The following is a 57671-nucleotide window of genomic DNA, read 5'->3' on the forward strand; positions in this document are numbered from 1 at the left end:
GTCCTCGCCGCGTCTCACGATGCAAGGTCCAAAACAAGGTCTGCGCAACGCTCTACGAGATCACGGCTGTGCGTCGCGACCAGGACGGCGGCACCGTCGCCGGTAACGCGATCCAACTCGTCTGCAACCCACTCCTGACCTGCGGCGTCGAGACCGCGCTCCGGTTCGTCGAGAACCACCAGCCGCGCCGGACGAATGAACGCAGCGACGAGTGCGAAGCGTTGACGCTGCCCGGTCGAGAGCGTGTGCGGGAAACGGTCACGCAGATCGCCGATCCCTGCGCGCCGCAGCGCCACCTCGATGTCCGGATCGACCTCGTGCGACGCGGCGAGCATCGCAATATGCTCACCGACCGTCGCATCGTAGAAGACGGCTTGCTCGCCGAGTTCGGCCACGACGAGACGTCGGAACTCCGGCGACCTGTCGTCGGGCACCCGACCGTCGATGAGAATCGAACCTTCGTCGAGCAATTCGTCGTCGACGACTGCGCGCAACAACGAGCTTTTGCCAATGCCGTTCGGGCCGACCACGGCAGCGCACTGGCCTCGTTCGACGGTGAACGACAGAGAAGTGAATAGGGTCTGGGCGCCGATGCGGCGCGTTGCGTCCGAGACGGACAGCATGAGGTACCTCCTGGAGTGATAAACGGGCTTCAGGCAGCCCGCACTCCAGGGGCTCGCGGACCCGCGAGCAGAACCGCTTCGACGCGGCGACAGGGATCGGCCAGGCCGAGCGGCCGCCGTTCAGGAGGCGTCGGCCGCAGCCGAACCATCGAAAGCAGCACACCAAGCGCCGCACACACGGCGTAGACGGTCGTCACGATTCGACTGAAACCGAGTCGCCCGATGGCAACGGCGACGACCGTGGCGGGCACAATCAGCGTCGGAGTGAGCGGCATGAACTGGGCAGCGAGTGCGCAGACCACCGACAGCGCCGGGACCAACGCGAGCACAGTGAGGAAAACGTAGGCAGGCAGGGACCGCGGCACTCCTCGGTGGTCGCGCAGCATCCCGGTCATGTCACCTGATCTTGAAGATGACCGTGCGCTGAACGACGAAGTTGATGACGGTCGCGACGCCCTGTGCGATGACGAAGGCGCCGGCGGAGGCGATCAACGCTGAGCCCCACTCGTGCATCAACAGGCTATAGAGCCCGATGTTGACGAAGAACGTGACCGCGTAGAGGACGACAACGGCGATGAAGCGGGCCGTGCTCGGTTCGGCGCGGAACGTCCACCTGCGGTTGATGAGGTAGGCGATGGTGGTGCCGAGAATGAATCCGCACGCCTTCGCGAGCCAGTACGGCGCATCGACCACGTCCTGCAACAGCAGGGTGAGCGCGAAGTCGAACACTGCAGACAGGACGCCGGTCGCGACGAACCGCATCAGCTGAGTCTTGAGGTCGACGCTGGTCGACGCCTCCTCGTCGTCGAGCGGCAGCTCGATCGGCATCGGAGCATGCCGCGTCGAGAAGTCTCCGTGTGCGGGGTGCACGGGGAACGGAACGCGGTCGGCGTCGTCGGGCGCGGAATCTGGCACCCGACCAGCCTAACGTTCCACACTCCCGCTTCACGCACGTCGGCGTTACGAGACTGAGTACGCCGTCGGTGCGCGCGCCTCGTTTCGAGGGTCATATCTCCTCCGAACAGCGCATTCCGCCTGACTCTTCGCGGATCGAGTCTCGCTCGGGATACTGTCCACAGTTATGATCGCCGCCACATCGCCCCGGTTGCCCAGCCGCTCGTTACCCAGCCGTCCGTTGCCCCGCCGCCTCGGCGCCATCGCGCTGGCCTGCGCCGCGGCAGCGGGCATGGCTCTGGCCGCGCCGACCGCCCACGCCGACGCGACACCAGCTCCGGTGTGGTCGGGCCTCGACGCACGACACTACGACGGCCCGATCGGCGCACACGGCACATTGATCGCGAAGACTCGGCTCGATCCGGCCGTCACGCTGCCCGCAGCCGGCAGCGCGTACCGGATTCTCTATTCGTCGCCCGACGTCCACGGCAGACCCGCGGTCAGCACCGGCGCACTCTTCCTCCCCAAGCGTCCCGCGCCCGCAGGCGGCTACAAGACGATCGCGTGGGCGCACGGCACCGTCGGACTCGGCGACACCTGCGCACCGTCGGCCCAACCTCGCAGCGACCGCGACACCGAGTACCTCGGGCACTGGCTGAAGCAGGGGTACGCGGTGGTCGCCACCGACTACGTCGGGCTCGGAACCCCCGGACTGATGAGCTATCTGAGCGGGCAGGTGTCGGCGACGTCGACCGTCGACTCCGTGATCGCCGCCCAGCAGGCCGGTCTGCCGCTGTCGAAGACGTGGGCGATCGTCGGACAGTCCCAGGGCGCAGGGGCTGCCCTCAACGCCGCCCGCCGCGCCACCGCACTGTCGAAGGGCAGTGGACTTGACTACCGCGGCGTCGTCGCGACCGGTGCGCCGGCCAACATCGAGCACCTCGTGTGGCAAGCGGGGCCGCAGATCCCGCCGATCGCGCTGCCGTCGGGCCTGACGACCTACGCCGCCTACATCTTCGCCGGATTCACCGACGCGCGGAGCGACCTGCACGCCGACCGCGTACTCAGTGCGGAGGGACGACGGGTGGTCCGACTCGCCGAGAGGCTCTGCTATCCCGAACTCAAGACGGCGCTCGACGGCGCGAGGATCAACTCGTGGTTCACCCGGCCCCTCGCGTCGATCCCAGGAGTACAGGCCGCGCTCGTCAGCTATATGGGCACCCCGTACACCGGCTACGACCACCCGATCTTCCTCGGCCAGGGGCTCAAGGACATCGACGTGCCCGCGCCGTCCGCGCTGTCGCTGTTCGCACAGATGCGGGCCGCCGGGCAGCCGGTCGACTTCCACGTCTATCCGACTCAGGACCACTCCGGCACCGTGCTCGCGTCCATGAAGGACTCGACACCGTTCCTCAAGCGGATCATGCGGTAGCGCGCTGCGGTTTCACCACCATCACCGGCTTAGCGCATTCGATAAGCAAGTATTGGGATGTGCTGCCCAGCAACAGTTTTCCCACCTGAGTGCGACGCCGCATCCCGATCACCAGAATCTCGGCGTTTGGATCGTCCATGGCGCGCAGCAGTTCTTCGGCCGGCACCGCGCCGATCTGCTGCCTGATCTCGAACCGGACGCCCGAGACTGCGAGCCGCTCTTGGACCTGGGCGATCTCGTCGGCGTCCACGACGAGCGTGCCGCGACCGGAGCTGCCCAGACCCGAGCCGCCCCGGCCGCCCTCGGGGACCGCGTTGATCACCAGGACGCTGGTGTCACGCGCCGACGCCTCCTCGATGGCCTGTTCCAGGCAAGCTCGGCCATGGGAGCCGCCCGCGTACCCGACCACGATCATGGCTTTCCTTCCCGAACCCCGTTTGCCAACCCATACTGCCCCAGCCGCGCATTTCGGCCCCTCTCAGACGAATGTAGACGACGGTCATCACATCGACGGCGCTCCGGACAGACCAGCGGGTAACCTCTATTGACGATGACGAACTCAGACCTTCTTCCAATCCAGACTCGGACTCTGATGGGTTGGGGTCGCACCATGCCCACCGAAGGGCATGTGCTGACCACGCCGTATCCCGAGGTCATCGCCGACGCCGTCGCGCGGGTCGCCGACCAGGACGCGGACAAACCGTCGTACCTGCGACGCGGGGTGATTGCGCGCGGACTCGGCCGTTCGTACGGCGAGAACGCCCAGAACTCCGGCGGCCTGACGATCGACATGTCGCAGCTCACCCGGATCTACGACATCGACCGCGAGACGGCGATCGTCGACCTGGACGCGGGAGTCGACCTCGACACCCTGATGCGCGTCGCACTGCCTTACGGACTGTGGGTCCCGGTCCTGCCCGGTACCCGCCAGGTGACCATCGGCGGAGCCATCGGCTGCGACATCCACGGCAAGAACCACCACAGTGCGGGCAGTTTCGGCAACCACGTCGCCGAGATCACCCTGCTGATCGCCTCCGGCAAGATCCTGACGCTGACCCCCGAGGGCAGCAGCGACGATCCGGACGCCTCGATCTTCTGGGCGACCGTCGGCGGCATCGGCCTGACCGGCATCATCCTGCGCGCCAAGATCAAGATGACCCGCACCGAGACCGCCTATTTCATCGCGGACGGCGCCGTCACCAACAACCTCGACGAGACCATCGCACTGCACATGGACGGCTCCGAGGAGAAGTACGCCTACAGTTCCGGCTGGTTCGACGCGATCAGCAAGCCCCCTCGTCTGGGTCGCGGAACATTCTCCCGCGGATCGCTCGCACGGCTCGATCAGCTGCCGGACAAGCTCGCCAAGGACCCGTTGAAGTTCGACGCGCCGACGCTCGTCAACTTTCCGGACATCTTCCCCAACGGTCTCGCCAACAAGTTGAGCTTCTCGATGGTCGGCGAAGCCTACTACCGGATGGGCGGGAACTACGAGGGCAAGGTCCAGAATCTGACGCAGTTTTATCACCCGCTCGACCTGTTCGGGAACTGGAACCGCGCCTACGGATCGAAGGGCTTCCTGCAGTACCAGTTCATCGTTCCGCCCGAGGCCGTCGAAGAGTTCAAGGGCATCATCTACGACATCCAGGCGTCCGGGCACGTCAGCTTCCTCAACGTGTTCAAGCTGTTCGGCGAGGGCAATCAGGCACCACTGAGCTTCCCGATGCCCGGCTGGAACATCTGCGTCGACTTCCCGATCAAGCGCGGCCTCCACGAGTTCGTGTCCGAACTGGACCGTCGCGTCATGGAGATCGGCGGCCGCCTCTACACGGCGAAGGACTCGCGGACCACAGCCGAGACCTTCCACGCGATGTACCCGAAGGTCGACGAGTGGATCGCGACGCGCCGCCGCGTGGACCCGAACCAGGTGTTCATGTCCGACATGGGCCGTCGCCTCGAACTCGTCTGACCCGCTGCGGCTCCACGCAGAAGCTCCGCGAGCCGGGCCGAGTCCACACATCACTGACGAAAGCAGATACGAATGTTCAACGCCGTCGGCGTTCCGCAGTCCATCCTGATCCTCGGCGGGTCCTCCGAGATCGGCCTGGCCATCGCGGCCGAATACCTGACCAAGGGCCCGATGCGCGTGGTCCTGGCGACCGTCCCCGGCGATCCGGCCGCCGACGCCGCCGCCGCCCAGATGAGCGACGCCGGAGCGTCGTCGGTCGAAAAGATCGAATTCGACGCGCTCGCCACCGACACTCACCAGGACGTCATCGACAAGGCCTTCTCTGCAGGCGACATCGACGTCGCCATCGTCGCCTTCGGCATTCAGGGCGACGACGAGCAGGCCTGGCAGGACCAGAAGCTCGCGGTTCTGGAAGCCAACATCAACTACACCGCTGCGGTCTCGGTCGGCGTCCTCCTCGGCGAGAAGATGCGCGATCAGGGCCACGGCCAGATCATCGCGATGAGTTCAGTGGCCGGCGAGCGCGTCCGCCGCTCCAACTTCGTGTACGGCTCCACCAAGGCAGGCCTCGACGGCTTCTACCTCGGTCTCGGCGACGCGCTGCGTCCCGAAGGCATCGGCGTCCTGGTGATTCGCCCGGGTCAGGTCCGCACCCGCCTGTCGGCGCACGTCGCGGAGGCCCCGCTGACCGTCAACAAGGAGGACGTGGGCCGTCTTGCCGTGGCCGCTGTGGCTAAAGGCAAGGAGATCGTCTGGGTTCCGGGTCCGTTCCGGTTCGTCATGATGGCGCTGCGCCACATCCCGCGTCCGATCTTCCGCAAGCTGCCCATCTGATCCCGTGCAGTCCACAGCGCAGGCACACGAGACGACGACCCGCCGCGGGTTCGTAAAGAACCCGCGGGCTCGCGACGTCGGCGAACTGGGCGGAGCCGTCGTCCTCGCGGCCATCGCGTCGTTCGCGGGGCTGAAAGTGATCGGCGCCGTAGACTGGCCCGCATTCAACACGTCGAACGTGACCCGCTCGCTGACCACCCTCGGTCAGGGCGTCGTGATCGTGCTCGCGGCGATCGCCGTCATCGCCTACCGTTCGGGACGCGCTCGAACGTGGACATCGTGGTTGTCGTCGCTGGCATCGGCCGGCTTGGTGACGGTGACGTTGGGCATGCCGCTCGGCGCCACCAAGCTGTACCTGTTCGGCCTGTCCGCCGACCAGCAGTTCCGCACCGAGTACCTGACGAGGCTCACTGACAGTCCGCACCTGGCCGATATGACCTACGACGGACTGGCTCCCTATTATCCGGCAGGCTGGTTCTGGTTCGGCGGACGATTCGCCAGCCTGATCGGCATGCCCGGCTGGGAGGCCTACAAGCTGTGGGCCGTGCTGTCGATCGCCATCGCCGCAGCGTTGGGCACCGCACTGTGGAATCGGATGGTCGGCGTCTCCACCGGTACCGCTATCGGACTCGCGTCGGCCGCGGTCACGCTGGTCTACGCGTCGCCGGAACCGTATGCCGCGGTCTTGATCCTGGTCGGCGTCCCGATGATGGTGGTGACCGCGTCCGCGCTGCGTGGCCGACGACGCCTGTCCGACGGCCCGACGACTCTCGGTCGCACCGGCTGGCTCTCCGTGATCGCCGCCGGTCTGTTCATCGGCGTCTCGGCCTGCGTGTACACGCTGTACACGGGTCTGTTCGCGGGAACCGCGGTGCTCATTGCGCTCGGCTACCTCGTCCAATCGCATCTGCGGCACCGTAATTTGGCGGTCCCCGGGACCTCCGAACGTCGTGCCGAACAGTTGGCGGTGCTTGTCCGGCTGGTCGTGATCGGAGCAGTCGCAGGAGCCGTCGCGCTCATCGTGTGGACGCCGTACCTGGCGGCGCGCGCGTCAAGCACATCCGCCCCTAACGGAGCCGCCGAACACTATCTGCCGGAGAACGGCGCGGTGTTCGGCCTTCCGATGCTCCAACTCAACCTGGTCGGCGTCCTCACGTCGATCGGCCTCGTATGGTTGCTGTTGCGCGCCGTCAAACGCACGATCGCGTTCGCCTTCGGGTGGACGCTGATCGGGGTCATCGGCATCACCTGCATCTCGCTGGCACGAAGCGCGATCGGTTCCACGCTGCTCTCGTTCCGGCTCGAAGCCGTGACCGCCGTCGTCCTGGCCGCGGCCGGAATCCTGGGGGTCATCGAGTTGTCTCGCGCGGCCGTCGTCAAGTTCGGCGACGTGCGCACTGCGATCGGTGTCCTCGCCGCCATTGTCGCGATCGCGTTGACGCAGTCGATTCCCAGCCATCTGTCGTCAGAGATCACGACCGCGTATACCGACACCGACGGCTACGGGCAGCGGGCGGACCAGCATCCAGCAGGCGCCGAGTCGTACTATCCGGAACTGCACCGGCTGATCCGCGAGCAGACCGGACGCCCGGCGAACCAAAACGTCGTGCTGACCGCCGACTTCGGCTTCCTCTCCTTGTATCCGTACTGGGGATTCCAAGGCTTGACCTCGCATTACGCGAACCCGCTCGCCGAATTCACCAAGCGCGCCCAAGCCATCGAGGACTGGTCGGAGGCCACCACGACCGAGGAACTGACCACGGCGATGGCCGCCACGCCGTGGCGCAGCCCCGACGCGTTCCTCTTCCGGTACAGCGCAGACGGATACACTCTGCGACTAGCCGAAGACGTGTTCCCCAACGATCCCAATGTGCGTCGTTATGCGGTCACGTTCTCGCCGACGGTGTTCGACGATCCGATGTTCACCGTGACCGAAGTCGGGCCGTTCGTCCTCGTCGTCAAGAAAGGCTGAATCCCATGCCGGATCTGAAGATCACGACCATTTCCCACGACGACGCGAAGACGCATTTCGTGTCGACGTCGACGGTCAACTGGGTGATCCTGCAGGACCACACCGGGGTGACACTCATCGACGGCGGCTATCCTGGTCACTCGAGCGCCGTCCTCGAATCGTTGTCACGGATCGGCAGCGCGCCCCAGGAGATTCGCGGCGCACTGCTCACGCACGCCCACGTCGATCATCTCGGCGGCCTCGCCCGGCTGCGGCGCGACTTCTCGTTCGATGTCTTCGCCGATCCCGCGGAGGTGACGCACGCACGACGGGACTACCTGGAGCAGGCCGACGCGTCGACGATCGCCCCGCTCGCCTACCGTCCCGCCGTCGTCGGCTGGCTCGGCCGCATCGTCCGGTTAGGTGCGCTCGACAAGGACGGGATCCCTGACACACAGGCGTTCGCCGACCCGACGGCGCTCCCGGGATCGCCGGTTCCGGTCCCGACGCCCGGCCACACGCGCGGGCACAGCGCATACCTGTCCGGAGACGGCGAGGTCCTGATCTCGGGCGACTCGATGATCAGCGGGCACCCGATCGCCAAGCATTCGGGACCGCAGTGCCTCGACCGCGTCTTCACGCACGACGTCGCCGCCAATGAGGCGTCGGTCGCCGCGTTGGCCGACCTCGACTCCGTCATCGTCATGCCCGGCCACGGCCCGATGCTGTGCGGTGCCGTCGAAACCTTCGTCGAACAGGCGTTGACGCGGCCTGCTCACTGAGTCCATTCGACTGATCACCGGGGAAGCGGTCGCTCCCGCGAAACAACCCGAGCCCCGGACCGTTGCGGTCCGAGAACTCGGGTTGAGAAGATATTTCGCGTCCGCCGCGGTCAGCGTCCGCTGGGGGCGCCTGCCGGGCGACGCGCGCTGCGCCGCGCACGGGGGTTCGGGGCCGACGTGTGCTCACGCTGGGTGCTGCCTGCCGTCGACCGATCACCGCGCTGCGACTGGCTCGACCGTCCGCTCGTCTGGCGTGCGACGCCGCCGTTGTCCTGGCGGGGAGCACCGCGGCGACCACGCCCGGTGCCACGCGACCCGCGTGCACCCTGACCTGAACGCTGCTGGCCGGAACGCTGCTGCCCCGATCGGCCCTGGCCCGAACGCTGCTGGGCGGGCGCGGGGGTCGGGGGAGCCTGGCGCAGCGGCGCGTGCTCACCGACGAGCTCGCGGACCTCGGGCGAGGACGCGGTGACCTGCTGTCCCGGGACCTTGATCGCGGCCTTCTGGAGCAGCTTGCGCAGATCGCCCCACTGGTCGGGAAGGCAGATGGTGACGACGTCGCCCGACGATCCCGCACGCGCGGTGCGGCCCGAACGGTGCAGGTAGGCCTTGTGCTCGGCGGGCGGGTCGACGTGAACGACGAGTTCGACGTCGTCGACGTGGACGCCGCGCGCGGCGACGTCGGTGGCGACGAGGACCTTTGCGCCGTCCGGGGCGGCAAATGAGGCCAGGTTCCGGTCACGCTGGGCCTGCGACAGGTTGCCGTGCAGGTCGACGGCCGGAATGCCTTCGGCGGTCAGCTTCTTGGCGAGCTTCTTGGCCTGGTGCTTGGTGCGCATGAACAGGATGCGGCGACCGGTGCCCGACGCTAGTTCGTGGACGAGCTGCGTCTTCTCGGTTGCGCCCGATACGCGGAACACGTGGTGCGTCATCTGCGCGACCGGCGACGTCGCGTCCTCGAGCGAGTGGGTGACCGGGTTGTTCAGGAAGCGCTTCACGAGCTTGTCGACGCCGTTGTCGAGGGTCGCCGAGAACAGCATCCGCATACCCTTGGCCGGCGTCGCGGCCAGAATACGGGTGACGACGGGGAGGAACCCGAGATCGGCCATGTGGTCGGCCTCGTCGAGCACCGTGATCTGCACGTCGTCGAGCGACACGATCCGCTGCTTCATCAGGTCTTCGAGACGGCCGGGGCACGCGACGACGATGTCGGCGCCCGCACCGAGCGCACGCTCCTGCCGTGCCTGCTTCACGCCACCGAAGACGGTGGTCACGCGCAGTCCGACGGTCGCCGCCAGCGGCTCGATCTGCGTGGCGATCTGGGTCGCGAGCTCACGGGTCGGAGCAAGAACGAGTCCGGTGGGACGCCCGGAACGGCGCCGCACACCGGCTTCGGCGAGACGAACGACGAGCGGTACCGCGAAAGCGACGGTCTTACCCGAGCCGGTCTTGCCGCGGCCGAGGACGTCACGCCCGGCGAGGGTGTCAGGGAGGGTCTTCTCCTGGATCGGGAAGGCGGACGCCTTACCGTCGGCGGCGAGTGCATCCGCAATGGGAGCGGGCACGCCGAGATCAACGAACGAGGTCATGAATAGCCTTACGGGCAAGGATCTCCCCAAAACGGCACGACTGCGCCGCAGAGGTCGGATCGGTTGGCGAACACGCGCGGTCGGCGTGTCGGTTCGCCGTATGAATTTCACGCACCCGCGATCGAGTCGGGGTCTGCGTGGGGCGTTCTACGACGCACGGTGCTGGGCACCGAATAGTGAAAGCCTACCCGAGGATCGGGCCACCGGCCCCATCGGGCGCGATAGTGGGACGCGGGACACACACCCGCTCAAGCGACGAGCATCGCCATCCGTCGCACCGCGAACTCGTAGCCGAGGATCCCGCAACCTGCGATGACACCGGCCGCGATGGGCGAGATGTACGAGTGGCGACGGAACGCCTCACGCGCGTGAACGTTGCTGATATGCACTTCGATGATCGGGACCTCCGGGATCACCAACGCATCGGCGAGTGCCACTGACGTGTGCGTCCACCCGCCCGGATTGATCACGATGCCGCTGACGTCGCCGCGCGCGGCGTGGATCGCGTCGATCATCTCGCCCTCGTGGTTGGTCTGGAAGGCACGCAGCCCGAGTCCCACGTCGGCCGCTGTCCGCTCGGCGAGGCGCACCACGTCCTCGAGTGTCTCGACGCCGTACACCTCCGGCTGACGGGTTCCCAGCGTGTTCAGATTGGGGCCGTTGAGCAGCAGGACCGGTAGATCGGAAGACATGGCGACAAGACTAGTCCGCCCGAGCACCGGAGCGCCCCACATGTCTGTCGCCGCGTCCGTCGCTCTCGGCGAACTCGACTTAACTCCCAAAGACGAGTAGCGGTGGAGGGTGGGGCCGACGACCGTCGGCCCTGACACCGTCCGAAGGGAGGATTCCTTGACCACCGCGACGTCTCTGCACGACCGATACCCGACGCGACTGACCGAAACCGCCCCGATGATGCGCAGACCCGATCCGACCGTGTGGGGCGACGTCGACGGCCCGTTCACTGCCGATGAGGTCGCGGCGTACGACGCGAAAGGATTCCACATCGAGGACGGGCTGTTGACGCCCGCCCAGGTCCAGAGCTGCTGGACGGAGTTCTCGCGGATGGCCGACGATCCGCGAGTCGAGGCGTCCGGAGCCGTCGTCCGTGAACGCGGCAGCGACGCCGTGCGATCGATCTTCGCCGTCCACCGACACAGTCCGGTGATCGACGCATTGGCGAGGACGCCGCGCATCCTCGACCGGGCTCGGCAGATCCTCGGCTCCGAGGTCTACATCCACCAGTCGCGGATCAACGCGATGCCCGGCATGGTCGGCACCGGATTCGGCTGGCACTCGGATTTCGAGACCTGGCACGCCGAGGACGGGCTTCCGACGCCGCGAACCGTCAGCCTGTCGATCGCGCTGACCGACAACTTCGCGTTCAACGGCGGACTGATGCTGATGCCCGGTGCGCACCGCGTGTTCGTGCCGTGTGTCGGCGAGACTCCCGACAGCAACTTCCGTGAATCCTTGCAGGAGCAGAAGGTCGGGGTGCCGTCCGACGACGCCGTCACCGATCTGGGCCTCGAGTTCGGTATCGAGCAGTTCACCGGCCCGGCGGGCCACGCACTGTTCTTCGACGCGAATTCGATGCACGCGTCGAGCAACAACATCACCCCGTACTCCCGGGCCAACGTGTTCCTCGTCTTCAACAGCGTCGAGAACGCACCCCATGCGCCGTTCGGGGCACAGGCGCCGCGACCGGCGTACATCGCCGACCACGACACGACGCCGCTGACCCCGATCGACGCCACCGAATTCGCCTGATCGGAATCGGGGGCCCGGCGCACGCACCGGGCCCCGAGGCCGGGGCACTAGGATGACCCTTTGTGCCATCCATCACGGCCCGTCGGGCGCAGATAACCGCGATCGTCACCGGTCTGCTCGGCGTGCTCCTCGCTCTGGCGACGCCGCTGCTCCCGGTACAGCAGACTGTCGCGGAGATCAGTTGGCCGCAGGAGAACACCGTCGAATCGGTCTCCGCTCCTCTCATCTCTTATGCGCCGATCGACCTGACGGCGAGCGTCCCGTGCTCCGCCGTCGATCAGTTACCCGCGGACGCATCGGTCTTCCTGGCGACCACGTCGCCGTCGGCGGAGAAGGCGCAGCAGCGCGGCCTTTTCATCCGGGTGACCGGGGAACGCTCGACACCCGAGGCCTCCCGCACCGTCGAGGTCATCAACCGCAACATGCCGTTGGTTTCCGCTCCGCTCGCCGACGTTCGGTCCGGACAGTGCGGCGACATCGAGGTCCGCGCGACATCCGACGCCGTGTCGGCCGAGTTCACCGGATTGACCGGTGACGACGGGAAAGCTCTCGAAGGCACAGAGGTCGGCGACCAGCGCCCGCAGATGACCGGCCTGTTCACCCAATTGGACGGCCCCGCCGCCGACATCCCGGGCCTCACCGCGAATGTCGTCATCGACTCCCGGTACTCCACCACCCCGACCGCGCTGAAATGGGCGGCGATCATCGTCGGAGTGCTCGCCGTCGTGCTCTCGTTGATCGCCTTGTCCCGGCTGGACGCGACCGACGGGCGCAGGCACCGACGGTTCTTCCCGGCCCGCTGGTGGCGGTTGAAACCGCGCGACTACGCGGTTCTCGGGCTGCTTCTCGTGTGGCACATCATCGGCCCCAACACGTCCGACGACGGGTACCTGCTCACCATGTCGCGGGTGGCGCAGGACAGTGACTACACCGCCAACTACTTCCGATGGTTCGGCGCCCCCGAAGCGCCGTTCGGCTGGTACTACCAGGTGTTCGGCTGGCTCAGCAATGTCTCGGTCGCCAGCGTCTGGATGCGAATCCCCGCCCTGGTGTGCGGCATCGTCGTTTGGCTGATCGTCAGCCACGAGATCCTCCCGCGCCTGGGCCGCGCCGCACTCACCCGACCGGCGGTCGGGTGGACGGCGGCTGCCGTCTTCCTGGTGGCGTGGTTCCCGTTCAACAACGGTCTGCGCCCCGAACCGATCATCTGCCTCGGCGCGCTGATCACCTGGTGCTCGGTGGAGCGCGCCATCGCGACGGGCAGGCTGCTGCCCGCGGCGGTGGCGTGCACCGCGGGTGCATTCAGCATCGCGGCCGGACCGACCGGCGTGCTGGCGATCGCCGCACTGGTCGCGGGCGCCCGCCCGATGTTCTTGGCCGTGGTCCGACGTGCCCGCGAGGTCCGACGGCAGACGGGTTCCGGTCCGGTCGCCGCGTACCTGAGTCTGTTCGCGCCGATCGTCGCGGCGGGGGTCCTCGTCGTCTTCGCTGTCTTCTCCGGGTTGACGCTCGCCGCGTTCACCGCGAGCTCGACCATGAAGACCGAGCTCGGACCGTCGCTCGCCTGGTACAACGAGATCGACCGCTACTCGTCTCTGTTCGCGTTCTCCGCCGACGGGTCGATCGCCCGCCGGTTCGCGGTGGTCGCCATGTTCCTCGCGATGGCCGTCGCGGGTGCGGTCTTGATCCGTAAGTCCCGGATCCCCGGCACCGCCCTCGGCCCCTCGCGGCGAATCGTGGGCATCACCTTCGGCTCGCTGCTGTTCCTGATGTTCACCCCGACCAAGTGGACGCACCACTTCGGCGTGTTCGCCGGACTCGCCGCGGCCCTTGCTGCGTTGGCGGCGATCGCGGCTAGCACGAGCGCGACCCATTCGCGACGGAACCGCACGATCTTCGCCGCGCTCGTCGTGTTCGTGACAGCCCTGGCGTTCACCGCACCCAACTCCTTCTACTACGCCTCGGCATGGGGGATGCCGTGGGCGACGTCGCAGGTGATGGTCGCGGGCGTACCGCTCGGCCAGATCCTCCTGTACGTCGCGCTGGCGCTGCTCGCCCTCGCACTCTGGTTCCACTTCCGCGAGCCGTTCACCGGTGCCGACCCGGAGACTGAGCATCAACCTCGGCAGGTGCGGCGCCTCACCCGGGCCCTGGCCGCGTCGCCGCTGGGACTCGCCGCCGCCGTGATCGTGGTCTTCCTGCTCGCGACCGCGGCGATGACGGGTATTCACCAGAGTGAGTCGTACTCGGTGCCTCGCTCGAACATCGAGGCGTTCGCAGGCAAACAATGCGGGATGGCCGACAAGGTGTGGGTCGAGGACGACCCGAACCTCTACCAACTGGCGCCGGTCGACGCGTCCCTGGCCGATCCGCTCGCCGGGCCGACCGCAACGCCGGCAGGCGCCGACCGCAACGAGACCCGCGGGTTCACTGCGGACGGCGTCCGTGAGGACCTCGACACCATGGCGCCTGCCGGGTCGCTCGGTGTGCTCGCCTCCGGCGTCGGAATCGACCCCGACCTGCTGATCGCCAACAGTGGCGGGACCGGCGGCGGGACCTCGCCGACGGCAGGCGTCAATGGATCGCACGCCGTCCTGCCGTTCGGGCTCGACCCGGCGCGCACCCCGGTCCTTGGCAGCTACTCCGAGACCGATCAGAGTCCGTCCGAGCTCACGTCGGGGTGGTACCGAGTGCCCGCCGACTTCAGTGCCCGGCCGCTCATCTCGTTCGCGGCAGCCGGCGTGTTCGGTTCGAGCGAACTGCGCCTCGAGTACACGACCGACTCCGTCGACGAGACGACGCGCGACGGCGACCTCTCGGTCGACGGCGAACGTCAGATGATCGATCCCGGACCGCGCCCCAGCTGGCGCAACGTACGGCTCGACACGGCCTCCCTGCCCGCGGACACGACAGCGATCCGGATCGTCGCCGACGACGACAACCTGTCGGAGGACCACTTCATCGTGGTCACGCCGCCGCGCATCCCCGAGCTGACGACGCTGCAGGAGACCGTCGGTGACACCGATCCGGTGCACGTCGACTGGACTTCTGGCCTGGTGTTCCCGTGCCAACGGCCGTACAACTTCCATGCGGGCGTCGTCGAGACGCCCAAGTGGCGAGTCCGACCGGGCGCAGATCTCGCTGCCGCGGTCGGGACCTGGCAGGGCGCCCTCGGCGGCGGGCCGCTCGGGTGGCTTCAGGTGTCGCAGCGTGCCGACACCGTCTCGACCTATCTCAAGGGCGACATCGGCCGGGACTGGGGCGCACTCGAGCGCTACAGCGCGTACGACCCGGCGACACCCGCGCAGATCGACTACGGCTCGCAGACACGCAGCGGTCTGTGGAGCCCCGCGCCGATCCGCCGCTGATCAGTCGCTCCCCTACCGATCCAGGGGTTGGCACGGCCCGCACGGTGACCTATAGTGAGCCGGGTCACGAACTAGAACATGTTCCAGTTCTCGCGATTCGCCGAACGCGACTCGCACTCGTCGAACAGTGAGGACGCTCATGAAGGTCGCGGTCACCGGAGCAGCAGGCTTCGTCGGTACAAATCTCGTCGATCGGCTCGTCGCCGACGGCCATGACGTCGTCGCCATCGACCACGTCTCCCCAGCGCATAGGCTCGACCACCCGCAGGTGACCTGGCGTTCCGCTGACATCTTCGACCAGGACAAGCTCGCCGAGGCGTTCGCAGGCGTCGACACCGTGTACCACCTGGTCGCGATGATCACACTCAAACAGAAGGACGAGCTCGCCTGGCACGTCAACACCGACGGCGTCGCGTCGACGGCCCGCGCCGCACTCGCCGCAGGCGTTCGACGGTTCGTCCACTGCAGCTCCATCCACTCCTTCGACCAGTACGCGAACGACGGCGACATCGACGAGACCTGCGCTCGCTCCGAGGACCCGAAGCTCCCGGTCTACGACCGCTCCAAGTGGGCCGGCGAGCAGGCGTTACGCGAGGTGGCCGCCGACGGCCTCGACGCCGTGATCTGCAACCCGACCGGTGTGTACGGGCCCGTCGACCACGGACTGTCCCGCATCAACGGCATGCTCCGCGACGGAGCACAGGGCAGAGTGCCGTTGTTCCCGGACGGCACCTTCGACCTCGTCGATGTCCGCGACGTGGCGATCGGGCTGACTCTCGCCGCCGAACACGGTGTCACCGGGGAGAACTATCTCCTGGGCGGCGAGCAGGTGCGCCTGTTCGACGCGATGCGGACCGTCGCGGGCCTGTGCGGACGATTCCGCGCGCTGGCCGCGATCCCGCTGCCGGCGATCAAGGCGATCGTCCCGATCGTCGAGCCGCTCAGTGCGCTGTTCGGTTCGGATCTGGTCTCGCGTGCGTCGATCGCCGCCCTCATGGCGCAGCCGTCCGTCGACATCACGAAGGCGAGCGAGCAACTCGGTTACCGACCGCGTGGTTCGGCCCAGACGCTTGCCGACCTCGTCGCGTTCCTCGCCGAGTCGGGCCAATCGGGGTCGGCGCGCCCGACGTCCGGTGCACGCTTCGACCCCGTGCTCGCCCCCGAGCCGGTCTGAGCGCACCGCGGTCGCCGGGCCGATTGGACTCGCCCGACGCCGACGCCCGTTTAGTGAGGTCGGGGAACTCTCGACTAACGTCAAGTCCCGTGCCAGTGTCGACCGCAGCTCCGTCCGACCCCGACGTCGAACCTCCTTCGAGCCCGCTCTCTTCGCGTGCGGTCCGACTGCTGGCTGTCGTCGCCGGTCTGGTCGCGGTGATCGCCGCTGTTCTGGTCCCGCTGCTTCCCGTGTCTCAGACGTCCGCATCCGTCAGTTGGCCGCAGGGCCAGGACTTGAACGCCGACGATCCGTCCGTGATCGCGCCGCTCATCGCGCAGACGGCGCAGTCGGTGGACGTGGTGATTGAGTGCCGTGCGCTCGCGACGTTGCCCGCCGAGGGAGCGACCGTTCTATCGACGATGCCCGCGAAGGCGAAGGGCGCATCGCAGCGGACACTGGCGGTGACCGCGAACCGTTCGACTGTCACCGTCTCCATGCGAGCGAACGTCGCTGCCTCCGCCTCGCGCGCCGACATCGCCGCAGGTCGGTGCGGCGAGCTGCACGTGTTCTCGTCGGCCGCGGCCACCGGAGCTCAGTTCACCGGACTCGGACCGGCGAGCGACCTCGGCCCGAGTGAGCGACCGCAGATCGACGGCTTCTACACGTCCCTGACCACCCCGCAGGTGACGGCCATGGCCGAGTCCGGGATGCATGCACGGATCGACGTCGACAACCGGTACGAGAACTCGCCGTCGATCGTGAAGATCGTCGTCATGGTGATCACCGTCCTCGCCACGCTGCTCGCCCTGTTCGCGCTGTGGTGCCTCGACAGGTCGAACGGGTACACCGGTCGGCTCCTCGCTCGGTCGCAGACCGTGTTCGCCCACGTCCGACCACGGGTGAGCGACGCCGTGGTGACTGCCGTCCTCGTCGTGTGGACGTTCCTGGGTGCGGCGGCCCCGGACGACGGCTACATCCTCACGATGGGGCGGACCGCCGACGCGTCCGGCTACATGTCGAACTACTACCGCTTCTATGGCATCGCAGAGGCTCCGTTCGACTGGTACTACAGCTTCTTGTCGCTGTGGTCGCAGGTGTCCACGAGCATCGTCTGGATGCATCTGCCGATCCTCGTCGCCGGACTGGCTGCGTGGTTCGTGCTGTCCCGGATCGTGCTGCCCCATCTCCTGTCCGGGCCGGGCGAAGCGGGGCTGATCGGGCGGTTCGGGTCGCGGGCCTGGGCTGTCGCCACCGCGGCCGCCGTGTTCCTCGCGTTCTGGCTCCCGTTCTGCTCAGGCCTGCGCACCGAGGGGATCATCGTTCTCGGCTCGCTGCTCACCTGGTGGGCCACCGAGTCGGCGATCACCCGGCACCGTCTCCTCCCGGCCGCACTCGCCGCAACCCTCGCCGCGGGCATGCTCGCCCTCGCCCCGCAGGGCGTCATCGGAGTGGCGATCCTGGTGGTCGCCGCCCGCCCGCTCCTGCACGTCCTCCTCGACCGCCGTCGGGAAGCAGGTCTGCTCGCCCTGCTGGCGCCGATGGTCGCCGCCGGGACCGTCGTCTCGGTCATCGTGTTCCGCGACCAGAGCCTGATGACCGTTCTCGAAGCGATGAAGACCCGGTACCAGACCGGTCCGATCATCCCGTGGCACCAGGAGTTCCTCCGCTACTTCTTCCTCACCGTCACCACTCCCGACGGCGCCCTCGCCCGACGCATCCCCGTGCTCCTGCTGTTCGTCGCGGCGATCGTGACGGCCGCCGTCCTGCTGCGTCGACGCGGCATCGCGGGCGTCGCATCGAGTCAGACATGGCGGCTGATCGGCGCGTTCGGCGTCACTCTCCTGCTGTTCTTCCTGTCCCCCGTGAAGTGGACGATCCACTTCGGCGTGTTCGCTGGATTCGGCGCCGCACTCGCGGCCGTCGCCTGTCTCGCGATCGCGCAGGCCGGCGCTCGATCCTCGCGCAACCTGTCGCTGCTATCGGTGGGACTGCTGTTCGCGTTGGCCGCGGCGGCCGCGGGCAAGAACGCGTGGCCGTATGCGTACCGCTTCGGGATCACCTGGTTCGACATGGCTCCGGCGGTGAAGGGAATTCAGATCTCGTCGATCCTTCTGGCGCTCGCTGTCGTCGCCGTCGCCGTCGCCCTCTGGCAGCACCTGCGCAACGACTACGTAGCCAACAAGGGTCTCGCCCACCACGACGCGGGGCAGCCCGACAGCGCGGGCGACCGACGCCGTCTGATGTTCGCGCACACCCCGCTCGTGCTGATCGCCGGCCTCATGGTGGTCGCGACCCTCGCCGTATTCGGCAAGGCAGTCGTCACCCGCAGCCCGGCGATGACCGTGTTCACCAACAACGTCGACGCACTCGGCGGCGACACCTGCGGCATGGCCGATCAGGTCCTCGCCGAACCCGACCCGAACAAGGGAATGCTGGTCCCGGCGAAGGACGCGTCGCCGACCGCCGCCCTCACCGGCAGCCAGTCCGTCGGTTTCAGCCCCGACGGGATCCCCGCCGACCTCACGCCGACCCCGTCGAGTGCGCGAGCCGGACAGATGCACGTCGCTGGATCGGTGTCGAAGCCGTTCTCGATCATCGGCGGACTCGGCGCAGGCACCACGGGCGGAACCGGTCCGCGGACCGTCAACGGCTCGACACATGCCCTCCCGTTCGGTCTGGACCCGGCCACCACGCCGGTGCTCGGCAGCTACGGTTTCACGGCCAACGCATACCTCACCACCGGTTGGTACACGCTGCCCGCGCGCAACGCGTCGCCCATCATCTCGTTCTCGACTGCCGGCGCCGTGTCGACCATCGACCGCGACGGCCACTGGCGGTTCGGTCAGAAGCTGGTCGCCCAGTTCGGCAAGCCGGGCCCCGACGGTGAGTTCGTTCAGGTCGGAGGCGACGTCGTCCCGATCGACGCGGGCCCGATCACCCCGAACCTTCCGTGGCGCAACCTGCGTGTGCCGATGACCGCGGTTCCCGCGGCGGCCACCGTGATGCGCTTGGACCTCGCCGACACTAACCTCGGTCCTAAGCAGTTCATCGCGATCACGCCGCCACGTGCGCCCGAGCTCGTCACCCTGCAGGAGATGGTCGGCTCGACCGATCCGACACTCGTCGACTTCATGGCGGCAGCCCAGTTCCCGTGCCAGAACCCGATGACCTTCGCGCACGGCGTCGCGCAGGTCCCGCGGTGGCGGGTTCTCCCCGACTTCGTGACCGCGAACTCGCAGTCTCGTACCTGGATGGCCGCTGACGGTGGCGGACCACTGTCGGTCGTCGAGTCGACCACGTCGCAGGTCACCGTTCCTACCTATCTGCGCGACGACTGGCATGAGGACTGGGGGTCGGTGGAGAGACTGACACCGTTGACGCCCGACGCCACGACTGCTCGCGTCGACACCGCGGCCGTCACCCAGTGGGGCTGGCACCGCACCGGATCGATTCGCCTGGAGCCGAACAATGACTGACCTCACCGACGCTCCTGCCGCCTCGAATCGGCGATGGAGTCCGCGAGCAGGCGGCTACCGCGCGACGCGACTCGTCGCCGCCGTCGCAGGTCTGATCGGTTTTCTCATGGCGATCCTGACGCCGATTCTGCCGATCGACCAGAAGACCGCCGAACTCGCGTGGCCACAGAACGACGAGGTCACGAACGTTACCGCGCCGATGGTGTCGTTCGTGCCGATCGACATGTCGACGTCCGTCCCGTGCTCGCTGGCGCGGGAGCTCCCCGCGGCAGGCGGCGACCTGATGTCCACTATCCCCGCGAACGGGCAGGATGCGACGGCTCGCGGAATGTTCGTCCGGGCGAGCGCCGACACCATCTCGATGGTGGTGCGCGACGTCGTGCTCCTGTCCGTCGACCGACGCGTGGCCCAGTCCTCACCCGAGTGCGCGCTCACCTTCACCGGTGGTGCCGACGGCGTACGGGCCGCCATCACAGGCGTGCCGGCGGGCCAGATCGGCGGGACCCAGAGCACCGACTACCGGAACGCATCGCCCGACATGCGGCCGCAGATCGTCGGCGTGTTCTCCGATCTGCCTTCGAACGCTCCACGTGACGGATTGTCTCTGCACGCGACTGTGGACACTCGCTTCGTCAACTCCCCGACCCCGTTGAAGCTGGCGGCCATCATCGTCGGAATCGTGATGACGCTGCTGTCGCTGGTCACACTCGGCGTTCTCGACTCATGCGACGGCCGCGGACACCACCGGTTCCTCCCCCGCGGCTGGTTCACCATCCGTGGACCCGATGTCGCAGTGTTCCTCGTGCTCGCCGCATGGTGGCTGATCGGCGGGAACACGTCCGACGACGGCTACAACATCACCGTCGCGCGCATCACCGGCGAGGCCGGGTACGCCGACAACTACTTCCGCTACTTCGGGGTGCCGCAGGACCCCTTCGGATGGCATTTCCAGGTCCTGTCGTGGATGACGCATATCTCGGTCGCGACTCCGTGGCTACGGCTCCCCGCCTTCCTCCTCGGACTCCTCGGCTGGTGGATCATCAGCCGCGAAGCGATCCCGCGCCTCGGGCGGGCGGTCCGCAACTCGACGGCGGCCGTCTGGGCGGGCGCCACCGTGTTCCTGGCGATCTGGATGCCGTACAACAACGGCATCCGTCCCGAGCCTGCAGAAGCCGTCGGCGCACTCCTCACCTGGGTGTGCGTGGAACGGGCCATCGCAACGAAACGTCTGCTGCCCTTCGCGATCGCGACCGTCACCGCGGGGTTCACGTTGGCCCTCGCGCCCGGTGGCCTGATGGCGGCCGCGGCCCTGATCGCCGGCTTGCGTCCACTCGTCAAAGGCATCGTCTCGCGACGCAGACGCGACGGACTCGTGGCGCTGATCGCACCGGTGCTGGCCGCGGGCACCGCTGTGCTCTTCATGATCTTCTATTCGCAGGCCCTCGGCCCACTGTCGGAAGGCAACAAGGTCGCGACCGAGGTCGGCCCGACCGAGGAGTGGTGGCGCGAGCCGACCCGTTACTACTGGTTGGTCCTGGACACCGGCGACGGCACCTTCCCACGCCGGTTCGGCATTCTCATGATGATCTTGGCACTCGTCGTCGCGATCTTCCGACTCATGTCGAGCAGGCGTCCGGCGGGTGTCGCACGCGGCCCGTTCTGGCGGTTGATCGGCGTGATGATCGGCACGATGTTCTTCACGTCGTTCACCCCGACCAAGTGGACGCACCACTTCGGCATCTACGCCGCGATCGGCGCGGTCCTCGTCGCCGGCACGACGGCGATGATGGCGCCGAAGCTGCTGCGGTCGCGCCGCAACCGCACATTCTTCGCCGCGGCCGTCCTGCTGGTCACAGCGGTCGCGACGGCAGGGACCAACATGTGGTGGTATGTCGGCTCGTACGGCATCCCGTGGTGGGACCGGCCGATCGAGGTCGCGGGAGTCAAACTCAGCTGGGTCATGTTGGCGGCGGCTCTCGCGGTCGCCGCCGTCGGACTGTGGTTCCACTTCCGCGACGACTTCGTCGACGACGAGATCCGCACCGGAGCCCGCAAGTCCGGCCTCCTCAAGTTCACGTTCTCGCCGATCCCGGTGATCGCCGCGATCGTCGTCCTCATCATGCTCGGCTCCTTCGTGAAGGCGGCATGGGTGCAGCGCGACAGTTGGTCGTGGGCCAAATCGAACGCACGCGCCCTCACGGGCGACGAGTGCGGGCTCGCGAACGACGTGCTCGTCGAAGCCGACCCGAACACGGCAGTGCTGCGGCCTGCCGCCGTCGACGGCAGGCCAGCGCCCGCCGCGAAGGCTTCGTTGGGTGCAGCCAACTCCGGGTTCACTGCCGACGGCATCCCGTCGAACGTGCTCATCGACCCGCTCGACCAACGTCGTTCCAGCGACGACGAATCCGGTGACGACGTCATCACTCCGCCGACAGCGGGCGGCGACTCCGTGGACTCGGAGCTCGACGACGCGACGTCCGACGATCCGGCAGCCGAATCGTCGGACGAGCCGGTCGCTTCCGCGGAGGCCGTCACCTTGCCGTACGGATTGGATCCGGCGACGGTCCCGGTACTCGGAAGCTACGGTTCCACGAGGGCGAGCGAGCTCACGACCGGGTGGTACGACGTGGGCGTGCAGGCCGGGCAGGCAGGTGAGGACCAGCCGTTGCTGGCGGTCGCCGCAGCGGGCTCGATCGCCGCGATCGACGAGTTCGGCGTCATCACGCCGGGACGCCGGGTCGTCGCCGAATACGGTCGAGTCGGCGTCGACGGCCGCGTGACTCCCGTGGGGGCTCCCCAAGTCCCCCACGACGCATTCGCGACGTCGTCGAACTGGCGGACGCTGCGCTTCGAACTTAAGAACGCGCCACCGCAAGCCTCGGTCGTCCGGCTGCACGTAGTGGACGACGCGATAGCCGCCCAGGAGTGGGTGGCGATCACCCCGCCGCGCCTACCGAAGCTCGCGACGTTGAACGATGTCGTCGGGCGCACCGACCCGGTGTTCATCGACTGGATGCCCGGCCTGGTGTTCCCGTGTCAGCGACCGATGGCCGTCAGTTACGGTCTGCTCGAGTTGCCGGATTGGCGGATCATGCCCGACGCCGAGGCGACCCGGAAGAACACGCAGACGTGGTCGGACGGTGTGAACGGCGGGCCGCTCGGCATCACCGACGCACTCCTTCGCTACACCTTGGTGCCCACCTATCTGCGTAACAACTGGGGACGCGACTGGGGCGGACTCGAGCGCTTCTTTCCCCTCGTCCCCGACGCCGAACCCGCCGAGATCATCAAGGGATCGCACACTGTGAGCGGGCTGGAGAACCCCGCTCCGATGCGCGCGAAAGGCTACTGATCTCCCTCGCCTGGGAACGTCCGAGCGCGCTCGGACGAGTGTTCTGCTACGCACCCCAGACGGCGCGGGCGCCGGTGTCTCCCGCCCGAAAGACGAGGTAGACGGCGGCGATCGCGGCGAGGATGCCGAGGATTCGCGCGACGACGTCGAGCGCGGCGACGACCGACTGCGGCAGCTTCAGGCGCTCGGTGACCAGCGGAAGGCCGATCAAGTACAGGAGGGCGGCAGCGCCGAACAGGCAGCCGGCCCCCACGATCACGACGTCGCCCGCCGACGTGTGCTCGTCTACTGCGGGAGACGACAGTCCCAATCGCTCCTGGAAGTTCTCGCCCGCGGTCGTCGCGATCGGTGTGACTATCAGACCGATCAGCGCCAGAATCGTCGGCGTAGGACCCATCCACGCCCGCGCCCGTGGCCAAAGAGCCGCGACGACTACGGCGAGAGCCGCGAGGGGCACCACGACGACCACGAGATGAACGATGAGCGGATGCAACGGCAGTCCGTCGATAGTGTCCATAGCGGATAAGCGTAGGCATGCGGCGTCCGCGACGCTGGGTAATCTGGCGACGTGGATCTACCGAGCCTGCCGTTGCTGTCCCTGCTCGCGGGTGGTGCTCTCGTCGCAGGCTGGATCGACGCCGTCGTCGGAGGCGGCGGGCTCGTCCTCCTCCCCCTGCTGCTCATCGCCTTTCCGGGTGCGGCTCCCGCCACCGCGCTCGGCACCAACAAACTGACCGCGGTGTGGGGCACCGCGACGGCCGCCGTCATGTATCTGCGGCGGGTGTCGGTGGACCGTCGGATCGTGGCGATCAGTGTGCCGATCGCGGGGCTCTCCGCCGTCGGCGGCGCCCTCGCGGCCTCCGCCGTCAGTTCCGACGTGATGCGACCGTTCGTCATCGTCCTGATGCTCGCCGTCGGCGCCTTCGTCGCGTTGCGCCCGCAGTTCGGGACGACGCACGAATCGCGTGAGCCGGTGTCGCCGATCCGCTTCGCCGTCGCGCTCGGCACGCTCGCGGTGATCGGCCTCTACGACGGCGTGTTCGGCCCCGGTACCGGGCTGTTCCTGATCATCACGCTCACCGCACTGCTGCACCAGAGCTTCCTGCAGTCTGCGGCAATGGCGAAGGTCGCGAACACTGCGACCAACATCGGCGCGCTCGCCGTCTTCGCGTCGCAAGGGCACGTCATGTGGCTGCTCGGCGCGATCCTCGCCGTCGCCAACATCGCCGGCTCGGTGCTCGGTTCCCGCCTCGTCCTCGGCAGCGGCACCAAGATCGTCCGATACGCACTGCTCGTCGTCGTGGTGGTGATGGCCGTGAAGCTGACCTACGACCAGGTCTCCTAGCCCTAGGCTCGCCCGGCCGGTGGCCGGAGCCACGCTGTCATCTGCCCGATGCGACCGCGAAGCCGTCGTGCTGCGACGCGAGTTCGCGGGCCGCCTCCAACAGCGACGGCGGGCCGTCGAGAGTCCAGACCACGACCGGGTCGTGAGCGGCCCGCGAGTACGCCCCGAAGGCGGCCACGACGTCGTCTGTGGTCGTAGCGACGAGCGGCTCACGAACCACCGGCGACGTGTCGACCGGGGTGAGCCGCGGTGCCCCTTCGATGAGCAATTCGACGCGGAGGTGTCCACGCGGACCGAGCTCCGGACGGCGAGAGGGATGCACACTGCCCGCGTAGGCCACGCGCGCGGAGTCGGCGATCCGCTGATGCACGTGCCCCAACGCCCAGTAGTCGTAGCCGATCCGTTCGAGATTCGCCACCGTCGTCGGTGCCAGCGCACGCTTGCTCCGGCCGCCAGCCAGACTCGTGTGAAGCAGCCCGACGTTCCAGAACCCCTTCTCCCGCGCGGGATAGGACCCGGTCAGATCGGCGGGCTCGGCCGCATCTGTGATCGACCGGCCGTGCACGGCAACGCCTGCGGCGGGCCACCGCACCGTTCGGGCCCCGTCGCCGGGGGCCATCCATGCTCCGGGCGGCAGCCGCAGGTTTCTGGGCAGCGCGGACTCGACGTCATGGTTTCCGAGGATCATCGCGACCGGCAGACCGGCGTCGTCGAAGGCCGCTAACGCGTTGTTCGCGGCGTCGAGCGCGCGTGAGTCGGGCACACCCCGATCGAACAGATCCCCGGCCAGCAGCACACCGTCGTAGCCCCCGTTCAGCACGCTCGCCACCATGTCGTCGAATGCCGCATAGGCGAGTTCGACGGGATCGATGTCCGGAGCTCCCGGATAGCAGGGCATGCCGCGCAGTCGAGCGCCGAGATGCACGTCGGCGACATGCGCGAGGACCACCACCTACGCGCCCCTACTCTCGTGCATCCGGGCCGCTTGCATCCGGCGACGCCACCATTCCAGGACCACGAGGACGACGGTGGAGGTGAGTACGCCGACCACGGTCATCGCCATCGCCTCCGGTCGGTTGCCCTGATCGAACTCGGAGAGGATCCACGGCGATACGAGTTCCAGCGACGCCGGGCGCAGCAGCGATGACGCCACCACTTCGCGTAGCCCGAACAGGAAGCCGAGGAGCCATCCGGCGACGATCCCCGGAGCCATCAGCGGCACCATGACGTACCACGTCGTCTGCCATGGCGTCGCTCCCGCGGCAGCGCTCGCCTCGAGCAACCCGTCGCCGAACGATGTGCGGGACGCCTTGATCGACTGCAGGACCAGCGGGAGCATGATCACGGTGTAGGCCAGGAGGATCATCCACACCGAGTTGTACGGTGTCACCGGCAGCCAGGGAGCGTTCCACAGGAAGATGAAGCCGATGACCAGCACTATCGTGGGCACTGTATCGGGCGCGACGCCCAGGAGGTCGACCAGCCTGCGCAGCCCGGGCAGTGCGGGTGTCTTCGGCCGGGCGACTGTCATGACGCTGACGTAGGCGAGGACGAAGAGTGTGGCGAGGGTAGCCGCGACCGCGGCCAGGACGGCGCTGTTCTCCAAGGCCTCGAGTCCCTGTCCGGGCTGCAGGACGCGCGTGAAGTAGTCGAAGGTGAGGTTGCTCAGGTTCAGCGGTCCCGAACGCAGGACCGTCATGGCGCCGATGATCACGGCGACGAACGGCACCACGACCGACACCAGGAGGACCGCGGTGATCAACGGATAGCCGACCAGTCGCCAGCGGCTGTCTCGGACCAGCACGCGGCGGCCGGTACGCGCACCGAGCGGCACCTCCTTGCGCGCGACCCACTGCTGTAAACCCCATACGGTGATCCCCATGCCGAGCAGCACCGTCGCGAATGCGGAGGCGCGCGGGAAGTCGAGGGGGTCGATCGTGACGTTGCGATAGATCTCGGACACGAGCACTGGAAAGCCGATGCGATTGCCGAGGGTGATCGGTGTGCCGAATTCGGCGCAGGCGCGCAGGAAAACCACGAGCGCACCGAGCGCAAACGTCGGCGTCATCAGTGGTGAGGCGATCCATCGCAGCCGTTGTCCCCACGAGGCTCCCGACACTTCGGCGGCCTCGTCGCTTGAGGCGGGCATCGCGTCGAATCGATTGCGCAGCAACAGGTACAGGAAGGTGAAGAGCTCACAGGCCATGATGGCGGCCATGCCGACCGGAGTGTCCAGGATGGCGCGAATGCCGTCGCCGATCCAGTTCCCGAGCCACCGGTCGGCGAGGCCGTCGACGCGCGTGAAGTCCATCCAGGCGAGCGCGGCGACGTACGGCGGAGTCATGAACGGGACCATCACCGCGATGTCGATCCACCGCTTGTTGCGCATCGGCGTCCACGACATGAGATAGGCGAGCGGTGCGGCCATCACGGTCGCGATCACGACGACGAGTACACCCAGGAGCACGGTGTTGCCGATGACGCGGAGGTTGTCGGCGTCGGCGAGCGCGTCCAGCGCGGACGGACTGCCGTCGTAGCCGATGACGGCGCGGATGAGCACCGCGACGAGCGGTGCGGCGACGGCGACGGCGAGGACCACCGCGAGAGCGAGCACGCCCCGAGCCCCGACAAGGCGGCGCGGGCGCTGCGGCGTCGGCGTTGGTGTCGGGGTCGGGGCGTGCCCTGGCAGAGAGGTCACTTCTTCAGGTACCGCGCGGTGAACTCGTCGAGGATGCCCGAGCCGGTCTTCTGGACCTCGTCCCAGGTGAAGTCGAGTCGCTTGATCTCGTCGAACGGCTTATTGCCCGATGCCACCGGGACGTCGCTGCGCGCCGGGATCATCTTGCTGGCCGCCGAGATCTGCTGCCCCTGCTTCGAGAGCATGAAATCGACGAGCGCCGTGGCGGCCTTCGGGTTCTTGGTGCTCTTGAGAACCATGATCGGGCGCGGAGTGATGGTGGTTCCGGACGAGGGTGCGACCACCTTCAGCGGTTCCCCCTTGTCGATGGCCGTGTACGCGGAGTAGTCGACACCGCCGAGGACCACAGCGTGCGAGCCCGCGGTCACATCGTCGAGCGCGGGGCCGTTGGCGCCCTGCACGGCGAGCCCGTTGGCGAAGAGCTTGTCGAACAGCTCCCACGTCTTGTCCTTGCCGTTCGCGGCGACCATCGCCGCGATCAGGTCGCGCGCGGTACCCGACTCACGCGGATCCGGCATGAGGACCTTGCCTTTGAAGTCGGGCGCCGCCAGGTCGGCCCAGTCCTTCGGCGTCGACGGCGCGACCTTGGTGTTCACGACCAGCGCGAGCGCCGATCCGTCCCGACCAACGAACTGATCGTTCGGGCCGGTCCAACCGTCACGCAGCTTGTCTGCGTCCGCGGGTTCGAGCGCCATGGTCCGGCCGGCGGCAGCGTACTTGGCTGCGGGAGCCCACGATGCGAGGTAGACGACGTCGGCGCGCGGGTTGGCCCACTCGGCGTCGAGCTTGGCGGTCAGCTTGCCGGTCTCGCCGCCGAAGACATTGACTTTGACACCGGTCGCATCGGTGAACGCCGAGGTCAGATTGTCGTTGAGCTTCTGCGGGTTGGCCGAGTACAGGGTCAGCTCGCCGGTGAGCCCGTCAGGAGCCTTCCAGCTGGCTGAGACCTCGGACGCGGTCCCGTCGTCGGTGACGCTGCCGCACGCCGACAACGCGAGGGCCAGGGCGCCGCCCGCTGAGACGAGCACGTAACGGAGCTTCATAGTGGTGTCCTTATTCTCGAGAGCAGCGCTGATCGCACCGCAGGTGATTGGGCCGGGCGCAGGCGCCCGTCAGGGAGAGACGAGGTCGACGGCGGCGGCGTCGAGGATCCGAGCACGCAGGTCGACGGTCAACGGCACCGTCTCGCCGTGCGAGTAGCCGTTGTGGGTGCGGACCAGCCACGGCCGCGCAGAACCGGCGACACGGCACGTCGTCTCGAAGACTCCGCCGACGTACACCGAGTGGTCGACAACGGCGGTGACGTCGGCGTCGACCGCATACTCGGCCACACGCACCGCCTCGGGGCGGACAGCACCGCCGTCGGGCAGATCGTTGACGGCGCCGAGGAATTCGGCCACGAAGCGATCCACCGGCCTCCGGTACAGGGTCTCGGGTGCGTCGATCTGCGCGATGCGCCCGGCGTTCATGACGATCACCCTGTCGGACATCGACATGGCCTCGGTCTGGTCGTGGGTCACGAACACGGAGGTGACCCGCAGCTGCGTCGTCAACTCGCGCAACTGCACACGGAGCTTGCCGCGGAGTGCGACATCGAGTGCGGAGAACGGTTCATCGAGGAGGAGGAGCGCGGGGTGTGCGACGAGGGCCCGCGCGATCGCGACGCGCTGCTGCTGCCCGCCGGACAGCTGGTGCGGCGCCTTCTCCGAATACAGCCCCAGGTCGACACGGTCGAGCATCGCGGTGACACGCTGCACCGTCTGCGTCTTACCGACCCCTGCCACTCTCAGCGGGAATGCGACGTTGCCCGCGACGTCCAGGTGCGGCCACAGCGCGAGGTCCTGGAAGACCATGCCGAGCGCACGCTTGCGGACGGCCACGTCGATCTTGTGCGCGTGGTCGTACACGACGTGGTCGCCGAATGCGATGCGGCCGGCATCGGGTTCTTCGAGCCCGGCCAGGCAGCGCAGGAGAGTCGACTTGCCGCAGCCCGACGGGCCGAGCACTGACACGAACTCACCGGGAGACAGCGTCAGATCGACCGGGTTGAGTCCCGTACCGTCCCCGAACACGCGGGTCAGGCCGACGACGTCGACCCCGGTTCCAGAGGTGGTCGTGATCTCCATCGGGTCAGTACCGATCCAGAATCAGGCTGGTCTTGAGGACACCCGACTTGAGCAGCCAGCCCTTGGCGTCGAGCTCGGTGATGGCTGCGGCGCGCAGGGCCGTCGCCTCGGCGAGGGCGTCTGCTTTGAACGAGAACTCGACGATCCGCTCGGTACCCGATCCGGATGCGGCCCGGACCGGGAGAACTTCCACGTCGACTTTGGTGCCGTGCCAGGTGCCCTTCCAGTTCCGGCTGGTCACCGGACCGTGGGCGCGTGATCCCTTCAGCGTGTCCTTGCCCCAGTTCTTACTCCGGGTGTCCTCGAGTTTGCCGGGGATCTTGTCAACCACGAGGTCGACGGCGTCCGACGCCGATGGCAGCGAGGTACCCGACAGTCCCGCGGACGAGCTGTCCTTCTTATTGGCGAAGCTCAGGGTCTGCTTGTCGTAGGTCCAGTCGACCTGTGCGTCGTAGTTGTCGTCAGATTTGTCGAATCCGGCCTTGTTCGCCGTGGTCAGCGCGCCGTCGATGTTTCCGCCGATCACCGCGAAACGCCGCTTGTAGTTGAGGTCGAGGTCTTCGCTCTGCTCGTGTCGGAGCCGGACGCTCCACCCCTCGCCGTTGAGGGCGAGGGAGCCGGTGTCGAAGTACTCGTATGTGGAGCCGGTACTCGACGAGCCAAGCCCGAGCGTCGAGCGGACGGCCGAGCTGGGACCGTTCGACGCGTCGAGCGCGGCCGAGGTGAGGTTGAGCTTCACCTCGTAGTTCGGCACCGCATTACTCGCGGCGGCCGCCCGGGGTGCGCCGACGCTCGACCCGGCCACGAGCCCGGCCAGCGCCACCACGATTGCGATCAGAGTTCTCATCCGTGCGGAAGTCACTCGAACTACGTTCGGCGGCATGGGTTTCGAGATCGCGACCAGAATGTGTCTGTCATCTGAACATCAATGGTGGATCGTCACCCGGTCCGGGTAACGATCCACACGATCGACTGTTCTAGTTCTGGTCGGACCCGGGCGCTAGATGGGCATCAGATAGTGCTTGCGCGCGGTGCGAATGACGGTCTTGTCACGGAGCTGAGCCAGCGCCTTGCGTAGCTGCAGACGAGTCTGCGAAGGCTCGATGACGGCGTCGATGTAGCCCTTCTCCGCAGCCAGGTACGGATTCGCCATCATCACGTTGTAGAAGTCGACGAAGTCACGACGCACCTTGTCGGCGTCCGCGACCGACAGTCCTTCAGTCTGATGGCGGGTCAGCATGACGGCCGCCGACTCGGCGCCCATCACCGCGATCTTGGCGGTCGGCCACGCGAAGTTGATGTCGGCGCCCAACTGCTTACAGCCCATCACCGCGTATGCACCGCCATACGCCTTGCGCAGCACGACGGTCACCTTCGGCACGTCGGCTTCGACGTAGGCGTACAGGAACTTGCCCGAGCGACGGATCGTGCCCTTCTGCTCCTCGACGACGCCAGGCAGGATTCCCGGGGTGTCCACCAGGAACACCAACGGGATGTTGTAGGCGTTGCAGATGCGCACGAACCGCGTGGCCTTCTCCGAGGCGTCGGTGTCGAGCGTTCCCGCCATGACGTTCGGCTGGTTGGCGACGACGCCGACACTGCGCCCGTCGACGCGCGCGAAACCGGTGAGAATGTTGGGGGCGAAGATCTCCCCGACCTCATGGAACGCACCGTCGTCGAACAGTCGCAGGATGATGTCATGCATGTCGTAGCCCGCGTTGTCGCTGTCCGGCATGAACTCGTTCAAGCTCAGATCCGACTCGGTGACCTCCGGCTCCAGGCCCGGGTTGATGACCGGCGGCTCTTCGTACGCGCTGGACGGCATGTACTGCAGGTATTCGCGGACCCAGTCGAACGCGGCCTTCTCGTCCTCCGCGACATGGTGGATGTTGCCCCACCGCGCCTGATTGTGGGCGCTGCCCAGATCCTCGGCCGAGATCTCCTCACCGTTGACCGCCTTCAAGATGTCCGGCCCGGTGACGAACATGTAGCTCTTGTCCTCAACTGCGACGAGGACGTCGGTGTTCGCGGGCGTGTAGACGGCTCCGCCGGCACACTTACCGAGGATCACCGACACCTGCGGGGCCAGACCCGACAGCAGGTCGTTGCGTCGACCCATCTCCGCGTACCAGGCCAGCGACGTGACCGCGTCCTGGATGCGAGCGCCCGCCGAGTCGTTGATGCCGACCATCGGGCAGCCGAGCTTGCCTGCCCACTCCATCAACGCCGACACCTTGCGTCCGAACATCTCACCGACGCTGCCGCCCATCACCGTCTGGTCATGGCTGAACGCGGCGACCGGCCGGCCGTGGACCAGACCGTGTCCGGTGACCACGCCGTCACCGAACCCGCTGTCGTCCGCACCGGCGGCCTTGACGAGCGCACCGACCTCGACGAACGTGCCCTCGTCGAACAGAAGCTCGAGGCGTTTGCGCGGCGAGAGAATGCCTTTCTTAGCGCGTTTGGCGACAGCCTTCTCGCCGCCCGGCTCGTCAGCGATCGCCAGTTTCTCTCGAAGCTCAGCGAGCTTCCCGGCAGTCGTGGTGCCTGCGGTCACGTCGTCGGTCACGGCGCCTCCAGTTCTTCCATACGCTTGCACAGGTCGGTCGCAACCTTCGCGATGTGCGGCTCGTCGACGATGCCCAGGTGATCGCCGCCGATGTGCAGGATCTCCAAGTCGTCGACAACCTCGCCCCATCGGCCGTCCTCGTCGATCTCCGCCCACTGCGGCTCCAACTCGATCGCGCCGTCGTGCATCTTGTCCGCGCGGTACAGGACCACCTTGCCGTCGTAATGTGTCGGCTTGATGTTGCTCAGCACCCGGTTATCGATGAACGAGGTTCGCTGGTGCTCGATGATGCCGCCGGGGATCTTCGCGTCTGACATCGCCATCATCTCCATAATGATCGCGAATTGCTCGTCGTCGTCGGCGTCGACGAGCCGATCCATCGGCACCGGGATGTTCTCGTCCAGCCCGTATGTCTTGACCGCGAAGTTCTTCCAGCGCTCAAGCCGGGCACGTTTGTTCTCCGGGGTGTCCGGCACGTCCTTGCTCGGGCGCACGACGTCGATGAGGCCGACGAACGCGATCTCCTCGCCGGCCGCCGACAACGTCTGCGCGGCACCGTAGGCGAGGGCGCCACCGAGCGACCAGCCGACCAGCACGTACGGACCGTGCGGCGCGATCTCGCGCAGCTTCGGCAGGTACTGCTCGACGCGCTCCTCGATCGACCCCTCGACACGGTCGAAACCGATCACCGGCAGGTCGTCGGGAAGCCGCTTGACCAACGCCTCGTAGGCAGTCGTGTTGCCGCCCGCCGGATGGAACAGCAGCATCGGAGCACGGTCGCCTGCCGTGGTGTCGAAGACGTGCTGCGGTTTCCCGTCCTTGGTCGGGACCTGCAGGTAGCGGACGAAACCGTCGACGTCGCCTGCGTCGTCCATCTGCTGGCGCACGTAGTCCGACAACTCTTCGATGGTCTCCGAGTCGAGAACGTCCTCGACGTCGACCTCGCCGCCGGTCCGCTCGTTGAGGCGATCGGTCAGCTTCTGCGCCGTGTCCTCGTCGAGCACGGGGAGCTTGTTGAAGATGCCGCCCGCGGACTTCCCGGTCACGACCGCGTACGCGCCGAACGTGAGACGTTCCGCAGCGTCGCGCGGGGGCACGTCCGATCCGGCGGCCTCGGCGACCGCCGCCTGCGACGAGAGGTCCGTCGGCTCGGTGGGGGCCTTCTCCACGGTGCCCGATTCCGGCGCATCGTCCGGTGATCTCGTCATGCTCTCCGTCGCAGGCTCCTCACCGCTTACGCGGTCAGCAGGAGGCGCAGTCTGCGCCTTCGGCTCCGACTCCTTCTGGATCTGCTCGTCGATGTAGTCGTTGAGGGCTGCGGTGTCGAGCTCGCCGCCGGTCGTCATCTGCTCGTTGAGCACGTCGAGCTGATCGCGGTGGGTCACCGCGAACTGCACGAACTTCTCGACGTCGCCGAGGTTCGCCTGGCGCATCGCCTGCAACTGGAGTTGCGGAATGTCGAACTCGTACTCGACGCGGTTCTTGATACGGACCGCCATGAGCGAGTCCAGGCCCAACTCGATGAGTGGGATCTCCCGTGGCAGATCCTCCGGGTCGTACCCCATCGACTCGCCGACGATGATCGCCAGGCGGTCGCCGACACTCTGTCCCGACTCCGGGCTCCACTTGCCGCCGATGTCCTCGACGATCTCGTCCTCGACGATCACGGTGCCGGCCGCCGACTCGTCGAGACTCGTCTGTGCTTGACCTGCTATGTCCGCCGCCGCGGGAGCGTCGCTGGTCGACGCCGCCCGCGATCGGGTGACCGCAGCCTCGTACAACAGCGCATGAGCACCGGCCGCATCAGCGTAGACGGCGATCGCGCCGCCGCCGGGATGCTTGGTGAACGTCGTGGTGACCGTGCCCTGCGACGGGACCGCGCGGACCGACTCGGTCGCGGCGATCTCGGCATCCGGTCCAAGGATCTGCTTGGCCGCGGACAGCACCAATTCCCGCAGATCGGTGACGGCCGCGGCGTTGACCTCCCACACGTGACGACCGTCGGGAAGACCGACATGCGCACCGGGGACGACCCCGCTACCCGAACCACTCGCGACGGTCGCCGACAACCAGTAGGGCTTGCGGTCGAAGCGCGTACGCGGGATGTCGGCGAACGCCGCGTCCTGACCGGAGCCGAACAACGACGCGACGTCCACCGGATGTCCGTGGACGTACAGCTTCATCAGCGCATTGACCAGGCCGTAGCTCTCGTCCTCCTTGCGGCGGAGCGTCTCGACGAGCTCCGCGTCGTGCACGCCCGCGCCGAAGGTGGTCGCGGCGACCGAAATGAGCACGGCCGGGTTCGGCGACAGCTCGACGAAGGTGCGATGGCCCGCCTCCACCGACTTCGCGATAGCCTGCGCGAACCAGACGCTGTGGCGCAGTCCCTTCAAGAAGTAGTCGATCGTGTGGATCGGCTCGTGGCCCGACCGGTAGAACGCTTCTCGGTCGACCGAGCTGTAGAGGCCGACGTTCAACCGCTGCGGCTCGATGCCGGTGATCTCGTACGAGAGCTCTCCGAGTAGCGGATCCATCTGCGACGTGTGGCTCGCGCCCTTGGTCTGCAGCTTGCGACCGAGCTTGCCCTCGGCCTCTGCACGCTCGACAATCGCGTCAACCTGCGGCTCGGGGCCGCCGATCACCGTGTGCGTCGGCGCCGCGTAAACACAGATCTCCAGATCCGGGAAGTCGACGAGGACGTCGTTGATGTCGTCGGCGCTGTACTCGACGAGCGCCATCAGCCGGATGTCGTCGCCGACGAGCATCGATTCGCCCTCGCCCATCAGCCGCGAGCGTTGGCAGATCACGCGAGTCGCGTCCTCGAGCGAGAGTCCGCCGGAGATGTAGGCGGCCGACGCCTCACCCATCGAGTGCGGGACGAGGACGCCCGGCGTAGCACCGTGGTGCGCCATCGTGTCGGCCAGCGCCACCTGGATCAGGTAGATGCCGATCTGCGAGGTCTCGATCGCGTACGTCTGCTCGTCGTCGAGGAAGATCTCGATCATCGAGTAGCCGAGCTCGCGCTCGATGATCGCGTCGACGCGGTCTGCGTACTTCGCGAACACCGGGTTCTCGGTGTACAGCTGCTTGGCCATCTTGCGGTGCTGCGAACCGAAGCCGGACAGCAGCCAGACGGCCGACGCGGCGTCGGGGGCATCGCAGGTGTAGACGAACGGCAGGGCCTTACCCTCGGCGACGGCGCGCACGCCCTTCACCGCGTCCTCGTGGGTGCGTGCCATGACGACCGAACGCGTACGACCGTGGTTCCGGTGCGCCAGCGTGCGGCCGATGTCGACGAGCGGGGTCGCTGCGCCCTCGTCGGACTCGAGCCACGCCAACAGGTCGGCGGCACTCTTACGCCTGCGCGAGGCCAGGAAGCCGGAGATCACGAGCGGAACCACCGCCCCTTCGACGGCCGCGGGCGCGAAACCGTCGGCCGGGTCGGCCTCGGCGACTGCGACCGGCTCGGGTGCGCGCTTAGCCTGCGCGGCCAGCACTGCCCGCTCGGCCTCGGTCAAGAAGTCGTCGTCGTCATCGTCGTCGACGTCCGGGGCGGGCGCGGACGCGACCTCGGCGGGGACGTCGACGGTCGAGGCGAGATCGGCCGGAAGCACCTCGCGGATTACCAGGTGCGCGTTGGTGCCGCCGAACCCGAAACCCGAGACACCCGCGATCGCGTGACCCGAGTACCGCGGCCACGGGGAGTTCTCGGTGACGACCTTGAGATTGGTGGCGTCGAACTGGATGTACGGGTTGGGACCGACGTAGTTGAGGGATGCGGGCAACTCGTCGTTCTGCAAGGAGAGGACGACCTTCGCAAGCGCGCCCGCACCCGCGGCGGCCTCCATGTGGCCGAAGTTGGTCTTCGCCGAACCGAGCAGCATCGGGTAACCGGGCAGCCGCCCACGTCCGGCGACTCGCCCGAGAGCATCGGCCTCGATGGGATCGCCGAGGACGGTGCCGGTGCCGTGCGCCTCGACGTAGTCGACCGTGCGCGGGTCGATCGCCGCATCCTTGTACGCCGACCGCAAGACCTGGACCTGGGCTTCCGGGTTGGGCGCGAAGATGCCGTTCGACCGGCCATCCGAGTTCACCGCGCTACCCGCGACGACGGCGAGCACCCGGTCGCCGTCTACACGCGCATCGGCGAGTCGCTTGAGGACGAACACGCCGCCGCCCTCCGAGCGGATCATGCCATCGGCGTCCGAGGAGAACGCCTTGATGCGACCGTTCGGCGCCATCGCACCGATCTGGTCGAAGCCGAGTGTCGCGGCCGGCGTGATCAACATATTGACGCCGCCGGCGATCACGACGTCGGAGTCGCCGCTGCGCAGGCTGCGAACCCCTTCGTGGACGGCGACCAGCGACGACGAGCACGCCGTATCGATCGCCAGCGACGGGCCGTGGAAGTCGAAGAAGTAGGACACGCGGTTCGCGATGATCGATGTCGCGGTACCGGTCAGCGCGTACGCCGCCGTCTCACTGGCACCCTCGTTGAGGCCGAGGGTCGCGAGAAGCTGGTAGTCGTTGGTCGAGGTGCCCATGAAGACACCGACCTGTCCGCCGCGCAGATCGCTCGCGGGGATGTGGGCGTGCTCGAGCGCCTCCCACGTCAGTTCCAACGCGAGTCGCTGCTGCGGGTCGACGTTCTCCACTTCGCGCGGAGACATCTGGAAGAAGTCGGCGTCGAAGCCGGCCACATCGTCGAGGTAGCCGCCCTGAACGTTGCCGTTCTCGATGGCTTCGGCCAGGCGCGGGTCGGCTTTGAACTCGGCCCACCGGTCCTCGGGCAGATCGGAGATGCCGTCGACGTTGCCGATCAGGGCCCGCCACGTCGACTCCGGCGTGTCCCCGGCCTTCGGGAAGCGGGTCGCGAGGCCGACGATCGCGATGTCGTCGGCGTCATCGCGATCGCGCTCCCAGAATCGGTCCGCGTCCGCATCGACGTCGGCGTCGGGATCGCCTTCGATGATGCGGGTGGCCAGCGAGGCGATGGTCGGATGGTTGTAGACGGCCGTCGCGTTGAGGATGACGCCGGTCTTGTCCTCGACGTCAGCGGCGAGCGCGACGGCATCCCGTGAGGACAGTCCCAGCTCCTCCATCGGACGTTCGACGGGGATCGTGTCGACGGCCTGTCCGACGGCGTTGGCGACCCATTGACGCAGCCAGTCCCTCAGCTCGTCGACGGTCAGGCCGCCGGCGGTCTCGCCTGCGTTCTCGGGGGCACCGGACGCACCGGTGGGAGTGTTCTCAGACATCGTTGTTCACCCTACTGCTCGGCCCCCGACCCGTGGTAACAGACAAGCCCGGTGCATCGTCGCGTTCGCGACACACCGGGCCCCGTCCTGCTCTAGTCGCTCGTATCCGGGAACGCCGTCTGCCGGTAGCCGCCGCGCAGCGTTCCGTCGATGTAGGCGGCCTTCGTGGCACGGCGAGCGATCTTGCCGCTCGAGGTGCGTGGAATGGATCCGTTGGGCACCAACAGCACGTCGCGGGCCATGACCCCGTGCCGGCCCGCAATCGTCGCGCGAACCGCGTCGGCCACCTCCTGCGGGTCGGCTTTACGTCCGGGGCGTTCGGCGACGATGACGAGCTGCTCGGACGCATCGTCGGGGTCGCGGGTCAATCCGCTGAAGTCCCCTTCGAAGACCTCGTCGGGAAGCTGGTTGGCCGGGACGGCGAACGCTGCGACGAAGCCCGGGCGGATCGCGATGCTTGCGTCTTCGGCGCTGCCCTCGAGATCCTGCGGGTAGTGATTGCGGCCGTCCACAATCACCAGGTCCTTGACACGGCCGGTGATGTAGAGCTCGCCGTCGTAGTAGACGCCGTAGTCGCCGGTGCGCATCCAGGTGCTGCCCTCGGCAGTGCCCTCGGCGTGACTGCCTTCGGGCAGCGGGTTGCTCAACACGTTCTGGAACGTCTCGCGGGACTCCTCGTCCTTGTTCCAGTAGCCGACGCCCATGTTGATGCCGTGCAGCCAGATCTCCCCGACGCGACCGTCGGGCAGCTCGGTCGCGGTGTCATGGTCGACGATGACGGCCCACTCGCTCAGCGCGACTTGACCGCAGGACACCTGTGCGACGACGTTCTCGGCGTTCTCGTCGACCTCGACGAACTCGCCCGCGTTTAGTCTGTCGCGGTCGACGTAGCTGATCTTCGCCTTGTTGTCCCGCTGCGTCGCCGACACGAACAGGGTCGCCTCGGCCATGCCGTAGCACGGCTTGATCGCTTTCTCCGACAGTCCGTACGGCGCGAACGCCTCGTTGAACTTGCGCATCGAACTGACGGTGACCGGCTCGGACCCGTTGATCAGGCCGATGACGTTCGACAGGTCGAGCTCCTCGCCGTCCTTCGGCAGTCCACGCGCCGCGGCGTGCTCGTATGCGAAGTTCGGTGCAGCGGCGAAGGTCGGCGAATTGTCGGCGTCGGCCGCCAGCTCTTTGATCCATCGTCCGGGACGACGGACGAACGCCATCGGGCTCATGATCGTGATGTATCGGCCACCGAGCGCGGGCAGGATCACCGTGAGTAGCCCCATGTCGTGGAACATCGGCAGCCAGGTGACACCGCGCGCGTTGCGGTCGATCTCGATGCAGTCGTAGATCTGCAGAACGTTGGCCGCCACCGCCTGGTAGGTGATCTCGACGCCCGCGGGCACCCGCGTCGACCCCGACGTGTACTGCAGGTACGCCACCGACTCCAAGTTGTTGCGGCTGGCCTCCGGCGGGGTCCACGCCGATCCGACCGAATCGGGGACCGCGTCGACGGCGATGACGCGCGGACGTTCCTTGGCCGGGCGATCGGAGAAGAAGTCGCGGACTGCTTCCGCCGACTTCGTCGACGTGAGAATCGCGGCGGGCGTGCAGTCGGCGAGGACACCGACGAGACGGTCGGTGTGTCCGGGCTCGTCCGGGCTGAACAGCGGAACTGCCACGGTGCTGGCATACAGCGAAGCGAAGAACCCGATCACGTACTCCAGGGACTGCGGCGCGAGGATCGCGACACGATCGCCCGGCTTGGTCACCTGCTGGAGACGGGCGGCGACGGCTCGCAGCCGCTTGCCGAACTGCGCCCACGTGAGGTCGATCGCTTCACCATCTCGTTCGCGACTGAAGTCGAGGTACCGGTAGGCGAGCGTGTCACCGTTCTCGCGGACGTTGCGCTCGACATAGTCGACGAGGGTCGCATCGTCTTCGAAACGGAGATTGCCGGTGGCGTCGAGGAACTGCTCAAGCTCGGTGTTCAGCATCCATTACTCCTGTCCGCGGCTCGCGACCGCGGTGTTCGGTGTCTTCGTCACGTGCTCGACGTCGCGGTTCCATCCGCGCCAGTCCCCGTTCACACGCAAAACTTCGTTGATCCTACTCTCCCCGCAGAAGCGGGATGACGGGTGCAAACGCATCCATCTGAGTCGGGAAGATCCCGACGTAACTCATCGTGGTCCGACGACGGACCTCGCGGATCTGTTCCGCGATCTCCTCAAACGTGCCGAACGCGAGATACGGCGACGCCAGGATGTCGTCAACGCTCAACTCGACGTCGCGGGCGATGTTCGGCGGGTACCCCTGTTCGAGAGCCTTGAGCGCCATCTCCGCGGTCGCGACCCGGTCGTCGGTGACGACAATGGTCGCGATAGTCCAGTTGAGTTCGATCTCGTCGAACCGCTCCCCCGCGGCCTGCCGGATCCTGTCCACTCGCTCGACGGTCTTCTCGATCGTCATATCCGACAGCCGGAGCAGGCCTTCTTTAGTGGTTCCGGTCGCAACGGAGATGATATCGGCGTGCTTGGCCGCCAAGGCCAGCATCTTCGGGCCGCCGCCACCGACTGCGATCGGCGGCCGCGGCCCCTGGCGCGGCCGAGGGGTGCCCTCCAGGTTGTTGATCGTGTAGAACTCGCCGTCGAAGTCGACCCTCTCGCCGCGCATCAGTCGGTCCAGGATCGTCAATGCCTCGTCGAGCCGCCGGATCCGTTCGCCCGGCGTACCGAACTCGATGCCGGCCTTGTCGAACTCCTCCTTCATCCAACCGGAGCCGATACCGAGCTCCAGCCGCCCCTTCGACAGGACGTCGATGGTGGTGGCCTCCTTCGCGAGGACGGCGGGATGACGGAAGCCGTTGGCGAGGACCGACGTCGCGAGGCGGATGGTGCTGGTCGCCTGGGACAGCGCTCCCAGTGCTGCGAGCGGGCCGACCTGGTTACCGAGGTGGTCCGGGATGGCAAACGTGTCGTACCCGTACTCTTCGGCGGTCTGGGCGAGTTTGACGAACTTACGGGCGCCGCCCTCGTCTTTGTTCCCTTCGCCGCCGGCACCGAACCGAAACTTGCGCAGCCCGGCCGCGTCGTGCGTCGCTGAGTCGGGTGTGCTCACGCAGCGTCTCCTCGTTTCAGGGGTGCCCCGCCGGTCGGCCGGGGCCTCAACCCGAGCAGATTACCGCAGGTACGCCGCGTCTTCCCAACTACACCGCGTGAACAGCGGAGATGTTACCCGTGCGTCAGTTCTGGTCGCGGATCAGACGTGAGGCCCACGCGGTCATCCACTGCGTTGCGGTGTCGCCGTCGAGGTCCCAGTAGCGGGTCGTCGCGTACATCGCGTGGACCGGATTGTTGGCGGCGTTCGCGAACTGACCGATCGCCTTCAACGGCGCGGTGACCGTCGGGGCCTCACAGATCAGATCGCCCTTCGCACAGATCGAATAGGTGCGATCCTGCAGCGACCCGAATCCGCCCGATCGGGCACCGGTCATCGTGGTTCCGGGGATCAGCGACCCGATTCCGCCGAGCGAGACCTCCGCGCCGACACCCTTCGGGCTCGGACCGACGTCGTGCTGTTGTCCGGACTGACGACGGCCATCGGCGATCATGCCCACGCCGAGGACCAGGTCCTGGTCCTGCTCGGACAACGGCCCGCGGCCGTTGCCGATGTCGGATGCGATGTCACCGACGATGACGGCGCCCTGCGAGAAGCCCATCAGCACGTACTTGGTCAACGGGCAGTGCTCGGACGTCTTGGTGATCTTCTCTTCGGCACGTCGCATCCCCTGGGCACGCGAGGCGTTGTACGTGGCCTGTCGATCGCCGACATTCGCCGGGTTCCGGAACTTGGCCATGTACGGAACCGTGTAGACATCAGCGGTGCCCTTGGGGAACTCCTCCTGAAGCTGCGAGCTGACCTTCAGCATCAGCGAGCGCTTGTTGGCGGTCGGATCGTACGGGTCATCACCCGCTTTGGACTCCCAGGTGCCGGGCACGACGAGTGCGAGCACGTCCGAGCAGTCGGCTGGCTGGGTGTCAGGCCGCTCCGGCGCACTCGACTTCGGCGGCGTGGATGGTCCGCCAGGTTCGGGTGGCGGCGGTTTGAGCAGCACAACGAGCAGGACCACGACGAGCACTATGGCCGCGATCGCGAGGGCCGCGACGATCAGCGCTGCCTTGCCGAGTCGCCGGAGCGGCGACCCGCTCTTCCGCCCGGCCTTACGCTTGCTCACCCGCTCAGCAGAGGTTTCGATCCGCGGCGCGGATCACTTTGTCGGCGCGGTCTTTCGCCTGAGCCTCGTTGTCGGTCATCGGACCGATCGCGGCCGTCACGAAAGCCTTGATCATCGTCGAGTCGGTCTTCTGCTCACGCTGAGAGCACACGTACTGCCCCATGGTGAGGGCGACGTTATTGTCCGTGTCGCCCATGAACTCGACCTTCTGGCGCTTGAGGTCGGCGAGGTACGCCTTCTCCGAATCAGTCAGCTTGGATCCGCTCGGCGTGGTGACGCCCGGAAAGTTCTTCGGCACCTTGGTCGAGGTATTCGGCTCGGTCTCCGGTGCCGACGAACTGGCACGCGCCGCCCCCTCCTCGGCCTCCTTGGAGTCCTCCGAGTCGGCCACCGACTTCGACGCCAGCGACGAGTCGGAAGCGTCGACCGACGTCGTCGTGACGGCGTCGGTACCGATCGGCGCGCTGGTGGTCGTCGAGTCATTGCACGCCGCGAGCGCGCCGACGGCGACCAACGCTGCACCGGTGATCGCCGCGAGGCGGAAGAACTTCACACTCATGCTTGCGAGCTTACCGGCACGATCTGGCGAAACGGGCCCGCGAACCGATCCCCACGCCGAAGCCACGGACAATACTCAGGGAGCGTTCAGGCAGGTGGTGGGCCATATCACTGAATCGCGCTCACTCGATGCGGGCACCGTTCTGCGGAGTCCACACGATCTTGCCTCGCTCGAATGTGTTGAACTTGACGCCGTTACGACCGGTCTCTTCGTCGGACGTCGGGAGCCCGAGGCGTTCCATCGCGGGCACGTAGACGCCGCCGATCGCGCCGCCGACCACCTTGGACCCCTTCGGCCCGGTGAAGATTCGTCCGTTGCGGAAGTCCTGCGCCCGTCCGCCCGGCACCGAGTACTCGGGAGTGAGGCAGCCGCCGAGGCCGCGGATCTGCGGAGCCTTCTTGAACGCGTCGCCGACAGTGCACGCCACCTTGTCGCCGGACAGACCGAGCGCCCCGGCCACCTGCGGCCACGCCTGGACCATCTCGAACTGCCAGTAGGGCCACGTGTGCGTGCCGGAAGGGCGGTAAACGGCCTGGCCGTGGATCCCGAGACGGTTCAGCTTGGAGGCGAACTGCTGGCTCGTGACACGCGAGAGGACTTCCAGTCCGACCCCCGAGTAGTTGGTGGCGAGCATCGGAATGTCCGATGGCTTGTCGTGCGGGCCGACGATGCCGTTGCCGGACGAGATGTAGAGGCTCGTGCCCTTGAGCTTGTTAGCGAGCAGGTACGGGTCGTGCTCCTTCCACGCCGGATCGCTCGGCGGGCCGAACATCTTCGACGAGTCGTAGCCGCCGCCGTCGCGCAGCGCGAACTGGATCGCCTCCGGCATACCGTACGACGTCATCTGCAGGATGCCCGAGAACGAGCCGGCGAACTTGTAGAAGCCGGGGTTGCGCGCAGCGAGCATCATCGCGGCGGAACCGCCCATCGAGAGCCCTTCGACGGCGCGCACGTCCGTGGAGCGCCAGTCGTTCTCCAGGATCGGCGGCAGTTCCTTGGTCAGGAAGGTCTCCCACTTGTAGTTCTTGCCGCGGTCGGGTTCCTTCCAGTCTGTGTAGAAGCTCGACTCGCCGCCGACCGGGAGGACCACGTTCACGTTCTTGTCCGCGTAGAACTGCTCGACGTTCGTGTTGAGGATCCAGCCGTTCTGATCGTCCTGCGCCCGCAGACCGTCGAGCATGGTCAGCTGGGGGAACTTCTCCTTCGGCTTGGCGAACCAGTCGCGGGCCAGCAGCAGCTGCACCTGGACGTCGGTGTTCATCGCGGGCGAGTGCACCCACACCGCGGCGCGGTGCGCGGAATACCAGTTGACCTTCGTGACCGTCGCAGGCGCGGGCTTCGGCGCCGGCTTGCGCCCGGCGTCCTTCTTCGGCGCAGGACGCTGGTTCTTCGTCTTCGGCGCCTTCTTCGACGTCTTCGGCGCCACCTGCGTGGTCGGCGCGGGCTTCGGGTCGGCGTGGGCGACGCTGCCACTGCCGACCACGAGCGTCGCGCTCGCAGCGACGGCTACGGCCGCCACGACCTTGCGCGGCATCGCCGCCGTCTTCCAGATCTTCACTTCGTGCTCCTCGAGGTGCCCCGGGTCAGTCTCTGCACGCACTTCTGCGCGCGCGTCTGAGAAATTTCTACACTGAAGGTAGAGGGTTTTGTGCGCGCCACGCTGTTACTCGTGTGAATTGTGTGACTAATGTTTCATGCGGTTCTCGGCGACCTGGGGTTTTGCTGAATCCGGTCACGCTGCCGTGACACGTGCACCGACGACACGACGAAGAAAACGAGGCGCCTCCCATGCGGGAGGCGCCTCGTTTTAGAAGCGAGTCAGACTCGAGTCAGCGGAAGAAGCCGCGGTGCAGCGCGTTCCAGACCATGTCCTGCCAGTAGCCCCAGGCGTGGGTGCCGTTGGCGTAGTACGTCATCGGACGCAGGCCCTGAACCGTCGCACTGACCTCGAAGGCCTTCGTCGAGGCGAACGCCAGCAACTCGAGCGGCGTGCCCTTGAGGAAGTCGTCGATGACGTTCTTCGGGTAGTTGTAACGACCGAACAGGCCGTTGCCCGCACCGACGTACAACTTCAGGCCGTGCAGCTGGTTGATGATGCGTGCCGGGTCGTTGGCGGCCCAGCGCGGGCTCCACGGCGGCCCCCACATCGAGTCGATGTTCCACGGGGCGGGGGCGACGTCGAGCATCGCGGCACGGAGCATGGTGCGCATGCCTGGCGCAGTCAGGAAGTTGTAGCCCGACAGCGAGCCTGCAGCGTAGTAGAGGTCCTTGCGCTTCGCTGCGTGGACGAGTGCGGCGCTACCGCCCATGGACAGACCCATGATGGCGTACTTGCCGCCCTTGCTCCCGAAGCGCTTGTTGCGGAGAGCGGGCACGAGACGGTTGTCGATGACACACGTCCACATGTAGCGCTTCTTCTGACCGTTGAAGTTCGAGGGAGCGTCCCAGTTGGTATAGAAGCTGTTCGGGCCACCGATCGGCTCCACAACGTTCACACCGTGGTTCACCAGGTTCTGAACGTTGCTCTCGATCTCCCAGCCGCTGCGGTCGTACCGCGCACGCATGCCGTCGAGCAGGATGACCGTGCGCGCGTTGCCCGGCTTCTTCCAGGCGCGGACCTTGACCTTGCCCGGGGCCATCGACTTGTTGCCGAACGCACCGTTCGTCGGCATGCCGCAGGCATCGATCCAGAACTCCTGGAAGCCCGGCGCCGCATCGGCCTTGCCCGAGCCGATCGACGTGGACATCAACCCCATGGCGGTGACGACCGCGAGGACTACCGCCGTCAGCTTGCGCCCGAGGCGCCGCGTGCTCTTCGCTTCACGCATTGACTGAAATCTCCCTAACGTTGTTCACGACCCATGGGCACTCTTCCGCCCACGGGCCGTCTGGCGGCCGGCGCCTCTCGCGATTCACACACGCCACATCCGATTCGGATGGACGAAGCTTATCTAGAGCGACACCCCAACCCAAACGCTGTGACCCTTATCACGCGTGTCGGTCCCGGTTCGGCCGTTCGGCTCGCGCTCGCCCCGAACGGGGTCGAACTCTGTCACTTCTATCGATCAACCGCGAATGGACGTTACCGTTTTGAGATAAACAACGGCAAGCCCGTGTCACATCTGTCACTCATATAGTTCACAGCCTGCGCTGTGTTACTTCACATAGGGCTACGTCACATCAGGGATGCTTCTCGTCGAGGTTCGCGGGCTCCTGCAGGCCGCACCGCGCGATCTCGTACTCGGGCTGGCGCGCGATCCGATATCCGTTGAGGTGGACGGCGTCGGACAGATTGGCCTTGAACCGGGCGAGACTCCACGCCCCTTGGTACGACTTGAACCGCTCCTGGGTGTCCGGACAGGTCAGCGCGACCTGTGCGAGCTTCACCTGGTCGCTCGACATGTACGCGGGCAGGCCGGGCCTGCTCGTCACACCGCCGGATTCGGCGACGACCCAGGCACTCGACAGATCTTTGTCGTGACCGATGCGGCCGTCTTCCAGGCGGGCCGTGTGCGCGGCCAGCGGGTACGCCAATCCCATCTGGTCGAGGACCCGGACGTCCAACGGCGCGTTCATGCTCGTCATGCCGAGATTGAGGAAGTAGACGGTGGTCTCTCGCTTCACTCCGGGAGGCATCTTGTCCGGCAGCGCGGCAACGTACCACTCGTCGTAGTTCTGCGACGGCAGGATGACTCCGCCCGTCTTACGCACCTCGCGGATCTTGTCGACCATCGCTTGCATTCGCGGATACTCGAGATAGTCCTCGGCGGTCACCGGGTTCTCATTCGCCATGTTCGTGATGTAGAAGGTCCGCTCGTCGACGATGCCGTTGCGGCCGATCGTCGTACCCGCGTTGGGGAGCGCGTTCGCGTGCACCGCGACGGCCCACCACACAGTGGCGCCCACGCCGACGAGCACAGCCACAGCGGCCCCGAGTCGCACGCGCGCGTCCCGAGTACGCAGCGTCGCCGGGACGACGACGGGAACCACCATGACCGGAAGCAGCAGGATGAACAACGGAGTGAGAAGGACGCGACCGTGCATGAAGTCGCCGCCCTGACGCACCCAGTACACCGCGAGGATCAGTCCCGCGAGCAGGATGGTCGCTACCACCACGCGCGGATGTTGCAGCCCGGAGGAGAACGAACCGGTTCGTTGCCTGAACCGCTCGAACGACGACGGGGCCGCGTGGTCATCGAGCACGTCGGCGAGATCCTCGTCGCACGCAACGGGTGCGAGCACTTCGTCGTCGGCTCGCGGCCGGCGAACACTGGCGACGACGGCCAGGATCACGCCGACGACCACCGCGATGATCACCGGAATCAGCAGCGCGTACGGCGCGAAGAGGTTGCCGAGGTACTCCAGCCCCTGCGACCACTTGGATCCGCTCGCGTCCTTGGCGATGGCCGGGTTCGGTACCAGCACGGCGTAATAGCCCATGCGAAATATCTGGTAGCCGACGGGGAGGACACCCGCGACGACGACCATCGCGATCCGCATCGTGGCGCCGATCGGCGAACAGAACAGCACCAGCAGAACGAGGACACCGAGCACTGCGCCCTCTGGACGTATCAGGGGCGCGAGTCCGGCTGTGAACGACAGCAGGAGGAACGCGGTGCGCGACCATGTCGTCGGCGCGGTGCCGCGACGGTGCGACCACGCGATCAACTGACACCACAGGGCCGCGACCCAGAAGATCGTCAGCCCGTTCTCGAGGCCCGACGTCGCGAAGTCACGGGCGGGCGGGACCGCGATGTAGACGACCGCGCCGAGCGGCAGCAGCAGTCCGAAGCCCGCGGACGTCACCGTGGTGCCGTACAGGCGCGCGGTGCCGTACATGGCGAGCGGAAGCGCCGACACGGACAGGATCAGGGCAACCCACAGCGCGACGTACTCGGTGTGTTCGGCTCCGGTGACCCACGAGAAGAACCACACGATGTACGTCCATGCCGTCGACGTGTTGACCTCGACGCGTTCACCGGCGTTGAAGACCGGTCCGTTGCCCGCCAGCAGGTTACGGACGGTGCGCAGGACGATAAGCCCGTCGTCGGCGATCCACCGGCGCTGCCAGGCGCCGATCGCGAATAGGACGGTCACCGCGATCGCCCCGACGGAGAAACTCGCGACCGGGACGATCAGCCGCTTACGCGGCGTCGACTCCTGCGCATCAGACCGGGACATAGACGGCCACACCCACGAGAATCACCCACGCGATAGCGAGCGCCTGCAGGACGCGGTCGCCGAGCGCGACCTCTTCGGGCTCACCGGCCTGGCCACCGTCGACGTCTACCGCATACCGCAGGATCGCGATCGTGAACGGGACCATCGAGATCGCGTAGAAGACGTTCTCCTCATGGCTGGCGTCGAACGCCCACAGCCCATAACAGAGGACGACGGCGGTCGCCGACAGCGTCCAGACGAACCGCAGGTACGTGGTCGTGTAGTACTGCAGCGACTTGCGGATCTTGGCTCCGGTGCGCTCGGCGAGCTGAAGCTCGGCGTAGCGCTTGCCGGCAGCCATGAACAGCGAGCCGAAAGCCATCACGAGGAGGAACCACTGCGACAGGCCGTCGGGCAGCTGGGCGGCGACGCCACCGGCGATCGCGCGCAGCAGGAAGCCCGACGAGACGATGCAGACGTCGATGACGGCCTGGTGTTTGAGGCCGAAGCAGTAACCGAGCTGGATCGCCAGGTAGACGGCGATGGTGACAGCCGTCTGCCAGTTGGCGATAGCAGCGATGCCGACAGCGAGCACCGCGAGAACCACGGCGAGCACGAACGCGAAGTTGCGAGGCACGACGCCTGCGGCGATCGGACGGAAGCGCTTGGTCGGGTGCGCACGGTCGGCTTCGACGTCGAGCGCGTCGTTGATCAGGTAGATCGATGACGCGACGAGGCAGAAGGCGACGAATGCGATGCCTACCCGACCCATGGCCGCGCCGTCGGTCAACGTGTCGCTGCCTGCCGCCATCGGCGCCGCCAGCACCAGGACGTTCTTGACCCATTGACGCGGACGCATCGCCTTGATCAGTCCTGCCGGAAGACTCTTCGGCGGACCTGCTACGCCGGTGTCGTTCGGCTCCTCGCTCATCTACTGCTCCTCGTTCTTCGCGTCGGCGACGATGACCGCTCCGGCCGTGAGCGCCCCGACGATCGCTCCCGCAGCCACATCGGAAGGGTAATGGACTCCGAGCACCAAACGTGAAACGAGCATAGGCGGCACGAGCACCGCGGGCAGCGCGGCGACCGGAAGACCGGCGGCCCGACCCAGCAGAATCGCCCCCGCGGTCGTCGACGTCGCGTGGCTCGAGGGGAAGCTCAGTCTGCTCGGCGTTCCGACGCCGACCCGGATGTCCGGGTGGCTCGGCCGCCGGCGACGGACGACCCGCTTGATGACCACCGAGGCCGCGTGCGCCGTGAAGGCCCCGGCGCCCGCCTCGAGGTACCGGCGGCGTGCGAGGGTGTCGCCGCGGCGGTGCGCGGCGAGGGCTCCCGCGCCGGCGAGCGCGAGCCAACCGAGCGAGTGCTCACCGAAATGCGAGAGTCCACGGGCCGCCGACAGCGCGCCGGGACGATCCGCGATCGCCGCCTGCACGGCGACGAGCAGCGCGGCCTCACCGGATGCCGGTGCACGGTGCGCAGGACCGTCGCCGGTCGATCCGCCGTTGTCAGTCGATGCCAAAGACACGAGCCCAACTCTCCTTGCTCACCAGATCGCTGTGCGCGGCACGGTATTCGGTGCGCATGTCGTCGAAGCGTTCCCGCAGCTGCTTAACGAGTTCGGCGGACTCGCGACCGAGGGCGATCATGGTGTCCCGGTCGCGCTTGCGGTAGACGACGCCCCGACCGTCGGCAGTCGTGACGGTGACGCCGTCGACGCGGCCGAGGGAGAACCAGCGCGCTTCGATCGGCGGGTAGTTGGCCTGAGGCACCTCGTGGTGCCGCGGATCGGCGGGCCGCGCGTTGTTGGCGATCGCCTTCACCAGCGTCTTGGCCTTGGCGACGGCGCCTTCGGGCACACCGACGCCGAAACCGGTCGCTTCTCCGGACGTACGCGGCAACTCCTGTGCGGACGGCAGCACGACTGCGTCCGAGTACTGCTTACGGATGGCCGCGACCTTGCCGAGCGCGGTCGGCAGAATCGATCGGATGTGATCGGGTCCGGCCAGGAAGTCGCGGATCGCCTCGTTCTGGATGGCCACCGTCGAGTACTCGAGGCAGAGCAGGTGCTTCGCCGTCGCTTTGGCCATCGACTTGAGGATGCTGTCGATGGAGCCGTCGGTGTACATCGACGCGACGACGAGCCGGTTCCGCAGGTGGAAGTACGCCTGCCAGTCGATGGCGTCGTCCTTGTCGCTCCACGCCATGTGCCAGATCGCGATCCCGGGGACCGTCGCCGTCGGGTAGCCCGCCCGGGCCGCACGCAGCGCGAACTCCCAGTCGTCCCATTTGATGAACAGCGGGAGCGGCAGCCCGATCGTCTCGGCGACCTCACGCGGGTACATGCACATCCACCAGCCGTTGCCTTCGACGTCGATGCGCCGGTGCAGATGTTGCGAGTTCTCGCGGTCGGTGAGCGGGTACTTGGCGAAGTTGTGGTCGTACTTCACGTGCGGCGCGGCCGTCCACATGAACTTGTTGCGGTCGATGACCTCGCCCATGCAGTGCAGGTGGCTGCGCTCTTGCAGGTTGAGCATCTGGCCACCGACGAGCATCGGGCTCTTCGCGAACCGTGACATGGCGAGCGCACGCAGGATCGAGTCGGGCTCGATCATGATGTCGTCGTCCATGTACAGGATGTACGGGCTGTCGGTCAGGCGGAGCGCCTCGTAGAGGATGCGGGAGTATCCGCCGGACCCTCCGAGGTTGCCCTGATCGAAGATCCGCAGGCGGTCGCCGAGCGCAGTGGCGGCCTCGGTATACCCCGGCTCGTCCACTACCTTCTTGGTTCCCTGGTCAGGCATGATGACGGCGTCGATCACCCTGTCGACGAGCGGGTCGGAGGTGAGTGCGGCCAGTGCCGCGACGGCGTCGGTCGGACGATTGAAGGTCGGGATGCCGACGGTGACTCCCGCACGGTCGCTCCCGGCGGGCTCGAGGGTCGCGTACCACCCCGCCGACAGGATCTCAGTCTCGGTGTCGGTGGTGACGTCGAACCAGATCCAACCGCCGTCCTCGAACGGTCCCAGGTCGGTCTCGAGTTCGATGACGCCGGTCCCGTCCTCGCCGATCTCGACGAGGTCGCCGCCGATACCGATGCGCGAGCCGTCGATCTTGGATCGGTACAGGTCGACGCGAGCGTTGCCCGCCAGTTCCACCCGCAGGACAACGGAGGTCAGAACGCTCCAGCGCCGCCAGTACGACGCAGGGAACGCGTTGAAGTAGGTGGCGAAGCTCGCTTCGGAATCCGCTCCCAGCTTGACGCTCGTCCGGTTCGGAGCGTGGGCGCGGCCCGCGTTGGTCGTCGCCTCCTGCAGGTAGAGGGACCGCACGTCGAGAGGTTCGCCCGGCCGCGGGAAGATGACCCGTTGCAGGAGGCTGACGGCCGTGCTCGTGGTTCCCGCCTGGACGTTACTCATCTACTCCGCTCCCGACGTCAGCGGCGCACCGTCTCGCAGGTGCGGAGCCAACGTGTTGTCGAACATGGTCAGCGCACTGGCGATCGCCATATGCATGTCGAGGTACTGGTAGGTGCCGAGGCGTCCGCCGAACAGCACCTTGTTGTCCGCGGTCTCGGTCTTGGCGAGCTCGCGGTAGGCGGCGAGCATGTCGCGGTCGTCCGGAGTGTTGATCGGGTAGTACGGCTCGTCGTCGTCCTTGGCGAACCGACCGAACTCACGCATGATCACCGTCTTGTCGGACGGGTAGTCCTTGCGCTCGGGGTGGAAGTGCCGGAACTCGTGGATCCGGGTGAACGGGACGTCGGCGTCGTTGTAGTTCATGACGGGCGTGCCCTGAAAGTCGCCGGTCGGCAGAACTTCAGTCTCGAAGTCGAGGGTCCGCCAGCCGAGGCGGCCCGCCGAGTAGTCGAAGTAGCGGTCGAGCGGACCGGTGTACACGACGGGTGCGTCCGGATTCGCGGCCCGCAGCTCGTCGCGGACGTCGAACCAGTCGGTGGACAGCCGCACCGTGATCTTCTCGTCGGCAGCCATGTTCTGCAGCCAGGCGGTGTAGCCGTCGACGGGCAGGCCTTCGTGGGAGTCGCTGAAGTATCGGTTATCGAAGGTGTAGCGGACCGGCAGCCGGGTGATGTTGCCTGCGGGCAGGTTCTTGGGGTCCGTCTCCCACTGCTTGGCCGTGTAGTGCTTGATGAAGGCCTCGTACAGGGGGCGACCGATCAGACTGATCGCCTTCTCTTCGAAGTTCGCCGCCTCGGCCGACTCGATCTCCGACGCCTGCTCGGCGATCAGCGCACGCGCCTCGTCGGGCGAGAAGTATCGACCGAAGAACTGCGAGACCAGACCGAGTCCCATCGGGAACTGGTAGGCCTGGCCGTCGTGCATCGCGAACACTCGGTGCTGGTAGCCGGTGAAGTCGGTGAACTGGTTGACGTATTCCCACACCCGCTCGTTGGACGTGTGGAACAGGTGCGCACCGTACTTGTGGATCTCGATGCCCGTCTCCGGTTCGGCTTCGGAGTACGCGTTTCCGCCGATGTGGTCGCGGCGGTCCAGGACGAGCACCCGGGCTCCGAGCTGCGTCGCTGCTCGTTCGGCCACGGTCAGGCCGTAGAAACCGGAACCGACGACGATCAGATCGAATTCACTGTTGTTCGTCACAACAGGTCAGCGTAACGGACAGAACCTGAGTATTCGCCGAGCACATGGCCGGGCGGGCGGCAGATCACAGTCGGTCAGATCACACGAGGATCGGCCGGCCCGCGGCCGCTCAGCGCAGCCCGTCGCGATTCGGGTAGCCGAGCTTCTCCAGGCCGCCCTTCTCCAGGTAGTCGGTGAGGGCTCCGCCGAACAGGGCATGCGCGCCGGTCAGCGGACTGAAGTAGAGGACACCGTTCTCAAGGACCTGGACCAGACCCTGCACGCCGTGGCCGTCGGTGATGAGTTCGGGCGCGCTGACGGTGCCCGTGGACCCCTGGCTGTTGTCGCTGCGTTCGCGGTTGACCGGACGTTCGAGGGCCGTGGCCTTCGCATCGAACGCCTTCGTGCCCTCTTCGATCAACTTCTGGATAAGCGGTTGAATCTGGCCGGCCATCGAGTCGATGTCATCGGGCGTACCGAGCGCGGACAGACCCGGTACGACCTTGTTCAGAACCTCCCCGAGCGGGCTGAGGTCAAGGAGACCCCCACCGCCGGGCGCCTCCGGGCCTACTTTCGGTTTGACGATCTTCGGCATCGACTTCTGGCCCTGCACCGAGAACCAGTCGGATTTGAGCTGCAGCTTGGTGCGCGCCTGGTCGCCGGTCGCCTCCACCGTTCGGTTGGTGCCGACCACTCGGACCTTGACTGCGCGTCCGCTGCCGTCGCCGAGACCGTTCGCCTCACTGACTTCGAAGCTCTTGAGCGAGCCGACGCCGAATGCCGACGCGATGCTCGCGGCGCTGACCGTCGCCTTCCAATTGTGCGTCGGCGAGATCGAATCGCCCGCATCGACGACGGCCGGGAAGGCACCGCCCGCGGTATAGCCGCCGGTCGAGGCCGAGAACTCGGTCAGAGCGGGCTTACCGTTGAGAAGTCGGATCTGGCCGGCGGTCGCGTCGGCCGCACGGCTGGTGCGCGGATCCTCACCGCGCGCGCCGTGGTACATCTGCGAGGACTGCGTGTTGTCCATCTTGCGACCCTGCTCCAGGCCGGCGAGGACGTACGACCGGGCAGCGACCGCCTGCGCCTTCAGCGCTTCGAGGCCACCGCTGTCGGCCCACGACGGCATGGACTCCTTGGGGATCACACCCTTCACGTAGTCGTCGACGTGGAGTTTGTTGATGACGCCCGACGAGTCGAGCCCGATGGATCCGCGGTAGGCCTCGTCGCCTGCACAGAAGGTGAGGAGTTCGTTCGCGGGGCGGTTCGGCGACGTGTTGATCGGATCGACCTGGGCGGCCCGAACCGTCTTGACGACGGCCCCGCCGCACCCTCGAGTGATCGTGGCGTTACCCCCGGACAGGCTGACCGCCTGCCCGGGAGCCACCGTCTGGCCACCTACGCGCATTCCCGCTGCCGCATGGACACTGACCGACTTTTTCTCACTGAGGGAGACTGTGACGTCGGGCTTGCCCACCTTCCCCGCGGTGGTGTTGCCGTAGTAGTGACGCAGGATCTGATCCGCAGACCACCCCTTCTTGGCGTAGCCGTACGCCCCCCACTGCCCGAGGCCTCGGCCGTGGCCGTGTCCGTGCCCGATCAGGGTGACCGGAGAATCGGCGGCGAGCCCGACGTCTGAGTCGAGGATGTCGGTGCCACCGACGAGGAGGCCGCCTGCGACCAGCGCAGGGGCCAGCCCCAGTGCGGCGAAAGTGAGAGTTCTCTTCTTGGCGCGACTCGGTCGGACATTCGGCACTGCAAAACCCCTTTGGGCGGGACCTCAGATACATCTCCTGTGGCCCGTGTGGCTTGTGGGACTTCTGTGACAGTAGTGAACAAACCGTGGATACGCCAAGCCGACGCGGTCACAACCGAGTCACGTCTATAGAACGCAGGTTCGAGTGAGTGGGCCCGCGTGTCGAGTCCGATGCCGTCCGGAGCGGGTGCCGTCCAGGGCGAGCGAAGCGGGTCCAGGCGAGTCAGAACCAGCGTTCGAGGACTCGGGCGACGCCGTCGTCGGCGTTGGTCCCGGCCACTTCGTCCGCTGCGGCGACGGCTACCGGATCGCCGTTGCCCATCGCGACGCCGTGCGTGGCCCAGCGGAGCATCTCGGCGTCGTTGGGCATATCGCCGAAGGCGATGACCGATGATCCCGCGACGTCGGAGTTTTCGATCAGCCACTGCAGCCCGGACGCCTTGTGCACTCCGGGCACCGACAGTTCGACGAGCCCGGTGTCGATGGAGAAGGTGACCTCCGCGAGGTCAGCGATGTGCGGGGTGATCAGCGCGGCCATCTCGTGCGAACTCATACCCGGCTTGCGGGCGAGTAGCTTCACCGCGGGCAGCTCGGTGAGATGCCTGTCGGCGACCTCCACGTGGTCGGGGTTCAGCCAGGCGTGCTCGTACCCTGCCGTCGCGACGAACGACGGGGTCGCCGCGTCGTGCGCGACCCGACCTGCGCGCTCGGCGGCTAGACCACACCCCGGGACGAGTTCGGTGCATATGGTACGCAGCGTCTCTAACACGTCGGGAGCGAGTTCGGCGGCGAACAACACGGCGTCACCGCGCACGTCGTAGATGATCGCGCCGTTGGCGCAGACCGCGTACCGGACGGCGGCCGGTGTGCCGACGAGTTGATCCGCGATCTCGGGGATCCACCGCGGCGGACGTCCCGTCGACAGGACCAGTTCGACGCCGGCACCGGCGGCTCGTACCAGGACGTCGCGCGTCGCGGGCGTGATCTGGTTGTGGTCGTCGATGAGAGTGCCGTCGACGTCTGACGCGATCAGAGTGGGCGGGTCGAGCTGTCGGCCGCTCATTCGCTCTGTCGTTTCGCCGCGCGTCGCGCAGCCTTCTCACGTGCTTCTGCGTCCTCGATGACGAGAGCCTCCTCAGGTGTCGGTGCGCTGCCGCCGAGCCGGGCCGGCAGCCAGTCGGCGCCGGCGGGCGCTTCCGGATATTTGTCTTGCACGCGGTGCAGCTGCGCGACCATCGCCTCGCGCAACCGATGCGTGGCCTCGACGGCGTCGCCGCGCGAGTCGAACGTCAGCGGCGTCCCGAACACCGTGTGAATCGGTATCCGCGCGCGACCGAGGTTCCGCTCGGTACCTTTGCTGAATTGGCGCTGCGCACCCCACACGATGACGGGAGTCACCGGGGCACCGGCCTCGACGGCCATTCGGACGGCTCCGGTCTTGAACTCTTTGGGCTCGAAACTGCGACTGATGGTCGCCTCCGGGTAGACGGCGACGAGTTCACCGCTTCGCAATGCGGCGACTGCCGCCCGGTACGCGTCGGATCCGGCCGATCGGTCGACGGGAAGGCTGCCGGTCTGGGCGACCAGGAATCTCATGATCGCTACGTCGGTCAGCTCGGACTTGACCATGAAACGCGCGCGCCTGCCACGCTGCTTCAAGGCGAGCCCAACGGGCAGGAAGTCCACGTATCCGGTGTGGTTAATCGCCAGTACGCCGCCGCCCGCCGGAATGTTGTCGAGTCCCTCGACGTGCAGACGGGTCCCCTGGACCAGCCGGATTCCGGCGGTGATCGCCTCCAGGGCTCGATACACGGGCTCCATCGCCGGTGAACCTCCCTTATCCGATCTCGCCTGCCGGTCTCGCCGTCAGTTCTCGCGTTCCTCGCGCTTACGCGCCTTCTCCTCGGCATCCGCGGCATCCATCGCATTCGCCTCCTCGAGCGTCGGCGCCCCGCCGCCGCGCGCTGCGGGGACCCAGTACTCGCCAGGCGGGTACGGGCCGTATGCGTCTTGGAGTTCGGTGAGCTTGGCGCGCATCGACTCGTGCAGTCGCGCCGTCAGCTCGTCCGGAGTGCCCTCGGGTTGGATCGGTTCGGCGACGCCGACCATGATCTTCGCGCCGGACCTGCCCATGTTCCGCGGATGCCCTTTGGTCCAGATCCGCTGGGCACCCCACACGATCGTGGGGATCAGCGGAGCACCGGCCTCCAGCGCCATCCGCGCGGCTCCGCTCTTGAATGCTTTGAGCTCGAAGCTGCGGCTGATCGTCGCCTCGGGGTAGACGCCCACGAGTTCGCCCTGCTCGAGATAGTCAACGGCGTCCCGGTAGCTCTGCGCCCCGTTCGCACGGTCGACGGGAATGTGCTTGAGCGCGCGCATCACCGGGCCCCCGACCGGATTGTCGAAGACCTCCTTCTTGGCCATGAAGCGGACGTACCGTCTGCCCTGCAGAAACGCCGGGATCCCGGCGAACGTGAAGTCGAGATATCCGGTGTGGTTGAAGGCGACGACGCCGGCACCGTCGGCAGGCACGTTCTCGACTCCCGAGATCTCGAAATCGAGCCCCTGTGCGAGCCACAGCATGCGGGCGGTGGACACGACTGACGCGTACACGGGTTCCATAGAGGTGATGGTAGCCGGACACGTGAACGGCGACGATCAGACATGAGGCGTTCGAGGGTGATCACCGGCACGGACCGCCGACAGGAAGCGGCGTCGCCCTCGGCGATAAGCTAGCGGGAAAGCAGTCCCCATCGAAAGGCACCAGCCCCGTGCAGATCACGAGCATCGGCCACGCAGGCTTCCACATCCAGACCGATGCAGGCAGCATCGTCTGCGACCCTTGGGTGAACCCCGCCTATTTCGCCTCGTGGATCCCGTTTCCGGACAACACCGAACTCGACTGGAAGACCATCGGCGACTGCGACTACCTGTACGTCTCGCATCTGCACCGCGATCACTTCGACGAGAAGAACCTCATCGAGAACATCAACAAGGACGCCACCGTCCTGCTGCCCGACTATCCGGTGCCGGACCTCAAACGCGAACTGGAGCGTGTCGGGTTCACCAAGTTCGTCGAGACCGACGACTCCCGCAAGCACCGCCTGTCCGGGCCGAAGGGCGAGCTGGACATCATGATCGTCGCGTTGCGAGCACCTGCCGACGGCCCGATCGGCGATTCGGGTCTGATCGTCGACGACGGCGAGACCGTCTGCTTCAACATGAACGACGCCCGGCCCGTCGACCTCGACGTCATCCGTGAGCAGTTCGGTCGCGTCGACGTCCACTTGCTCCAGTACTCGGGCGCGATCTGGTACCCGATGGTCTACGACATCCCACGCAAGTCGAAGGCCAACTTCGCCATGCAGAAGCGTCAGCGCGGGATGGATCGAGCTCGTTCGTATATCGAGCAGGTCGGCGCCACCTGGGTGGTTCCGTCGGCCGGACCCCCGATGTTCTTGGACGACGACCTGTACTCGCTGAACGACTTCAACACCGACAGCGACTCCGACAAGGCGAGCATCTTCCCCGACCAGGCGGACTTCCTGGAACAGATGCGGACGCACGGCACCGACGACGGCGTCCGCCACCGCGGTCTGATGATGGTCTCGGGGTCGAGTGCCGAGTTCCACGGCGACGAGCTCCTAGAGTTGTCGCACCCGTACCCGCCCGAGCAGATCTTCGGCGAGGGCAAGAAGGCCTACCTCGATTCCATGAAGGAGAAGTTCGCCCCGGTCATCGCGGCCCAGAAGGCGACGTGGGCGGCGGCCGACGGCGAGCCGCTCCTCCCCCAGCTGAAAGCGCTGTTCGAACCGATTATGGCGGCGTCCGACCTGATCTCCGACGGGATCGGCTATCCGGTCGGACTGGTCGTCGGGGACGAGACCTTCGTGCTCGACTTCCCCAGAAGGTCCGTGCGGATGCGCGAGGACGGCGACGGCAAGTATCGCTACGGATTCCGTATCGCGCCGGAGTTGATCCGCACAGTGTTGCGCGACGACGAACCGGACTGGGTCAACACGATCTTCCTGTCGACGCGCTTCACGACATGGCGTATCGGCGGTTACAACGAGTACCTGTACACGTTCTTCAAGTGCCTGAGCGCCGAACGGATCGCGTACGCGGACGGCTGGTTCAACGAAGCGCACGACGACGAGGCGTCGATCGAGTTGGACGGCTGG

At 66.9% G+C, this 57671-nt stretch carries 41 protein-coding genes (1 of these 41 running past the window's edge); 12 read left to right on the plus strand and 29 right to left on the minus strand.

Features of this window, described 5'->3' with window-relative positions; genetic code table 11:
• Positions 1-14: 14 nt before the first annotated feature.
• The 3 genes from ACTIMF_RS00005 to ACTIMF_RS00015 are packed head-to-tail and all read right to left on the minus strand — an operon-like array spanning position 15 to position 1538.
• Positions 15-623: an ABC transporter ATP-binding protein gene (locus tag ACTIMF_RS00005; protein ID WP_442348220.1), complete on the minus strand. Its 609-nt coding sequence runs from the start codon at positions 621-623 to the stop codon at positions 15-17.
• A 29-nt stretch (positions 624-652) separates the two neighbouring features.
• The gene (locus ACTIMF_RS00010) at positions 653-1018 is read right to left on the minus strand and encodes a hypothetical protein (protein ID WP_442348221.1); all 366 of its coding nucleotides are present in this window, start codon (positions 1016-1018) and stop codon (positions 653-655) included.
• Position 1019: 1 nt separating this feature from the next.
• Positions 1020-1538: a GtrA family protein gene (locus ACTIMF_RS00015; RefSeq protein ID WP_442348222.1), complete on the minus strand. Its 519-nt coding sequence runs from the start codon at positions 1536-1538 to the stop codon at positions 1020-1022.
• A 271-nt stretch (positions 1539-1809) separates the two neighbouring features.
• On the opposite strand from ACTIMF_RS00015, the gene ACTIMF_RS00020 reads away from it, so the two are divergent.
• Positions 1810-2949 carry an alpha/beta hydrolase family protein gene (locus tag ACTIMF_RS00020; protein ID WP_442348374.1) on the plus strand — a complete coding sequence of 380 codons (1140 nt, stop codon included), beginning with the start codon at positions 1810-1812 and terminating at the stop codon, positions 2947-2949.
• On the opposite strand, the gene ACTIMF_RS00025 is transcribed toward ACTIMF_RS00020, so the two are convergent.
• Positions 2939-3364: a universal stress protein gene (locus tag ACTIMF_RS00025; RefSeq protein ID WP_442348223.1), complete on the minus strand. Its 426-nt coding sequence runs from the start codon at positions 3362-3364 to the stop codon at positions 2939-2941. The genes ACTIMF_RS00020 and ACTIMF_RS00025 overlap by 11 nt on opposite strands.
• Before the next feature lie 135 nt (positions 3365-3499).
• On the opposite strand from ACTIMF_RS00025, the gene ACTIMF_RS00030 reads away from it, so the two are divergent.
• The 4 genes from ACTIMF_RS00030 to ACTIMF_RS00045 all read left to right on the plus strand — a co-directional run bounded on the left by ACTIMF_RS00030 (position 3500) and on the right by ACTIMF_RS00045 (position 8485).
• Positions 3500-4918 carry an FAD-binding protein gene (locus ACTIMF_RS00030; protein ID WP_442348224.1) on the plus strand — a complete coding sequence of 473 codons (1419 nt, stop codon included), beginning with the start codon at positions 3500-3502 and terminating at the stop codon, positions 4916-4918.
• Positions 4919-4990: 72 nt separating this feature from the next.
• Positions 4991-5752, plus strand: coding sequence for a decaprenylphospho-beta-D-erythro-pentofuranosid-2-ulose 2-reductase (locus ACTIMF_RS00035; RefSeq protein WP_442348225.1), 762 nt, complete (start codon positions 4991-4993; stop codon positions 5750-5752).
• 4 nt (positions 5753-5756) lie between these two features.
• Positions 5757-7724, plus strand: coding sequence for an arabinofuranosyltransferase (locus ACTIMF_RS00040; protein WP_442348226.1), 1968 nt, complete (start codon positions 5757-5759; stop codon positions 7722-7724).
• 5 nt (positions 7725-7729) lie between these two features.
• On the plus strand, positions 7730-8485 hold the full coding sequence (locus ACTIMF_RS00045) for an MBL fold metallo-hydrolase (protein WP_442348227.1): 756 nt from the start codon (positions 7730-7732) through the stop codon (positions 8483-8485).
• Positions 8486-8595: 110 nt separating this feature from the next.
• On the opposite strand, the gene ACTIMF_RS00050 is transcribed toward ACTIMF_RS00045, so the two are convergent.
• Positions 8596-10074: a DEAD/DEAH box helicase gene (locus ACTIMF_RS00050; RefSeq protein ID WP_442348228.1), complete on the minus strand. Its 1479-nt coding sequence runs from the start codon at positions 10072-10074 to the stop codon at positions 8596-8598.
• 248 nt (positions 10075-10322) lie between these two features.
• Positions 10323-10766: a type II 3-dehydroquinate dehydratase gene (gene aroQ / locus ACTIMF_RS00055; protein ID WP_442348229.1), complete on the minus strand. Its 444-nt coding sequence runs from the start codon at positions 10764-10766 to the stop codon at positions 10323-10325.
• Between the two features lie 217 nt (positions 10767-10983).
• On the opposite strand from aroQ, the gene thpD reads away from it, so the two are divergent.
• The 5 genes from thpD to ACTIMF_RS00080 all read left to right on the plus strand — a co-directional run bounded on the left by thpD (position 10984) and on the right by ACTIMF_RS00080 (position 23193).
• Complete coding sequence (gene thpD, locus ACTIMF_RS00060; protein ID WP_442348375.1) at positions 10984-11841, plus strand: ectoine hydroxylase; 858 nt, start codon at positions 10984-10986, stop codon at positions 11839-11841.
• Positions 11842-11903: 62 nt separating this feature from the next.
• On the plus strand, positions 11904-15209 hold the full coding sequence (locus ACTIMF_RS00065) for an arabinosyltransferase domain-containing protein (protein WP_442348230.1): 3306 nt from the start codon (positions 11904-11906) through the stop codon (positions 15207-15209).
• Positions 15210-15348: 139 nt separating this feature from the next.
• Complete coding sequence (locus ACTIMF_RS00070; protein ID WP_442348231.1) at positions 15349-16383, plus strand: NAD-dependent epimerase/dehydratase family protein; 1035 nt, start codon at positions 15349-15351, stop codon at positions 16381-16383.
• Between the two features lie 95 nt (positions 16384-16478).
• Positions 16479-19841 carry an arabinosyltransferase domain-containing protein gene (locus ACTIMF_RS00075; protein WP_442348376.1) on the plus strand — a complete coding sequence of 1121 codons (3363 nt, stop codon included), beginning with the start codon at positions 16479-16481 and terminating at the stop codon, positions 19839-19841.
• Entirely contained in the window at positions 19834-23193 is a 3360-nt protein-coding gene (locus ACTIMF_RS00080; RefSeq protein ID WP_442348232.1) for an arabinosyltransferase domain-containing protein, read from the plus strand. The genes ACTIMF_RS00075 and ACTIMF_RS00080 overlap by 8 nt, the downstream gene beginning before the upstream one ends.
• Before the next feature lie 46 nt (positions 23194-23239).
• Here ACTIMF_RS00080 and ACTIMF_RS00085 read toward each other — a convergent pair whose 3' ends face one another.
• Entirely contained in the window at positions 23240-23710 is a 471-nt protein-coding gene (locus tag ACTIMF_RS00085; RefSeq protein ID WP_442348233.1) for a DUF2231 domain-containing protein, read from the minus strand.
• 51 nt (positions 23711-23761) lie between these two features.
• On the opposite strand from ACTIMF_RS00085, the gene ACTIMF_RS00090 reads away from it, so the two are divergent.
• Positions 23762-24538, plus strand: coding sequence for a TSUP family transporter (locus ACTIMF_RS00090; RefSeq protein ID WP_442348234.1), 777 nt, complete (start codon positions 23762-23764; stop codon positions 24536-24538).
• Positions 24539-24575: 37 nt separating this feature from the next.
• Here the strand turns inward: ACTIMF_RS00090 and ACTIMF_RS00095 are convergent, their stop codons facing one another.
• The 22 genes from ACTIMF_RS00095 to ACTIMF_RS00200 form a co-directional block, all read right to left on the minus strand.
• Complete coding sequence (locus ACTIMF_RS00095; RefSeq protein ID WP_442348235.1) at positions 24576-25490, minus strand: metallophosphoesterase family protein; 915 nt, start codon at positions 25488-25490, stop codon at positions 24576-24578.
• Positions 25491-27236 carry an ABC transporter permease gene (locus tag ACTIMF_RS00100; protein ID WP_442348236.1) on the minus strand — a complete coding sequence of 582 codons (1746 nt, stop codon included), beginning with the start codon at positions 27234-27236 and terminating at the stop codon, positions 25491-25493.
• The gene (locus tag ACTIMF_RS00105) at positions 27233-28279 is read right to left on the minus strand and encodes an extracellular solute-binding protein (protein WP_442348237.1); all 1047 of its coding nucleotides are present in this window, start codon (positions 28277-28279) and stop codon (positions 27233-27235) included. The genes ACTIMF_RS00100 and ACTIMF_RS00105 overlap by 4 nt, the downstream gene beginning before the upstream one ends.
• Positions 28280-28348: 69 nt before the next feature.
• Positions 28349-29362: an ABC transporter ATP-binding protein gene (locus tag ACTIMF_RS00110; RefSeq protein ID WP_442348238.1), complete on the minus strand. Its 1014-nt coding sequence runs from the start codon at positions 29360-29362 to the stop codon at positions 28349-28351.
• 4 nt (positions 29363-29366) lie between these two features.
• A complete protein-coding gene (locus ACTIMF_RS00115) occupies positions 29367-30224 on the minus strand; it encodes a hypothetical protein (protein WP_442348239.1) in 858 nt (285 codons plus the stop codon).
• A 138-nt stretch (positions 30225-30362) separates the two neighbouring features.
• Positions 30363-31931, minus strand: a complete 1569-nt coding sequence (locus ACTIMF_RS00120; protein WP_442348240.1) for an acyl-CoA carboxylase subunit beta — start codon at positions 31929-31931, stop codon at positions 30363-30365.
• A complete protein-coding gene (pks13, locus tag ACTIMF_RS00125; protein WP_442348241.1) occupies positions 31928-37189 on the minus strand; it encodes a polyketide synthase Pks13 in 5262 nt (1753 codons plus the stop codon). The genes ACTIMF_RS00120 and pks13 overlap by 4 nt, the downstream gene beginning before the upstream one ends.
• A gap of 92 nt (positions 37190-37281) precedes the next feature.
• Complete coding sequence (fadD32, locus tag ACTIMF_RS00130) at positions 37282-39180, minus strand: long-chain-fatty-acid--AMP ligase FadD32 (RefSeq protein ID WP_442348242.1); 1899 nt, start codon at positions 39178-39180, stop codon at positions 37282-37284.
• Between the two features lie 112 nt (positions 39181-39292).
• Positions 39293-40300 carry an LLM class F420-dependent oxidoreductase gene (locus ACTIMF_RS00135; protein ID WP_442348243.1) on the minus strand — a complete coding sequence of 336 codons (1008 nt, stop codon included), beginning with the start codon at positions 40298-40300 and terminating at the stop codon, positions 39293-39295.
• A 124-nt stretch (positions 40301-40424) separates the two neighbouring features.
• Complete coding sequence (locus tag ACTIMF_RS00140; RefSeq protein ID WP_442348244.1) at positions 40425-41417, minus strand: cutinase family protein; 993 nt, start codon at positions 41415-41417, stop codon at positions 40425-40427.
• A 4-nt stretch (positions 41418-41421) separates the two neighbouring features.
• The gene (locus ACTIMF_RS00145) at positions 41422-41976 is read right to left on the minus strand and encodes a hypothetical protein (protein WP_442348245.1); all 555 of its coding nucleotides are present in this window, start codon (positions 41974-41976) and stop codon (positions 41422-41424) included.
• Positions 41977-42097: 121 nt separating this feature from the next.
• Entirely contained in the window at positions 42098-43510 is a 1413-nt protein-coding gene (locus ACTIMF_RS00150; RefSeq protein WP_442348377.1) for an alpha/beta hydrolase-fold protein, read from the minus strand.
• Positions 43511-43805: 295 nt separating this feature from the next.
• A complete protein-coding gene (locus ACTIMF_RS00155) occupies positions 43806-44804 on the minus strand; it encodes an alpha/beta hydrolase (protein ID WP_442348246.1) in 999 nt (332 codons plus the stop codon).
• A 352-nt stretch (positions 44805-45156) separates the two neighbouring features.
• The gene (locus ACTIMF_RS00160; protein WP_442348247.1) at positions 45157-47157 is read right to left on the minus strand and encodes a hypothetical protein; all 2001 of its coding nucleotides are present in this window, start codon (positions 47155-47157) and stop codon (positions 45157-45159) included.
• Positions 47144-48067 (minus strand): decaprenyl-phosphate phosphoribosyltransferase, encoded by a 924-nt coding sequence (locus ACTIMF_RS00165; RefSeq protein WP_442348248.1) that lies wholly within the window; start codon positions 48065-48067, stop codon positions 47144-47146. The genes ACTIMF_RS00160 and ACTIMF_RS00165 overlap by 14 nt, the downstream gene beginning before the upstream one ends.
• Positions 48068-48664 (minus strand): phosphatase PAP2 family protein, encoded by a 597-nt coding sequence (locus tag ACTIMF_RS00170; protein WP_442348249.1) that lies wholly within the window; start codon positions 48662-48664, stop codon positions 48068-48070.
• Positions 48645-50555, minus strand: a complete 1911-nt coding sequence (locus tag ACTIMF_RS00175) for a glycosyltransferase (RefSeq protein ID WP_442348250.1) — start codon at positions 50553-50555, stop codon at positions 48645-48647. Before ACTIMF_RS00175 ends, ACTIMF_RS00170 begins: the two co-directional genes overlap by 20 nt.
• Positions 50556-51755 (minus strand): UDP-galactopyranose mutase, encoded by a 1200-nt coding sequence (gene glf, locus ACTIMF_RS00180; RefSeq protein WP_442348251.1) that lies wholly within the window; start codon positions 51753-51755, stop codon positions 50556-50558.
• A 109-nt stretch (positions 51756-51864) separates the two neighbouring features.
• Entirely contained in the window at positions 51865-53490 is a 1626-nt protein-coding gene (locus ACTIMF_RS00185; RefSeq protein WP_442348252.1) for a SpoIID/LytB domain-containing protein, read from the minus strand.
• 223 nt (positions 53491-53713) lie between these two features.
• Entirely contained in the window at positions 53714-54553 is an 840-nt protein-coding gene (locus tag ACTIMF_RS00190) for an HAD family hydrolase (RefSeq protein WP_442348253.1), read from the minus strand.
• Positions 54550-55311, minus strand: a complete 762-nt coding sequence (locus tag ACTIMF_RS00195; RefSeq protein WP_442348254.1) for a lysophospholipid acyltransferase family protein — start codon at positions 55309-55311, stop codon at positions 54550-54552. Before ACTIMF_RS00195 ends, ACTIMF_RS00190 begins: the two co-directional genes overlap by 4 nt.
• A 45-nt stretch (positions 55312-55356) precedes the next feature.
• Positions 55357-56112: a lysophospholipid acyltransferase family protein gene (locus ACTIMF_RS00200; RefSeq protein WP_442348255.1), complete on the minus strand. Its 756-nt coding sequence runs from the start codon at positions 56110-56112 to the stop codon at positions 55357-55359.
• A gap of 149 nt (positions 56113-56261) precedes the next feature.
• Here ACTIMF_RS00200 and ACTIMF_RS00205 point away from each other — a divergent pair, with 149 nt between their 5' ends.
• Positions 56262-57671 carry the 5' portion of a Rieske 2Fe-2S domain-containing protein gene (locus ACTIMF_RS00205; protein ID WP_442348256.1) on the plus strand. It continues 168 nt past the right edge of the window, so the window shows 1410 of its 1578 coding nt (coding positions 1-1410); its start codon is at positions 56262-56264; its stop codon lies off the right edge, out of view.

This window comes from Gordonia sp. (in: high G+C Gram-positive bacteria), assembly GCF_052106715.1.
GTDB lineage: Bacteria > Actinomycetota > Actinomycetes > Mycobacteriales > Mycobacteriaceae > Gordonia.

Bases quoted from the DNA above. Each gene is read 5' to 3' on its own strand.
- ACTIMF_RS00005 (WP_442348220.1), bottom strand. From the start codon at position 623: ATGCTGTCCGTCTCGGACGCAACGCGCCGCATCGGCGCCCAGACCCTA.
- ACTIMF_RS00010 (WP_442348221.1), bottom strand. From the start codon at position 1,018: ATGACCGGGATGCTGCGCGACCACCGAGGAGTGCCGCGGTCCCTGCCT.
- ACTIMF_RS00020 (WP_442348374.1), top strand. From the start codon at position 1,810: ATGGCTCTGGCCGCGCCGACCGCCCACGCCGACGCGACACCAGCTCCG.
- ACTIMF_RS00025 (WP_442348223.1), bottom strand. From the start codon at position 3,364: ATGATCGTGGTCGGGTACGCGGGCGGCTCCCATGGCCGAGCTTGCCTG.
- ACTIMF_RS00030 (WP_442348224.1), top strand. From the start codon at position 3,500: ATGACGAACTCAGACCTTCTTCCAATCCAGACTCGGACTCTGATGGGT.
- ACTIMF_RS00035 (WP_442348225.1), top strand. From the start codon at position 4,991: ATGTTCAACGCCGTCGGCGTTCCGCAGTCCATCCTGATCCTCGGCGGG.
- ACTIMF_RS00045 (WP_442348227.1), top strand. From the start codon at position 7,730: ATGCCGGATCTGAAGATCACGACCATTTCCCACGACGACGCGAAGACG.
- ACTIMF_RS00050 (WP_442348228.1), bottom strand. From the start codon at position 10,074: ATGACCTCGTTCGTTGATCTCGGCGTGCCCGCTCCCATTGCGGATGCA.
- aroQ (WP_442348229.1), bottom strand. From the start codon at position 10,766: ATGTCTTCCGATCTACCGGTCCTGCTGCTCAACGGCCCCAATCTGAAC.
- thpD (WP_442348375.1), top strand. From the start codon at position 10,984: ATGATGCGCAGACCCGATCCGACCGTGTGGGGCGACGTCGACGGCCCG.
- ACTIMF_RS00070 (WP_442348231.1), top strand. From the start codon at position 15,349: ATGAAGGTCGCGGTCACCGGAGCAGCAGGCTTCGTCGGTACAAATCTC.
- ACTIMF_RS00080 (WP_442348232.1), top strand. From the start codon at position 19,834: ATGACTGACCTCACCGACGCTCCTGCCGCCTCGAATCGGCGATGGAGT.
- ACTIMF_RS00085 (WP_442348233.1), bottom strand. From the start codon at position 23,710: ATGGACACTATCGACGGACTGCCGTTGCATCCGCTCATCGTTCATCTC.
- ACTIMF_RS00105 (WP_442348237.1), bottom strand. From the start codon at position 28,279: ATGAAGCTCCGTTACGTGCTCGTCTCAGCGGGCGGCGCCCTGGCCCTC.
- ACTIMF_RS00110 (WP_442348238.1), bottom strand. From the start codon at position 29,362: ATGGAGATCACGACCACCTCTGGAACCGGGGTCGACGTCGTCGGCCTG.
- pks13 (WP_442348241.1), bottom strand. From the start codon at position 37,189: ATGTCTGAGAACACTCCCACCGGTGCGTCCGGTGCCCCCGAGAACGCA.
- fadD32 (WP_442348242.1), bottom strand. From the start codon at position 39,180: ATGCTGAACACCGAGCTTGAGCAGTTCCTCGACGCCACCGGCAATCTC.
- ACTIMF_RS00145 (WP_442348245.1), bottom strand. From the start codon at position 41,976: ATGAGTGTGAAGTTCTTCCGCCTCGCGGCGATCACCGGTGCAGCGTTG.
- ACTIMF_RS00150 (WP_442348377.1), bottom strand. From the start codon at position 43,510: ATGCCGCGCAAGGTCGTGGCGGCCGTAGCCGTCGCTGCGAGCGCGACG.
- ACTIMF_RS00155 (WP_442348246.1), bottom strand. From the start codon at position 44,804: ATGCGTGAAGCGAAGAGCACGCGGCGCCTCGGGCGCAAGCTGACGGCG.
- ACTIMF_RS00160 (WP_442348247.1), bottom strand. From the start codon at position 47,157: ATGTCCCGGTCTGATGCGCAGGAGTCGACGCCGCGTAAGCGGCTGATC.
- ACTIMF_RS00165 (WP_442348248.1), bottom strand. From the start codon at position 48,067: ATGAGCGAGGAGCCGAACGACACCGGCGTAGCAGGTCCGCCGAAGAGT.
- ACTIMF_RS00175 (WP_442348250.1), bottom strand. From the start codon at position 50,555: ATGAGTAACGTCCAGGCGGGAACCACGAGCACGGCCGTCAGCCTCCTG.
- ACTIMF_RS00190 (WP_442348253.1), bottom strand. From the start codon at position 54,553: ATGAGCGGCCGACAGCTCGACCCGCCCACTCTGATCGCGTCAGACGTC.
- ACTIMF_RS00195 (WP_442348254.1), bottom strand. From the start codon at position 55,311: ATGGAGCCCGTGTATCGAGCCCTGGAGGCGATCACCGCCGGAATCCGG.
- ACTIMF_RS00200 (WP_442348255.1), bottom strand. From the start codon at position 56,112: ATGGAACCCGTGTACGCGTCAGTCGTGTCCACCGCCCGCATGCTGTGG.